Here is a 57671-nt window from a genome sequence, read left to right as displayed (position 1 = left end):
TCACCGATAGCTATGCACAAAAGCTATTTCAAGCGATGGAATGTGAATGATATTTCGTTTTTAAGCAGTTGTAGACAATAGATACTTTATACAGTTGTTTGACTTTGAAATTCCATTACTTTACAATACTATTTAATAGTATACTAGTGAGTTTACTATAAGTTATCACAACTGAATAGCGTGTAGTAATAGGTGTAAATTGCGTGCAATTTACTGAAAAGGGAAGTCGGTGTAAGTCCGACACTGTCCCGCAACTGTAAATGTTAGCGACTTTTCGAAGACCACTGTCAATGACGGGAAGGTGAAAAGAAGCAATGATCATAAGTCAGGAGACCTGCCTGTTACAAGTACACACCAATAACCTACGAGGAATAGGAGGTGGCATGTTGACAAAACAGAATGTTCTGTTCGTCACAGTACGTCAAACGATAAAAACCAAAGGATATAAAGGGATACGGCATCGAGCCAAATCTCTCCCATTGGTGCAATGTTTGATGTTGCTTGATGAATGATAATGATTAGCCGTAACGACGGATTTCCTCTTATTTAGCAGGAAATCCGTCTTTTTATGTAATCGAAACATTTGTTTTGAAAATATGTACGAAACGAGGTGCACGTATGATGAAGATTCATGTTTGTACAACACAGGAAAAGCAATATGGAGATATGAAGATTTGTAAATTGCCGCGCATTGAAGTTGCCAAGCAGCCAAAAACGAGAATGGTCATTGAAGCACTTGTTGACCAGTTTTTAGCAACAGGCCTTATTCAGAACGAACGTTTATTTAATCAAATTTTTTATAACAAAGACATCATTTGGATTCAAAATGATGTGTATGAAGGGTGCCTTTTTGCTAAAGCAAGTGTGGCGGATGAGCTGAAAACAAAAAAGAATGGCTTTATGATGTACATGCCAACAAATCCAATCGTTTATGAGGTAAATGGGGAGACGTATCATTTAATAACACGTATTGATTCGATTCGAGCTAAACCAAATTTAGATAGGCTAGATTTAGAGCCAAAGCCCATCTTAAGTGCTGCAAGAGTCAATGATTTGCTATGCTCGATGGTTATGCGTTTCTATCACACTTATTTAGAAGAGTTGTCGTTAGTAGTTCATACAAATCAAGATAGTAATAAAATAGTACATTTAATAAAGTATGTAGAGTGCGAATATGCTCAATTTCTACAAAGTGTTAAAGAATTAAATGATTATCATTTAAATTGGCATCCAAGAGGCAATGGACATCAATTATTGCTCCAATTAATTGAGCAATTACAAATTTTAAAGAGTAAACCTGGTTCGGTTCTTGTTGATTTTTCGAATAGTAATGGTTACGTAATTGTAGAATCAGCGAATAACTTTGTTGTGAAAGCGAAAAAAGCTTTATAGGATTAATATAAAAGGCATCGAGATGTTCTCGATGCCTTCTGTCATTTTTTATCGTAAAATTTTGCCGATAACTTTTAAAATCGCCATAAAAACTGGCTGAATCGCCGATAAAACGATTCAAATCGCCGATAAAACCTTTAAAATCGCCGATAAAACTTGCTATATAACCGATAAACTTTTCACAATCGCTGTTATGCTTTGGAAAATGCGGTTTCTCGGATAATTACAAGCAATGCATGGCTTCTTTTGCCTCATACCAAGGTACTGAATATCCCTTTCCTTTCGCACAAAAAATACTTGATGATGTATAGTCGGGATCTGCCTGTTTATTGTAATTGATTTGCGCAATTATATCTTCACTATTATGGCATTTATCATAGCCATCAAATTGTAACGATATTGACCCTTTGCCGTTTGTATAAGCAGCGAAAGTAGTACTATAATGCATAAAAGTTGCAACCGGAACACGTCCTGTTAATGTTACTTGTTCCTCTGTTAATAGAGGGTCATCAAAAGTACCATCTGCTTGCTGGATATCGTTCATCATACGACCGATAAAATCATTCGATGCTTTCAATTTAAAGCGATAATATGGTTCAAGCAATATATTTTCGGCTTGCTCCAGTCCTTGTCGAAGTGCACGGAAAGTTGCTTCGCGAAAATCGCCACCCTCTGTATGCTTGATATGAGCACGTCCTGTCAAAAGGGTGAAGCATACATCTGTCACTGGGGAGCCAGTTAAAACACCGTGATGCTCTCGTTCAAATAGATGTTTTTCAATTAGTCGTTGGTTTCCAACTGATAAATCATCAGCATGACAAGCGTTAACAAAAGTGTTACCAGTTCCACGAATATTAGGCTCCATTAACAGGTGTACCTCAGCATAATGTTTTAAAGGCTCGAAATGACCGTATCCTGTTACAGTCGTTACGATTGATTCCATATATAAGATTTTTGGCTCACCAAAAGTAACAGAAAGAGAAAAGCGATTTTTTAACACTTCAGTAAGTACTTCAAGTTGAATAACACCCATAATATGTACATGGATTTCTTGGAACTTCTCATGCCAAACTACTCGCAACGATGGTTCCTCCGCTTCAAGTAAACGGAATACTTGTAAAACTTCCTTTATATGCTGTTGTCCATCATACTGTACTTTAGCTTGTAACGTAGGCACAAGCTCATATGGCTGAGGAGGTATTGTACTACCTAAAATATCACCGATTTTTGCTAGACTAAGGCCCTTAACCGCGAAAATTTCTCCTGCTTGCACTTTTTGTGTTGTGTCAAAACGGCTTCCATTATATAAACGAATTTCAGTTATTTTTTCAGTCACATCACCAAATGTAAAGTCTTGGCGTGTATGTAAAGTTCCTTGCAATGCTTTGATAAAAGTTAACCGTTGAGTTCCATCATGGCGAATTTTAAATACCTCACCTTGAAATGGTGCTTGATGGTCGAATCGAGTCTCCGTAAGTAGAGGGAGCTGTGATAAAAATTCTTTTATTCCAATATCCTTTAATGCCGCACCAGTAAAGCAAGGAAATGCTTGCTCTTGTTTAATCAACTTTTGCAACTGTAAAAAGCATGTTTGTGTATCAAGAGTTTCTGTCAAATAGGCATCGAGTAGTTGTTCATCACGTTCAGCTAGCCATTCAGCAACGTGGCTCTGGACATAATCTGTACGCAATGGGTCGTCTATTAAAAGTACATCGTTCGAGCATTCCTTTTGAAGCTGCTTCATAACGGCATCTACATCAGCGCCTTCACGATCTATCTTATTAATAAAGAAGAAGGTTGGGACGTTGTATTGGCGTAGCAATTGCCACACGGTTTCAGTATGACCTTGTACACCCTCTACAGCGCTTACGATAATAATGGCGTAATCCATTACACGAATTGCGCGTTCCATCTCTGGTGAAAAGTCGACATGCCCAGGTGTATCAATTAGTGTGTATGTATCATCCCCAATTTGCATCCGTCCTTGTTCGGCAAAAATGGTAATACCACGAGCTTGTTCGATAGTATGATTATCTAAAAAAGTATCTTGGTGATCGACTCTTCCACGCGTTTGAATACTGTTTGTATGGAATAGTAGTTGTTCACAAAAGGTTGTCTTTCCTGCATCGACATGTGCGAGCACACCAATCGTTCTATACATAAAAAATCCTCATTTCTATTTTTCCTATATTCTTATTGTAACAGATAGTGCCAAAAAACATTTCGAGTAGAATAGTTCTCGTTTATGTTTGAATAGTGGTCAATCATTCACAAATATTAGTTATGGATTTTTTTGTGTGATTGAAAACAAAAATTACTTCTGCTAGGCTATTTTTATAACTTAATACTTCTATATATTGGTGCAAATGGTTTATATCATTTGCTTAAAAGGGAAATCGGTGTAAATCCGATGCTGTCCCGCAACTGTAAATGGGGAGTTTATACAACACAGTCACTGTAGTTTAACTGTGGGAAGACGTATAAACGTTGAACCTAAGCCAGGATACCTGCCAATATATATTATTTTACTTAACACCACGAGGATGGGAATAGTGATTGGTTAAATAACCATTGTTTTTTCACTATGTCGCCCTCTTGGAAACAAGAGGGTTTTTTGTGTCCATTTTGATGTGCAGTAGATTGAGCAGGAACCGTAGCATTAAACAGCAATTCATGCTTTTACCAGGAAATGCAGCGTCAAGAAGTGCTCGTGATCAGTAGCAAAGAAGTCATTGATTTCTTACTATAAAGATGAAAAATTACAAACTAAAGGAGAAACAAACATGAACAAATGGAAAGGCATGTGGCTAGTTTTTGCAATTGCACTATTGAGCATTTTAGGCGCTTGTAGTGCAAAAGATGATTCAAAATCAGCTGCGCAAAGTGAAAACATTGAACCAGCACAAGCAGAGTCAAAAGAAGTAACAATTGATAATAACGATACGACACAAGTTTATACAGAAGCTCCTAAAAAGGCAATTAGCTTAAATCAGCACGTTACAGAAATAATGTTAGCATTAGGTTTAGAAGATTCAATGGTTGGTACTGCCTATTTAGATGATAAAATTTATGAACCATTACAAGCAGCTTACGATAAAGTACCAGTGATAGCGGATCAGTACCCGACAAAAGAACAAGTAATTGATAGTGAAGCGGATTTTTTATACGCTGGGTGGAAAAGTGGCTTTAGCGAAAAGGGTGTTGGTACACCAGAAGAGTTAGAAGCACTTGGAATTCACACATATTTACATACTTCTTCAAGTATTACAAAACCATCGTTAGAGGATATATTTACGGATATCCGTAATATTGCAAAAATCTTCCGTGTTGAAGACCGCGGAGAGGCATTAATTGACCAGATGACAAAGGATGTTGATGCTGTTCGTGCAAAGTTACCACAAGGTGAAAAAGAATTACGTGTTCTAGTTTTCGATAGTGGAGACAAGGAAGTCTTTACAGCGGCACAAAACTTTATGGATGAGCTTGTCACAGTTGCTGGCGGTAAAAACATTTTTGGCGATGTTGAATCGGGCTGGACAACGGTATCGAAAGAAGAAACAGTTGAACGCAACCCTGAAGTCATTGTCGTTATTGATTATGGTTCCCAAACTGCAGAAGACAAAATTAAATTCCTAAAAAGTGATCCGGCATTAAAAGAAACAGATGCTGTAAAAAATGAACGCTTTGTCATTTTACCACTTTCAGCAGCTTCAGAAGGGGTTCGTGCTGCGGAGGCTATTGAAATTTTAGCAAAAGGTTTTTATCTTGAAAACTTTTAAATAACAATCGAAAGAGCTAGCTACTTGCTAGCTCTTTTTCATAAGGAGAACAAACAATGAATGCTTTTCGTTCAAATACACCAGATCGAACATTTGAAAAACTAAATACAAATGGAAATTTTACACGCCTTGCAGTAAGTCCAGGTATTATCAATAAGCATTATACACCAGCTCAATTTCAAAAAATTGCTGAGATTGTAGGTGAAAGCGGCGCAATTAAATACTCAGCTTCCTATAGTATCCTTCTGTCAGTCCCAACTATAAAAGTGAAGGAAATTATCAATGAGCTTCAAGAAGCAGGCTTATATATTGCAAAGCAAGGTCCCATCGTAGCGATAAAAGCATGTGATTTTTGTGATGGGGATAAAATGGAGGCTGCCGAAATTACAGAACAACTATACGAAGCATTACAGAAAGAAACTGTGCCTTCTAGACTACGGTTAAATATTAATGGCTGTGCATCGGCTTGCTATAATGCTGTATATGATGATATGGGGCTCGTTTATCAAAAGGATAGCTTTGATGTTTACTTAGGCGCCGTGCCGATGGGGGCCAATGCAAAGGCGGGTACACTATTTGCTAAAAGGGTTTCAGTACAAAAAATAGAAGGCTTTCTACAACAAATTATCGGGCTTTATCAGAAATACGCTCGCCCAAATGAACCTTTCCATAAATTTTATCGAAGAACTAATAGCGCTGAATATTGGCAAGCATTAAAGAAAGAGTGATACTCCTCCATTGATTTTTGCCTTTGGAGTCGTGTCCTTTTAACCAACTGAAAAAAAGCAAAGAGCTGGCTAGAGCTAGCCCTTTTTTAATGGAAACAATAGATGACTAGGTAAGGATATAATTGTTAAAAATAATGTCTTTAATGGAGAAGTGTTAGCCTTATTCGCTGGGTTAAAATAATAAAAATTAGGGAATGATAAGGACGAAAATCTAAATGTAGGGTGGACGGAATGACCTTAATAAACAAGTTTATGAAAGCCGTAATTTATTGTTAGGGTTTCTATTTGGGATAGGTCTAGTAGGTTTTATAGACGAGACTATTTTTCATCAACTATTTCGCTGGCATCATTTTTATGATAAGTCTACAACGGATATTGGCTTAATTTCTGATGGGATATTCCATGCAATTAGTTGGTTTGCTACAATTACAGGATTATTTTTACTTGCAGATATTCGTCGTAAAAGTGGGTTTTGGTTGAAGAGATGGGTTGGTGGAATGTTACTAGGTGCAGGTGGTTTCCAATTATATGATGGCATCATTCAACATAAGCTAATGCGGATACACCAGATTAGGTATGTAGAAAATGTTATCGTATACGATGTAATTTGGAATGTACTTGCTGCAATTATTCTCATAATAGGACTTTATCTTGCCATTCGTACTAGCAATAAAAATCTTCAAGTAGAGGCTACCACTAATGAACGCTGACCATCACCAAATATTAGAGGGTGGTCCTAGTCATGATGGTTTTGAAATTATTCATCCTCAACTAATTTTTAAAATTAATTAAAGAAAGAGTGACGTATGTAGAGTCATGCTCAGACTGTAAACAAACTATTTTTGGCGAGTTCCGATGCTAAAAATAGTTTGTTTCTTGCTTTATAGCGAATTTTTCCAACAACATTTATACATCGTGTTTTCTATGCTACAATTTCCTATAAGTGTGGAAGGAAGGTGTCTTATGAAAATATCCGTTTATGTTGCAAGTGCATTTAGCAAGGATCATAAAGGCGGAAATAAAGCAGGAGTAGTATTTATGGAGAATACATTGACCACTACTCAAAAAATGGCAATAGCCAAACAACTGGGCTATGCAGAAACCGCATTTATATCAGAATCTGAAATTGCTGATTATAAATTTGAGTATTTTACACCAAAAGAAGAAGTTGATTTATGTGGTCATGCCACAATTGGCTCTTTCGCGATTCTGATGCATTTAAATAAACTTTTCAAGAATCGCTATACAATTGAAACGAACAGCGGTGTTCTCGCTATTACTATAAAAGATGACATCATATTTATGGAACAAAACAAACCGATATTCTATGATGTTGTATCTCCAAACGAGTTCATCGACTGTTTTGACATTCAAGTCATAGACAATAAATACCCAATTCAAATTGTCTCCACGGGCTTAAAAGATATTTTAATTCCTATAAAAAGCGAAACACAATTACATGCACTGCAACCTAATTTTGAAAAAATTAAAGAAATTAGCAAGTATTATAATGTTGTAGGGATGCATCTGTTTACTTTTAATGACAATCGAATTATATGCAGAAATTTTGCTCCACTATACGACATCAATGAAGAAGCAGCGACTGGAACTTCCAACGGTGCATTAGCTTGCTACCTTTATGAACATCACTACGTTCAAAAAGAAGTCTATGTATTTGAACAAGGTTATTCTTTACACTCGCCTTCAGAAATATTAGTTAAAATAGCAACCAATAGCAAGAATGAAATAGAAAAAGTTTATGTTGGTGGCAAAGGCTATTACTGTGAAACTAAATATTTAAATGTAGAAAATATTGAGTAAAAATAATAACGAATAAAAAGGTTGAGAAAATAATTTTTCAATCTCCGTCTGTAGACAAAGTATCTGATTATTCGATACTTTGTCTTTTTCTAGGTAAAGCGGAGAAAAGAAGCTGATATAGTTCAACAGGAACATTTGATAAGAGATATTGATAAGTATGTTGATTTCTATTTTATTTATGAATTAGGAGTGTAGAGTCACTCTTTTTAGCTTAACTTTTGAATAAAAACAACTTTTAAGTAACTGAATTAAAGATGTCAAGCACCACGCGGAAATCCTTTGGTAAACCGCATTCTTTTCTTTGTATAAGTTTATATTAACTGACTAATAACCTTACGTAAAAATATCGCTTATTATATTGTGAATTTTCAGTTCGTTTAATAAAATAAAAATATAAACGACTGGTTAAATACTATCATAATGGTTCATTACCATAACTTAGGGTTGACCTCCATTCATGAGCATCCAGATTTCACTCCAACAGCTAACATTCTAAAATCCTTTTTTTTATAAAATGTTATTCTAGCCTTTTGATGAGCCATAATAATGGTATTTTACCTAATAAAATATCGAAAGGAGCTAAGATTAGAAAAATAGGTTTGTCCTTTGTTGCAATGTCAGTTTTAGTTTCTTCACTCTTTTTTGGGGGAGGTACAAAAGTTTTTGCAACGACAGGAGAAGAGTCCTCTTTGACAGATAAAGATCTTTTAAATGCTGGTGAACAGTTAGAATCTTATATTTATTATGAGGACGGAAAACCGTTTATTAATATTGAAAAAAGTAAAATTAGATGGCTTAGCAGGAGAATATATTGAAATTAGTTTGATGGTGAATCACATTAGTAAGAGTTACGCTAACTATCAAGCAAACACTACAATGAGTACTAGAAAAGGGTTACCTATTTGGGGAAATTGGTGTGGGCCAGGACATGGTTCTGGCCCTCCACAAGATGTATTAGATAGGGGTTGTCAAATACATGATATGTGCTATGAAGATAAAGGGTATTTTAGCTGTTCATGTGATTGGGAGCTTGTTGCTTATATAGATAGAAATTTTCATAGAATGGGACTTAAAGAAAAACTATTTGCTTCTGCGATAAAAATATATTTTAATAACAATTTATGTAATCCGTTGAAATAAGGAATGGTTAAAATGGTGAAAGCTTTGGCTGTAAGTACGATCATTATTTCTTTATTACTTTGGGTACCGAATATTGTGTTTCAAAAAGCATCAACTTTATGGATTTTCACGTTTGTATTATCAGGCATAGGTATTGTCTTAGCTGCATGCGTTAAATCTAAAATTTTAATTATAGGGAATATCATCACATTCTTTAGTTTTTTTATCCTAATGTTTTTAGGTTATATTTTTGTTTTTTTAACAAAGTAATGGAAACTTGATTCAAAAAAAAGTAGACAAAGTTGAATAACTCGACTTTGTCTACAGTCTAAGAGTGACTTTATGAGAGTCGCTCTTTTTTAGCTTAATTTTTCAATAAAAACAACTTTTAAGTAATTGAATTCAGGATGTTCACGCGGCACACGGAAATCTTTTGGTAAACCATATTCTTCAACAATTTTATAGCGAGTATTCGTTTCTTTAAACGCTTGGTCAATAAAGCCTTTAAACTTTTTCATGCCAAAGCTTGCATTGTTCGTTGAGGCAACAATAATACCATTCTTTTCAGTAATAGCAATTGTATCCATCAATAATTTAGGATAGTCCTTTGCTGTTGAAAACGTCATTTGCTTTGTGCGCGCAAAGCTAGGTGGATCTAATACGACAAGGTCGAATTTTAACTGATGGCGCTGTGCATATTTGAAATAATGAAATACATCCATTACTTTAATGTCCTGTGCTTCATAGTCAATATTATTGACACTAAATTGCTCGATTGTTTTGGCTAAACTACGTTTGGCGACATCGACACTTGTAGTTTTCGTTGCGCCACCAAGTGCTGCTGCTACAGAGAAAGCACCTGTATAAGAAAATGTATTTAACACGGTTTTATGTTGAGAATAGCGTTCACGAATGGCTAGTCGCACTTCACGTTGGTCGAGGAAAATACCAGTCATGGCACCATCATTTAAATGAACAGCATAGTTCATACCATTTTCCTTCACGATAAGTGGGAATTCACCAGGTGTACCCATAACAAAATCGTCCTGTTCAATATATTGCCCTTTACTATCAAAACGTTTTTTCTCATAAATTGCTTTAAAGTTTACTGTTTCTGAAAGTGCCTCATAAATGGCTTCTTTAAATGAATAAATACCTGCACTATACCAGCTCACCATATAGTAGCCTTCAAAGAAATCGATTGTCATGCCCCCAATTCCATCACCTTCGCCGTTAAAAGCACGAAACGCCGTTGTATTAGGGTTATTGAAAAATGCTTCACGATTTTGTAGCGCCTTGCTTATTTTTTTCGCAAAAAACGCCTTGTCAATTTCTTCATTAGCATCCGTAGTTAACAGCCAGCCGATGCCTTTATTTTGGATACCATAATAGCCAGTGCCGATAAAGCGATTATGAATATCTAATAGACGAAGTACAGCGCCTTCCTCAGTAGGCAGTTTTCGAGTATCGACTGCTTCCTTTAAGATTAGTGGGTAGCCTTTTTTCAATGGGCCCGCATATTGATTATTAATTTGTAATGCAATCGTTTGTGTCATGTTGTCATCCTTTAAAAAACATTTTGCTCTATTATCGCATTGTTTAGTAGCATTACACAAACTTATTTGACGAATGTCGCAATTTTTTCAACTGTTTCAATTGTAGCAGCTTCGAAAAATTCCATCTTACTGAAATAACTATGAATCAAACCCGCCATTTGGACATGTTCCACATACACCCCTGCATCAGCTAATTTTTTAGCGTAAGCAAGTCCTTCGTCGTAAAGTACATCTGCTTCAGCAGCGATAATTATTGTTTTTGGAAGTACGGCAAAATTTTCAATTTGCAAAGGTGAAACGAGTGGGTTTTTAAAATGATTTGGCTTTGTATAATGCTCAGCAAACCATTGCATACCTTGCTTATCTAAACCAAAATGTTCTCCGTAAGCACTATAAGAAACAGTCGTAAAATCAATGTTTACTACAGGGTAAATAAGTGCTTGTGAAGTAATAGTTGGTCCATCAATCATCGCTGCTAAGTAAGAAACTACCGTTGCGAGGTTACCACCAGCACTATCACCAGCGACCGTTATTCGGGTGTTATCACCACCGAAGCCGCAATATTGTCAAATACCCACAGTAGCCCATCATATGCGTCGTTTAGTGGGATAGGGAAGGGGTATTCAGGTGCCAAGCGGTAATCTACAGATACGACAATGGCATGCGCTTTATCAGCTAATAACTGACAACCGGCATCCGTTGACCCTAAATCGCCAAATACCCATCCACCACCATGATAATAAATAATAACCGGTAAATTTTTTGCGTGTTCCGGAATGTAAAGGCGAATATTAATCTCTTGTCCATCTCGCATAGGTATTTTTCGATCCTCCATCGATGCGAGGTGAGGCGTATGGCCAGATTGCCAAGTTGGAACTGCGCGCATAACTCTTGCTTCCTGTGGTGTCATTTCATAATAATGTGGTTTTAAATCCGTAGCTTGAATATAGCAAACGGCCTCATTTGTTAAACGTGTCATAACATCATCCTTTAGAAATTTTTATTGTTATATCTTATTATAAACTATTCTTATAAATTTACTATGATTTAACGTCGAAGAAGTAATTTATTTTAATAATGAGCAGAAATATTCCGATAGTAAAGTAAAATTATGTTTATAATAGGATGAATGATATAACTTGGAGGGTATTTATGATTTCATTAATAGTAGCGCATGATAATAATAATGTCATTGGGTACGAAAACGGTATGCCATGGCATTTACCTGGTGATTTACAATATTTTAAGGAAAAAACGATGAGTAAACCAATGATAATGGGACGTAAAACATTTGAGTCGATTGGTAGACCGCTACCAGGACGACGTAACATTGTCATTACGCGTGATGCCAACTATCGTGCTGATGGGGCTGAAATAGTGACTAGTCTCGACGAAGCACTGTCATTAGCAGGTGAAGTACCTGAAATCATGATCATCGGTGGCGAACAAATTTTTAGACTATCAATGGACATAACAGATCGAATATATGCTACAAAAATTAATCATTCCTTTAAAGGGGATACATTTTTCCCACAATATGAAGATGACTTTGTGCTAGTCTCGTCACAACAACCAGTAACAGCACCAGAAGGTTACACATTTCAATATCAAATTTTTGAACGCAAAAAATAATTGTATTTTGGGGCGTTTGCCACTTAGTGGACGTTGTCTGAAGCTGTAGTCTAAATTAATGAGAAAAATCACACGGATTAGCTTATGCCGTGTGATTTTCTTGTTTAACGATACATATTTTTAGTTGAAAAACTTCATTATTATAAATAAAGATACACACAGGCATACATGGAACCACATCCAGCTAACACAAAGAGGTGCCAAATTGTATGATTATAAGGGAGGCTGCGCCAAGCGTAAAAAATAGCGCCAAATGTATAGAAAAGACCGCCAGCTAATAAAAAGGCAAAGCCATTACTTCCTAAGAAAAAATAAATCGGCTTAATGGCAAAGATAATAAGCCAGCCCATACCAATATAGAAAATAAGGGATAGTATTTCAAAACGATTAATAAAAAAGCATTTAAATACAACGCCTAGTAAGGCAAGTGCCCAAATGATACATAATAAAGTAATTCCTAATGTGCCGCCGATAGCGATCAATAAAAACGGTGTATAGGTTCCAGCAATTAAAATGTATATAGAAGAATGGTCAAGAATAGCGAAAAAATATTTGTATTTTTCAGGCATGCTGTGAAGTAATGTTGACATAAGAAACAAGATGATGACAGAAGCACCAAAAATACTAAAAGTAGTAATATACAATGCACTTCCGTTTTGGACGGCAGTTAATATTAAAATAACAAGTGCTGGAATACTTGCAAGTAAGCCTATACCGTGAGTAATGGCATTCCACAATTCTTCCTTCCATGTTTTATAGTCAAATGCATCCACCATTATAAACACTCCCTTCGTTGTCTATTTACTATAGCCCAATAATGAGCGTCTTACTATTTACATTTGTCACATATTTACTTATCTAAAATGTCATGTCGAATTTTAGAGGAAATTGTTAGACAAATTTATTGAAAAAAGGCTATAGTAGCGAAGGAAGTGGAAATGCAAAAGACTTGAAATAGACACTTGAGATGACAAATGTCATGTTTACATATGGAAACATTAGTCTATATAATAATTTCAATGATGTTAAAGGATGTGTCGAAGTGGGACGAATTCATATTGTAACGGACTCAACTTGTGATTTAACAAAAGAAGAAGTAGAGCAACACGGTATACAGATAGTACCGTTAACAATTCAAATTGATGGGAAAACATATATAGATGGTGTAGATTTAGATCCACAACCTTTTTTAGGCTTAATGAAAAATGCGAAAGAATTGCCGAAAAGTTCGCAACCTGCACCAGGGAAGTTTAAAGAACTATATGACGAGCTAGGCAAAGATGGCGACCAAATACTTTCTATTCATATGACTGGTGGAATGAGTGGGACAGTTGAATCAGCTCGACAAGCTGCACAAATGACGGATGCAGATGTAACGGTCATTGATTCTCGTTTTATCGCAATTGGCCTTGCTATTCAATTAAGAGAGGCTATTAAAATGCGTGATGCCGGAGCGACTGTTGAAGAAATCGTCACACGTTTAGACAAGGTGCGTGACAATACACATTTATATGTAATCGTTGACACACTTGAAAATTTAATTAAAGGCGGTCGAATAGGTAAAGGGACAGGATTTATCGGTTCTTTACTTAACATTAAAGTCATTGCGAACCTAGAAGGTGGAGCATATAACCCTGTATCAAAAGTTCGTAGTCATAAACAGGTAGTGAACTACTTATTCAAACAATTCCAAGCCGATACTGCTGGTAAAACAGTTAAGGCTGTAGGTATTTCACATGCAGACGGTTTGACAACAATGGGCGCTCCATTAAAAGAGCTAGTTGAAGGAACAGGCTTTAATGATGTTGAAATCGCTTTTACGTCACCGATTATTTCTACACATACTGGACCAGGTGCAATAGGTTTTATCTATTTTTCAGAATAATTGACAAGAGCTGCTACATAAGTAATTGTAGTAGCTTTTTAACGCTTTATGTGGCTAGTTGTAAAAATCGTATACAGGTATACAGGTAATGTGATGATTATGCTTGGATTTTCTTGATAAACTGAAGCATCGTCACTTTTCATTGTAGCGACAACTAATTATAATAGAACTAACAGTAAATGATGGAAGGTGGTCAAATGGGCAGCTGGCGAATTATTTTGTCATGTTTGATCGTCTTAGTACTAAGTGGTTGTGCAATATCAATAGATGAACCGAATGCACCTGCAGATAAAGAAAGTGAGCAGGCAGAGACGGAGCAAGATATGAGACAGGATGAGCAACAAGCAGAAGAGGAGGCAAAACCTTCTAGTAATGTATTGACGCAAATTTTTGAACATTTTTTTGAACCTTCAGAAGAGAATTTACGGCAAATTGATGATGATAACGCAAAACAACTACATTACTTGGCACTTGGAGATTCACTAACAGATGGTGTCGGGGATGAGTATGGTCAAGACGGTTATGTTGGAAGATTAGCAGATTCGATGCTAGCTTGGACTTCGATTTCAGAAGTGGATGTTGATAATCGAGGAAAAAGGGGAAGACGGAGTGATCAGCTATTAAAATTAATCAAAAAAGGGCATTATGATGAAGAGTTACAACAAGCACAGTTTATTTCCTTAACTATGGGTGGAAATGATGTAATGAAAGTAGTCAAACAGGATCTGTTTAATTTAAAACGAGATGCGTTTGATAAGGAATTATTAACCTATGAGGATCGTTACGGTAAAATTATTGATAATATAAGGGCAAAAAATCCAACCGTGCCTTTATTACTCATTGGATTTTATAATCCTTTTTCGATTGTCACAAATGAGGCAAATGAATTTGATACAATTATTACAGAATGGAATAATGTCATTAAAAAAATTGCAAGTAAAGATTCAAATGCTTGTTATGTCTCAGTTGAAGACTTGTTCGATTCAAATCAAGAACTGGTCTATCATACAGATTTTTTCCATCCTAATGCAAAAGGCTATGATAAAATGACTGAGCGAATATTAGCAGCAATGGAGCAATGTAAAATGGAACAAAAAATTAATAAGGAAATAGGCTTCGAGGAGTGACTAAATGAATAAATGGAAATTCGCATTTTTTGCGTTAGCAGGTATGGTTCTTCTGTCAATCCTCCTCGTCGTTTATTTAGCAACGAAACCAGTAGATGGATATGATTTAGCAAAGAGCTCAGAAAGTGATACTGAAATAACAGGAAATGTACTAGTTGTCCAAACGACTACGAAAGAGTTAGAGTCAATTACGAAGAAATATTTAAAAGACAGTGCAAAAGGCTCGCCACTCCCATTGGATTTTTCCATTGGGGATGATATTGAATTACGAAGTAAATTAACTGTTTTTTATACAGAAATCCCAATTTCAATGAATTTTGAGCCTATTGTCGATGATAAGGGTAATATTATTTTAAAGCAAACTGGGATGAACGTGGGGTTATTAAATATTCCACCGGAGACGACAATGAAAATTATGAGAGATTCGGTGGATTTCCCTTCGTGGATTACTGTTAATCCGAATAAGGCTGAAATTTATATTGACTTATCGCGAGTAAATATTGCATCAGGGTCTCGTGTACGTGCGAAGGAATTAGACTTACCAAACGATAAAATCTTACTAGAAATCATCGTCCCTGGAGAATAAGGAGTGAATATAAATGGCAATGAAAAAGGCAACATTTGCAGGTGGCTGTTTTTGGTGTATGGTCAAGCCATTCGATGAAACACCTGGCATTGAAGCTATAGTTTCTGGTTACACTGGTGGACATGTTGAAAATCCAACATATGAACAAGTCTGTTCGGAAACGACAGGCCACGTAGAAGCGGTTCAAATTACGTTTGATGATGATATTTATTCATACGAGCAATTATTAGCTACATTTTGGACGTTAATTGATCCAACAGATGCAGGTGGACAATTTTATGATCGTGGACAATCCTACACTACTGCCATTTTCTATCATGATGAAGAACAACATGAATTAGCTGAACGTTCAAAGGCAGATCTACAGGCATCAGGTAAATTTGATAAGCCAATTGCTGTGAAAATTTTACCTGCAAGTACATTTTACGCTGCTGAGGATTACCATCAATTTTATTATAAAAAAAACCCAATGCATTATGAACGCTATGCAGTGGGGTCTGGGCGAAAAGCATTTCAAGAACTACACTGGGGGCATAGAAAATGACTAAAGAACAACGATTAAAAGAACTAACAGATATCCAGTACTATGTAACTCAGGAAAATGGTACTGAGCCACCGTTTCGCAATGAATATGATCAACATTTTGAAGATGGCATTTATGTAGATATCGTTTCAGGCAAGCCATTATTTAGCTCGCACGATAAATTCAACTCAGGCTGTGGTTGGCCAGCTTTCTCAAAGCCGATTGCACAAGAACAAGTTATAGAGCATTTTGATACATCCCATGGCATGCGCCGTGTTGAAGTACGAAGCAAGGACGCGGATTCTCACTTAGGACATGTCTTCCCAGATGGTCCAGCAGAGTTAGGTGGCTTACGTTATTGTATCAACTCTGCATCACTTCGTTTTATCCCGAAAGCTGATTTAGAAAAAGAAGGCTACGCTGAATATTTATCATTATTTAAATAATACAAAAGAGTACGTAAGCGAGTTACGGTAAACCTAGGTAAATCGCTGATAGAAGCCAGCGAATCGCCGGAAAGATAGAAGAAATCGCCGATAAAAGTCTTTGAATCGCCGATAAACTATCAGAAAGGCGTGCCGTAGTGGACAACAGTCACTGCAAAAATGTGTTAGGTTGATTGTAGTCAATCTAACACTTTTTCTTATTTGTCCCAACCTTGTTTTGAAGAGAAATTTTGCAAACAAAAAAGAATGCCTCTCTGGGAGACATTCTTTTTTTGTTAAATTTTAAACGCACCGACGACATTGCGTAAACTATCTGCTTGGTGGGCTAGTTCTGTAGCGGCTGCATTAATTTCCTGCATGGATGCAGAACCTTGTGTAGCAGCAGCAGCAGACATCACCGTATTGGAAGCGGTTTGATCAGCATAAGCGTTAATATGCACAAAATCATTTGCTACAGCATTACTATAATCAAGCGTTTGCGCTATTTTATCAACCATTGTAGCAATAATAGTAGTCGTTTCTTTCGTTTGCATTAGGATGTTGGACAATGACTGGTTTGTTTCATTCGTCACTTCGACTCCTCGAATAACTGATGTTACACCTTCATGATTTTGTGTAATAATTGATGCGACTTCATCTTGGATGGACGTCACAATCGTAGTTACTTCTTTTGCAGCCGTTTGTGATTGCTCAGCGAGTTTGCGCACTTCATCTGCTACAACAGCAAAGCCACGGCCATGCTCACCAGCACGTGCAGCCTCAATTGCGGCATTCAATGCAAGTAAATTTGTTTGCTCTGAGATGGCTGTAATGGTACCAATTATAGATGTTATATCTGCTGATTTTCGACCAAGTGCCTCAACTGTTGTAGAGGTAGAAGCAATCGTTTCTTCAATAGATTGCATAACTAATGTAGATTGATGAACTGATCGACTACCTTCATCAGCGGCTTGTTGCATGGCCAATGATGCCCGTTGAACAGCATTCGCCTGCTCATTTAATTGATGCATAGAATGATCTAAATCACTCATTTTTTGTTGGGCACTATTCATACTATTGATTGTATTTTCACTATCACTTGCTATATCTGCACTTGCATCCGCTATATTTTGGATTGTACGGGCATTCTCATCCGCTAATGTCATCAACTCCTGGCTACTGCTTGAGACGTGATCAGCGAGTTCGCTAACACGTTTAATAAGGTTTGAAATTGAAATGATAAGGGTATTCGTAGAGTTAGCAATAATAGAAAATTCATCGTTATTACGTACATGGACACGTCTTGTTAAATCACCACCAGCTTGGGCAATATCAAGAATAGAGTGGTTAATAGCACGCGTATTGTTTTTTAATGATTTAAATAACATAATGCCAAAAATAACGATTGCTATAAGACCGATAATTGAAATAATTAAAAACGTACTGTTTGACAAAGTAACTTGCTTATTCAACGTATTAAGTTTAGCTTTATTGGATTTATCCATTACATTGTTGATGGATTCAATATTTTGATCAATATGCAATTTCATCGTTTCGCCCGTACCTTCGATCATTAGCTTTCGAGCTTGTTCAAGCCCAAGCTCATCACGCATCGTCATGACCTTTTTCGAGTACTCAAGGTAATTTTTATAATATTGACCGATTGCTTGTATATGTCCAAGCTCAACTTGGCGGTCTGCAAATTTTTCTTGTAAAGCAGCTATTTTTTTATTGATAGAATCGATTTTCATTTTGTAAGAAGTAGAATAACTACCATTTCCCGTAATTATATAGGCTTGTTCTAAGTTGGTTAATCTAGCAATTTCATAGGCTAGCTGATTAACGGTAAGTTGCTCCTGTACATTCTTCTCAGTAAAATCTTTCATTTGCTGTTGAAGATTCGTTATATTGTTGTACGACAATATACCCATTGCGGCGGTAATAAAAATAAGAAGAGAGAAAATAATAAGTACTTTGCCGCGAATTAAATGATAAAAACGTTGTCGTTTTTCTGTAGTAGGAGGGAGATTATGCCTACTAACGTTAGAATCAATAGCTTTCTTTCTTTTTAAAAAGCTAGAATCTAAGAGAGACGGGCGTTTTCTCGTTGGTTTACTTGATTTTTTCTTGTTTTTCATCGCCATCACCTTCCTAATTTTTGCAGTATTGTCTACAATTCTATCGTATAATACTAAAAATTTCTATCTTAAATTCACAAAATTTTCATTTTTCAGATAAAAAAGCGTAATATTTTTGCATGACAAAAGTCTAGTAAGGTGAAAAAGACTTTTCGCATTTTCCTTACTAGGAAAAATTACTTAAATAAAAATATGGGCCATTTTATGACGAAATGTATTTTTTTTGATAAACTAGCGGAAAGTAAAAATGACAAGAGGAGGGCACTTTTCAGTTATGAAAAAGAGCTTTTATTTATATGTACTAACATTTCGAGGAGGGGATTGGTCGGATGCTAAAGTTCGCTTTGCCGAAGAAGTATTTCAAGAACATAACTTTCCTAAACAAAGCATAGATTTTGATGAGCTATCTACATATATCGAAACATATGCAACAGATAACTTAACGACAGAAGTATTTGATGAATTATGGGATTTATATATTGAACAAGGTAGATAATATCGGAATACTCTAATTATTCTTTCTTTTAGAGTTGCTAGACGTCTAGCATTGCGTAAATACGTGAAACAAAGTATTATTTATATTGATAACTGACAGAAAAGAGGGATTGCAGTATGAGTATTCATATTAATGCAAAAAAAGGCGAAATCGCTGACACTATTTTACTTCCGGGAGATCCACTACGTGCAAAATACATTGCCGAAACATTTTTAGAAGATGTTACTTGCTATAACGAAGTGCGCAATATGTTTGGTTATACAGGTACGTATAAAGGTAAACGTATTTCTGTACAAGGTACTGGTATGGGTGTGCCTTCCATTTCTATTTACGCAACAGAGTTAATGCAAGAATATGATGTACAAAAATTAATTCGTGTAGGTACTTGTGGTGCAATTCAAAAAGATGTAAAAGTACGTGACGTTATTTTAGCTCAAGGTGCAACAACTGATTCTCGTATGAATCAAATCATTTGGGGCAACAACATTGACTTTGCACCGATCGCAAACTTTGACTTATTATTAAAAGCGTATAATGCTGGGAAAGAAGCAGGTTTAAGCCTTCAAGTTGGTAACATCTTCACAGCTGACCTGTTCTACTCAGATGAGCACCAAAATGAAAAGCTAGCTAAATACGGTGTATTAGCAGTTGAAATGGAATCTGCAGCACTTTACACATTAGCAGCGAAATTTGGCCGTCAAGCTCTTTCTGTCTTAACAGTAAGTGACCACATCATTACAGGCGAAGTAACAACGTCTGAAGAACGTCAAACAACATTCAATGACATGATCGTTGTTGCTTTAGAAGCTGCTATTCAAGAGTAGTTGATATAGCAAGGGTTTAAAGCAAGTAAAAACAATAACAATAAGAGCAACCGACTAAAAAGTGACCATTTTTCAAAATGGAATCGAAAAGTCGGTTGCTTTTTTCTTTAAAGGGATAGGTGCTATAGGCGACAAAAAGGAGGCCATTTACAAGATGTCGTCGAACAAGTTACTTGCTTTTATTTTATTAAGGGTTTGTTTTATATGCGTATGTCCGTATTGTTCTTGAATGATTTTGAAATGTACATTCTTACTATTCTTATAGGAAGCGTAAGTGTGACGTAATCCCTGAAGAGTTAGAAGCGGTAAGTTAAATCTTTTCACAATTTCTTTCCATTATTATACATACTATCTGAGTGTGAAGGGAAACCATTACTTTTCACAAATAATAAGCTTATTGGATTGTTATCATTCTCAAGCATAATTGTCCACAATTTACCTGATTTTCTTTTAAAGTATTTCTGGCTCCTGATGCAGAATATGGATTGAATTATCAAAAGCAATGGATAAATCATTTTTTAAAAGATATACAATAAAAATTATAGATGATTTTGGGGAGGAATATTAGAGAAGCGATAGAAGATAAAGCTTATGCTTTGTTATCTTCTTTTGGTGGTCATATAGATTAATACCAGTTGATGATCTCAATAACAAATGTAAGAAAAATCAGTGGGAATATTAACATTAGATGAGTATTAACTTTACTTTGAAATATAAATCTTCTAAACCATACGGTGTTATTAAGAGGATATGAAGAAAAAGCAAAAAATGTTTTAAATAAAATAAAGAAAAATAAAGGTAAAGCTCCTTCTGGATATGTTGGTGGTAGAATTTTCAAAAATCATGAAGGGAAACTACCTAAAAACACCAAATATAGGGAGTACGATATTAACCCTTATGTTAAAGGCAAAAATAGAGGGAAAGAACGGCTTGTAATTGGTGAAAATGGTTCAGCGTGGTACACTAATAATCATTACGAATCGTTTGTAAGAATTGAGTAGAGGATTGAAGCTAATGGTTGAGATTATGGAAAACTTAAGGAAAAAAAGTAAACCGTTTATACATCAGATTAATGATAAAGATAAATTTAATGAAATTTATAAACTTTTAGATCAAACTTGTAATAAACAAGAAGAAATTTTTTATACAATGATTGAAGGGACATGTTGTTTTAAATTAGAGGGCTTATTTAATGAATTCGCTATAAAGCTAAAATTCCCGGATTATTTTGGTGGAAATTGGGATGCGTTTGATGAGTGTCTAAATGATCTAGATTGGTTAGACTGTCAACAATATATTTTGTTTATTAAAGATTTTGACCATATATTGCCTGATGAAACAGATGAGCTTGAAACATTTATTGAAATTCTAAAACTTACAGTAGATGAATGGACTTCTGGAAGAATGAGTAATTTAGCAAGCTTAGCCACATTTCATATTGTAATTCACAGTGAAAGTGAAAATAATTTATTAAAGTAGATTATATCTTTTACAAAATTAAACAAAAACAAAACATGACAAACTAGATTTTGGTTTGTCATGTTTTTTTTAGACTGTTCATTCCATCTGATAACCGGTAAAAAATATGTGCAATATTTTAAGTTCAAACATGCATTAAGAAATTTTAATAGTGATTTTCCACAATCTCTTCTGGTTATTTCTGGACTTTATTTACCTGAATGTGATGAAAATTGGTTTCCTAATTGGATGGATAAAATCAACGGATTTCCACTCTATCTTTTCATAGAAGTAGAAGATTATATAGCTAAAGAATTTGATTCATTTTGCATTCAATATTCTTTTAAACCTCAAAACTTTAGAGGTAAGTTTAAAATTATCGAAATTGAAAATGCAGAAAAATTTAAACTGATGTTTTCTTTAGCAATAACAATAGCATGTGCAGGAGAAGTTGTGATGTGGGCTACTCATAAGAATATTTTTTCCAGTAACAATCAGAGTATTTTTGTTATTGGACATGATTGTGAAAACACCCTTATTTTATCGAATGATTCTAATTTAAAGAACACTAAAGAAATGATTAAAACCTTTCCGAAAGATACAGACTATGAAGGAATATACGTAAATGAGTAGTTGTTTATTATTTATTAGAGGCAAAAGTTCCAAAACATAATAGTAGAAGACTAATATAGGAATAGCAGTAACCTAGATACGATTTATTAAAGTCATGAGCAACAAGTGGCATTTTTGTATAAAGAAGGGGAACTGGACCTTAAAGGATAGCTGTTGATTGGACTGGACTGGGACAAGTGAATTTGTAATAAAATATAGAGATATTACTACAAATTATTGTTTTATAAAAACAGAAAGACCACTCCATATAGGGTGGTCTAAATGATTTTTATAAAAGTATAAATGGCGACTTTGGGCGACCAAAAAGCAACCAACATTGTAAATTTGGATAACTTTTTTAATAGTTAAGCACTTTAAGATGTAATTTATAAAGCGCAAAATGTTGTTAAATCAAGGCATTTGAAGTACCTTGTTTTTTTAAAAAGTACCCCAAATTCAACGATATGATCGTTGTAGCTTTAGAAGCTGCTATTCAAGAGTAGTTGATATAGCAAGGGTTTAAAGCAAGCAAAAACAAAAACAATAAGAGCAACCGACTAAAAAGTGACCATTTTTTAAAATGGGATCTAAAAAGTCGGTTGCTTTTTTCTTTAAATGGATAGGTGCTATAGGCGACAAAAAGGAGACCATTTGCAAGATTTCATAGAACAAGTTATGAGTTTGAAATCCTCTTAAAATCACATAAAGATAGATAAATAACATAGGAAAAAACTATTGTCTTTGTAGTATTAATATTTATGATAGTTAAAATGATTTGTATGTAAAATATTGTATAATAAGATACAGAATTAGAGAAATAGGAGTTGGTTTGTTGTCTAAAAAAATAAATGTTCGGTTTGTCATCTTGTTAATTTTTGTAATGTTTTTAATAGGCTGTATAAATAAAGTTCCGAATAAGTTTGATGTAAAACAACTCACTAGGATAGATATTGAAGAGGTTAATGCAGATGGAAGCTATGGAGAACCTGTAATGATTACTGATGAAAAAACAATGGAAATCATAAGAAAAATATTTAAACAAATTAAATGGAAACCGAATGTAGAATCTAAAATGGCTAGAGAAAAAGATGTAAAGGCAACACTATTTTATAAGTATGATGAAAATATGCCTGAACGATTATTTGAATATCAGATTTGGTTCGATCAAAATAATGATACAGCAACAATTATTAGCAATAATGAAAAAGAAGGCTATGGAAATTTAAATAAAGAAAATGCACAGGCATTAGAGAATATTTTACGAGTAAAAGAGTAGGGAATCTCTACTCTTTTATTTTTGATTTTTTAAATTTGAATTCTATTTAACCTAGAGGTGTCAGAAAATGAGTTGCTTGAACAAACTTTATTTACCAGATATTTTTTCTATCTCGACGAAACTTATTCAGATTTTATCATGTATTCAAAAATAGATAAAATTGAAGGGATAGATGGCGATACAAGAAGACATATCGCTAATGCAAGTGCGTTAAATTATAGTGCAGATCATGGTCGCGCTCCTTATGATAGAATCCATATCACATTGACTGATACTCCAGAAAATAGTGTTAATATAAAGAAAAGAGTACTTTGGGAAAAGAAAGTGCCACTACAATGAAGACGGGAGGGTTAAAGCATGTTGTTGAACTCAAATTGTATAGAGATAATAAAGTTGTTTATAAATCCTTCTGCCACTCCCGTGAAAGATCGTAATAAACTTTCATTTTCTGTTGTGTATTGTTATATGTGACATGGGCAGCTAACGGTGCAGTATAGTAGAAGAAGGGGAAATTGGAAGCAATGTAGAATATAAGGATTACTACAGAGCCAATAGTTTTACCTCGGCACAACGGTAATATTAGAAAAAAGTTCTTTCAAGGGGTCACTACGATTTCATCATGTTGGATCCCTTGAAAGAAGCGAAAGGAGTGGATATACGCATGAAAGAACCATCTGAACTACTCATTGAAATGCTTGGCCAACCGTATAATCCCAGGAATGTTCAAGCTTTGCTGCAATCATTCGGTGTCAAAAGAATGCCATCACCGAACAGCTATTTTAAAGACGATATTATCTGGTCTGTGAAAACATCAATCCGTTTTGATATTTATCGCCCACCAAAAATAAATGATCTGACTGGACTCAACTATACAAATCAAGATGAATGGATCATTGGTGCCATACATTTTCTTGCGCCCGGGTCGGATGATAGAATTAAAGCTCCGTTTTCCGGAAAGCTTCCAAAGGGAATTACGATGAGCTCAACACCAGAGCATTCGATAAAGGCATATGGTCAACCTGAAATGGATGAAGAATGTAGCTGGCCTGGATTTTCCGGTCGAATTTTGGCATGGCGCAAGCCGGGCTTAAATCTCGTAATTGAATATGCGGACAGTGAAATCGGTAGCGTGATGAGAAGCTACACGGTCTGTCTAATTGGCTGCATAGGCGCATGGCGGGACGATAATCGCGAAGTCTTTGCTCCCTGATAAAAGGTCGACATCACCGCGGCTGTGGATGGCAGTTTAGTACTCTCAAAAGAATGGCATTGCTAATCAAACTTCATGAAAGAATATAATCACCTGCCATTTTTTGTGGTGAATGGAGTTCAGTAGTAAAACAGTGGGAGCAATTAGTGAATGCACTAGAAACCGAATTTAATTAATAGAATCAGCATTGACCAAGAGGGCTTATTTAATAGGCATCTTGGTTTTTTTATATATAAAAATGACAACAGCTAAAAAAGATTTTTTAGTAGAAAACTAGCTTAACCACCATTAATGATGAAGCATGGTCCGTCTCCATATTCGTGGTATAATTAAAAAAATCTTGTTTCTCACAAGGTATATATTAATGAAATTTTCTGGGCGGTGAATTCATTTTTCATTCAATCACCGCAACCATCCATAATAAAACTGTCACGAAAGCATTTGACATAAAAAACGAAAATACGGGAACATTCTTCCCTCGTTTGGAGTGATATTATGTTTATTACTATATGTGATGTATTGAAAATGGAGAGGTTCGAAAACGTAGAAGTGATGGCTGGCCATTCTGGTTTGAGCCGGAGAGTAGAAAACGTGTATTTTATGGAAGTTCCTGATATTTACGCATATATCGATCAAAACGGATTACTGCTCACCACATTATATCCTGTTGCGGATAAACCCGCGCTTATTCAAACATTGATTCCGAAATTGGCTGAAATGAATCTTGCAGGGATTGCCATTAAGCCAGGAAGATATGTCGCTGAAATTCCAGAAATTATGGTGAAACAAGCAAATGAACTTGGGATTCCATTGCTGAAACTCCCTAATGATGCAAACTTATCGACACTTGCCAATCAGGTACTAACAAAGTTTTTAGACGTAAAGACCTCACTTTTAGAATTCCGGAATAAGATGCATCAGCAATTGCTAGAGTTATTATTGGAAGGCACTGACGTAAACAAGTTCATTCATTCTATAGCTAGTCTTGTAAACGCACCTGTTCTGCTTCTTAACAATGATTTTGATTATGTTGGGTCGTCTATACAAAAAGAACACGAAATATCAATTCATCGCAAGCCATATAATTCGAGCTCGAGCAAGAGCACATTTTCAGTTCAAGTGGGTAATGCTTTTTATGGAAAAAATGACATTTTTATTCAGTGCATTTACGCTGGAGGCAACGAGTATGGCTTTTTAGTCGTTTTGTTGGATAAAGAAAAAAATCTGACAGAGGACATGATTATTGCCATCGAACAGGCATCCTTTATAATTGCTTTTTTATTTCAAACAGAGCAAACATTGCTTCAAAAAGAAAGGAATCATTTAAGCAGTTTTGTCAGGGATATTTTTCATAATCAATATTCCTCTCAAACCGAAATGATCGAAAAAGCGAAAGTGTTTAAATGGAACTTGCAATTCCCATTTGTCTTGGTGAGCATCAAAACAAATGAGAAAGAAAGCGAAAAGAAATTAGCAATATTCCACAAAATGCTCGATTCAGGTCTGATTGAAAGGTCTGCTTCAAAAATTGTCGATGTTCCTATAGAAAATTGCAAGGTTCTTTATATTAATGACTCTTTAGTATGTTTTATTAGTCTCGTTTCAGAAAATAATGTTCGGCAAAAACTCCAAAATCTTGGGGATGTGATTCTTTCACAGTTTGAGAAGTACGGTAATCTTGGGGTCAGCATTTCCGATACAGTGCACCGTTTTAACCAGATTAAAGAGTATTATGACAATTCAACATTAGTATTTCAAGTGTATAAAGAAAACTTACAAAAACAATCCTATGTTCATTTTTATGGTGATATCGGTTTGTTCCGCCTTTTTCATTACGTTGAGAATCTTTTCATACTAGAAGATTTCGTAACGGAGAAATTAGGGAAAGTGTTCGAATATGACAAAAGGAAGAATACTAACCTTATAGAAACCCTCAGGTACTACATTAAAAACAATACAAATGTGCAAAAAACATCAGAGGATATGTTTGTTCATTATAATACGATGCGCTATCGGATAAATAAGCTGAAAGAACTTGGAATAGACGGGGAGGATGGATTTGAATTAACAGAAATCGCATTGGCTTACCAATTGCATCAATACTTGCAACTGAAAAAAGGGTAAGGGTGGGGGAACTCCCAACTGACTTCACTTTAGACATTGTCTACATGACAATGTCTTTTTTTTGTAAAAAAGACGTTCCGCTTTGTAGGAAGTTGCCAATTAAAAGTGAAATAAATATCAACTTCTTACAATGATTAAACCGCTTTCAAGTGCTATTATTTAGGTATTAAAGGATGGAGGTAATCAATATACAGCCGCCATAGAAACAAGATTCAAGTAATAGGTTTCTGTTTACACTTTGGGATACAAGGAGTGTTTAAAATGCGTGACTATCTTTTGTCTTTAGCAGGTGGTTTGATTGTAGGCATTTTATTTTCATTAGTTAAGTTGCCGTTACCTGCCCCTCCGTTAGTTGGAATATTTGGAATGGTAGGTATATTTTTAGGAGGTGTACTAATGGATTCTCTTTTCAAAGCTCTTAAAGAAAAGAGAAAGGTGAGTACATAAAAAAATTAAAAGTGTTTGATTGGTTGCTATGTTTTTTGATAAATACATCCCATTTAAAAAGGAGCAAGTAAGATGTTGCAGATCGTTCTGTCTTTAATTGGAGGTTTACTAGTAGGCATATTATTCAAATTCATCAAGCTGCCGGTTCCGGCGCCTCCTCTTATCGGAATTGTCGGGGTAATAGGAATCTTTCTTGGCGCAGAGTTAGTAAACGCTGTCCTTCATCTTTTCTAAAGAAGACATTAAATCCTCCTTCCTTTATTGTATAACCGGTTAAAAGAATAGTATCAGTTATTAACGTATGGAAGTTTGTGTATACCTCAAAATAATGGACTATAGTTTTTTCTGTATTTTATTCAGTTCAACAAAAAGAATCTTTGTAAAAACAAATTAAGAGTAATATCCAAGATTTATCTATTTTAAATTACATTTGAGAGGGAGATTTACATGAGTAAAGTATATACAATAGATGCGAAACCTTATAGTTTTGAATTTGAGTTAGAAAAAACTGCTCTAATTATCATTGATATGCAGCGTGACTTTTGTGCACCTGGCGGCTTTGGCGAGAAACTGGGAAATGATATTACGCTAACACGCTCCATCATTCCTACCACTCAGACAGTTCTGGAAGCTGCACGTGAAAAAGGTTTGATGGTGATTTATACCCGTGAAGGGCATCGCCTAGATCTATCGGATTGTCCGCCAAGCAAACTGAAACGCGGCAGCAAGCAAGGTGCAGGTATCGGTGATGAAGGCCCAATGGGAAGAATTCTTATCCGAGGTGAATATGGCCATGATATTGTGGACGAGCTAAAGCCTCTTGAAGGCGAGATTGTTATTGACAAGCCTGGGAAAGGCGCTTTCTATCAAACAGACCTTGAAGTGATTTTGAAAAATAAAGGCATTACACATTTGCTTGTCGCTGGCGTAACGACGCATGTCTGTGTTCAAACAACAATTCGTGAAGCGAATGACCGTGGATTTGAATGCTTGCTGCTCGAAGATTGCTCAGCGGCATTTGATCCAAAAGACCATGAAGATTCCATTCACATGATCAACCAGCAAGGCGGTATCTTTGGGTGGACAGCAACTTCTCAGAATCTGCTTGCTTCACTAGGTAAATAAGGAAAGCAACTTTCCACCAGAAAAATCCATGAAATTTTCTATTGAGGGCATGCTCTATTCCCATGTCCATAGCATGCCCCTATATACCTCTCAAACTCATTCTGCCCCATGATGATAAGTAAGAAGTCCGAAAATATCTACCTATTGTTGTATATAGGGAGAGCAATTCTCGGTCGTTTGCTGAAATTGTCAATCTTGAAAATTTGGTGATATCAATGGTTAGAACTTATACAAGTAAAATCAATCAAATGGACGGCCGTCTGCTTGAATGGTTACGCCACCAACCGATTGGCGAACAAATCGGAGCAATCCACAGTATTTTCGATAAGGTGGTCAATTTCATAACCAATGACGGCACTTTGCTATTTTCATTGGCAAAAAATGAGGTGATTCAATCACCAGGAATGATGAAAACCTTAGAAAATGACCTTTTTTCTGAGATGTGTTCAACTTTAAAGTCGACTAAAGAAATTTATTTAGTAGATTATAATCTTTTGAAAATTAGCGATTGGCAATGGGACTTTTCAAATGCGGCGGTTTGGAACAGAGGTATTAAGGCGGGCTGCCAAGCTAAGCAAGAGCCAACTTGTTACCACTTGTCGCTATTGAACCATTTCATTCTAAACAACGGAGCAACGGAAGGGATTTTTCCGGCATGGAAAAGTTTTACTTATCCAGATTGGGAAGTTCCTACTGCCACACGGAAGGATTTCTACTTTTCCTCTTTCCTGGAGGGGTTAAATCAGCTAAATCAGGAAATAAAGGCAGATAAGCTCGATACGTTTTTTTTAAAGTTTGCCGGTCTTGGGATCGGGCTGACGCCAGCAGGCGATGATTTTCTAACAGGGTTGCTGGCAACTTGGAAGTATTTTGAAGCCCCTCTTTACAAGAAAGTTGAAAGCTGTAGCGCCGAGTGGCTACAGAAGTTGAAAGGAAGAACAACCACTGTTAGCTATTTTATGTTAAAGCAATGCTTGGAGGGGCAGCTTAATGAAGCCTTGCTTGATGTATTGAACAACATGGATAGTGATCCAATTCCTCATTTACAGCGAGTATTAAAAATTGGATCTACCTCTGGGACGGATATGTTGACTGGTGTCAGCGTGGCATATCAACAGCTTATAGACCATAAGGAGGAAATACATAATGGCATCTAAAGTATTGATAGAAAGGAACGCCTATCATGACTCGGTAACGCTAATGTCACTGTCCAGCAAAATGAGTAGTATCGAAGGTGTCGAACAAGCAGTTATCTCGATGGCGACCCAAATGAACAAAGAATTGCTGGAAAACATTGGACTGCTGACAGATGAGGCAAAAGTAGCAACGGCAAATGATTTGATTATTGCCTTGATTACAGATACAGATAAGCGTGCAGAGGAAGTGATGGAGCTCATCTATATGGAATTAACAGCTAAGAAGGAAAAGAAAGGGAAAGAAAATAATCATACAGCGAAAACTATAAATTCAGCATTGAATCTAATGCCGGGAGCTAATATGGCAATTATCTCTGTTCCTGGGAAATATGCTGCACGCGAAGCGAATCAAGCCTTAAAGAAAGGCATGCACGTCATGCTGTTCAGTGACAATGTTAGTATCGAAGATGAAAAAGTGTTGAAGGAAACAGGTAGAGACAATGGGTTATTCGTCATGGGACCAGATTGCGGGACAGCAATTATTAATCGCAGCGGACTTTGCTTTGCCAATAAAGTAAGTGAAGGAGGTATTGGTCTAGTCGCAGCCTCCGGTACTGGTCTACAAGAAGTGACAGTGCAAATCGACCGCCTCGGGTTTGGCATTACACAAGCGATTGGCACAGGTGGTCGCGATCTCCATGAATCAATCGGCGGTATTATGATGCTTCAAGGGCTTAAAGCATTGGAGAACGATGAGAAGACGAAGGTCATCACATTAATTTCCAAGCCGCCTGCCCCAAGTGTTCAGGACAAAATTCTTGCAGCAGTGAAAAAATGTAAAAAACCAATAGTGGTCTGCTTCCTGGATGGAGATGCAAAAGCAGTAGAGGCAGCAGGAGCAACTTTTTCACCAACATTAATTGATGCTGCCCGCAAGTCTGTTAAATTGCTTGATCCACAAGCAGTAATTGAAACGGAAATTACGGATGGTGTTCAAAGATGGATCACTGCAGAAAAAGCAAAATTAGATGATTCCCAACAGGACATTCGCGGATTATTTTGCGGCGGTACGCTGACGGCAGAAGCATTGTCAATTATCCGATCTACAGGAAAAACTGTCAAAAGCAATGTAGCAAAGAAAGTGGAAGAGAAGCTTAGCGATATTACCTATAGTGTAGGCCATACGTTGCTGGATATGGGGGATGACGAATTTACAAAGGGTAAACCTCATCCGATGATAGAGCCCTCACTTAGAAATGAACGGATTCTTCAAGAAGCAAAAGACCCAAAAACCGCTGTTATATTATTGGACTTTGAATTGGGATTTGGTGCTCATGAAGATCCAGTAGGTGTGACGCTAGATACGATTAAATTAGCAAGGGATGTGGCAGCACAAGCAGGAAGGTACTTGCCGGTCGTTGCCTATATTTGCGGAACTTCTAAAGATAAGCAAGATTATCAGCAGCAGCAAAAAAAACTTCAATCTGTTGGTGCTTATGTAGCTGACAGCAATGAAATGGCAACGAGAATTGCAGCAATGCTTGTGCAAAAGGAGGTCAATTAAATTGAGTACGCTAAATGAGCTTTTTAATCAGCCATTACGAGTGATGAACATCGGAACGTCCAAATTTAAAGAAGATTTGGACCTGCAGGGCATCGAAACAATCCAAGTTGACTGGCAGCCCCCAGCAGGAGGCAATATTCAGCTACTCAAAGCATTAGATTTCTTTCAGGACAATGAAAAAGTGGAAAAGGCAAACCAGGAAGCCATTCAACGCATTAAGGATGCTCATCCTTTCTTAATCGATATTGAGCGGGCTATCGAAGTCATTCCACGTATGCACAGCAAAAAAATACTGCACTCTGGACCTCCCATCGCCTGGGAAAACATGGCTGGTCCAATGCAAGGTGCAATTATCGGAGCGCTCATTTTCGAAGGAATGGCAGCGAACGAGGAAGAAGCGAGAGCATTAATTAATGCAGGAGAAATTGAATTTGGCTCATGCAATGAGCATTCAACAGTTGGGCCAATGGCGGGCATCGTCTCGCCATCCATGCCAGTGCATGTCATTGAAAACAGAAGACATGGAAACAGAGCATATTGTTCGATTAATGAAGGTCTAGGCAAGGTATTACGTTTTGGTGCTTTTTCCAGCGAAGTAATTGATCGGCTAAAGTGGCTGCGCGATGTTTTTGCCCCTGCATTGAAAAAGGCTCTTGTGCTAACAGGTGGAATTGATTTGAAATCCATTACTGCTCAAGCTCTTCATATGGGGGATGAATGCCATAATCGCAATAAGGCGGCAACAAGCCTTTTCTACCGGGAAATTGCTGATTATTTTATGCAAATCGATATCGAGACTGACACATTACGGGAGGTCTTGCGTTTTATCCAAAACAATGAACACTATTTCTTAAATCTGTCGATGCCAGCATGTAAAGCTGCACTTGATGCAGGACATGGTGTTCCATATTCCACTGTTGTCACGACAATGGCCAGAAATGGTGTGGAATTTGGCATTGGCATTAGTGGGCTAGGTGAAAAGGAATGGTTTACAGCACCTGCAAACTTTATCAAAGGTTTATTTTTCCCAGGGTATTCTGAGGAGGAGGCAACTCGGGATTTAGGAGATAGTGCCATTACAGAGACGATGGGAATTGGCGGATTTGCGATGGGCGGTTCCCCTGCGATTGTTCAATTTGTTGGAGGCGAGGTAAAAGACGCAATTCAATATAGCGAGCAAATGTATGATATTACGATAAGTGAAAATAGCAATTATTCCATTCCAACTTTAAACTTTCGCGGAGCTGCCTTTGGAATTGATGTTAGAAAAGTAATTGAAACAAACATTCTACCAGTCATTAATACAGGTATAGCACACAAAGTAGCTGGAATCGGGCAAATTGGCGCGGGCATTGTCCATCCTCCTATGGAATGCTTCGAAAAAGGCTTCCTGCGTTTCTATGAAGTTTATGGAGAGGGCGCTGTAAATGAGTAGAATATTAATAGCTCTAGGAGGAAACGCTCTTGGTTCTACGCCCCAGGAGCAACAGCAATTAGTATACGATGCGGCAAAGCCGATTGTCGATTTAATTGAACAAGGTCATGATGTAGTTATTGCCCATGGAAACGGGCCGCAAGTCGGTTCTATCAATCTTGCATTTGAAAAAAGCTCGAAGGAACATGCTAGCATTCCCAACATGCCATTTGCTGAGTGTGTGGCAATGAGCCAAGGGTATATAGGCTACCATTTGCAAAATGCAATTCAAGAAGAACTGTTAAAGCGCTCCATCAATAAATCAGTCGCAACGATTGTCAGTCAGGTGGTGGTTGATAAGAACGATCGCGCCTTTCAAAATCCTACAAAACAGATTGGTACCTTTTATTCAAAAGAAGAGGCACAAAGATTAATGGCTGAAACAGGTGACATTTATATTGAGGATTCCGGCCGCGGCTATCGCCGGGTTATCCCATCGCCTGTTCCTATTAAAATCGTTGAAAAAGATATTATTCAAGACTTGGTGAATGCAGGACGCATTGTCATTGCTGTTGGTGGCGGAGGTATTCCGGTAGTCGAGGCAAACAATCATTCCTTAATCGGCGTGGAAGCGGTCATTGACAAAGATTTGGCAAGTAGATGCTTAGCTGATGAGTTGAATGCAGACTTTTTGTTCATTTTGACAGCTGTTGAAAAAATCGCGATCAACTTTGGTAAGCCGAATCAGCAAAACCTTGATCATTTATCTGTTGACGAGGCGGAAAAATTGATTAGAGAAGGGCATTTTGCGCCTGGAAGTATGCTTCCTAAAGTCCAGGCAGCTATTTCATTCGTCAGAGGCAAGCAAGGCAGAAAGTCGATAATCACCTCGCTAGAGAAAGCAAAGGATGCAATCCTTGGAAGGACAGGTACCGTTATTTTCGACTAAACGAGTATCGCACGGACATGAAAATATCATATAAGGAGTGATTGGAATGACCGAAAAAAAGACGAAGGTGAAAATTGGTGATGAATTAAAGTGGAATGTATTTACAGAGCACCGCAAAGTCCATCATCATGAGCTCCTAAGTGCCAAAGAGTCGGATGAACTAGGTGTAAGTGTCAGCTCGGTCTTAAGAGAACGCATTGAGGTGGGTGGAGCCGTCTTGCCCCATTATCACGACGTGGCTGAAGTGATTCATATTACAAAAGGAAAAGTAAAACTCCTACAAAACGGTGAATGGAAGTCCTATAAAGAAGGTGACACATTCCTAGTTCCAAAAGGAGTCGTTCACTCTGTTGCTAATGACGATGTCGAACCTACCGAACAAATAAGCATCTTCATACCGGTTCATGAAGGAATCCATAACGAAAATTTCACATCACATATGGTAGATGTAGAAAATTAAATTCATCAATACCAAAAAGGGCAATTCCCAAAAATAGTCGGGATTGCTCTTTTGTTGTGACGTGCATGGCGATTGGCTAGACGGTGAAAAATCGTTTTAAAATGGATTGGCGCCAAATTCAGAATAGCCCTCATTTAATCTTTAAAAAAAGTAGGAAGTCCAACTTCTCTTAATAGGTCATTAAAGTTATATTGATGCACTTCTAGTCCTGAGTCAGTTAGCACTTCTCTAAGAACCAAGTACAATTGCTTTTCAATCAAACTAAATTGTTCTGTATTATTTAACTGGATTAAATAATTTACTATTACATTATATAAAATTGGAAACTCATGTTTAATCGCCTCTCTATAATCAATAAACGTTCTAATATAATCTTCAACATTATAAATGCTGTCTTTAGACGAATTGTATATTTGATTTTTATTTGGGTGAAAAATAATGCTTGAGCCCATTAACCAATTACCCAAACCAGCAGTAAAGATTAGAAGAGAATACTTCCTGACTTCGAAATCCGGATGTGAAAAGTATTGATAATACTCATCATAATTATCTTCATCCCAATTTTTAGCTGTATCAAAAAATCCAATTTCAATTCCTTCTAAAATACTCTTTGCCTTGTCAACTAAAGTCGCTTTCATATAAAACTCCTCATTTCTTATATTATTGGAAAGCCACTAAAAATATAATAATCTATTCTAAAATAGATTCACCATCAACTGTAAAAACCTTGGAAGATTAGAAAACTCATTAATTAGGGTTTTACAAGCCAAGGTATCCTTTTGTTAAAGAAAAAACCGCTCATTACACCATACTTTTACTAGCGTTCATAGTCACACTTTTCTAGCTTCAATTAACACGTTCTTATCAAATTTAATGGCTAATTTATCCTTTTAGCCAAAACATGGTCAACTGGAAATTGAGGTATGCATTTCTAATTACATTTGTAATTTCTCATATAAGGCAATACAACCATAATTAATCTAAAAAATTGTAACTATATATTACCGTTTTATTATGTATTAATCATTGATAAAATAAATTCTTGATATTTATGGACAGAATATCAAAAATATATAATTTTTTAGGAGAGAAATGTAAGTGAAGGAATTTTGGAAAAAATGGTTAAGTTGTAGCGTTGTACTTGCGCTCTTTATAGCGTATATTCCATTTGGGAATTTTACGCTACACGCAGACGCAAAAAACAACAAAGAAGAAAATAAGCATGAACAAAAAAAGCCAACTGAATTAGTTGAGTTGCGAACGGAGAATGCAAAAACGTTTGATAATATGGATGGGACGTATACCGCAGAGATTGCACAAGAGCCTATTCACTTTCAGAATGAACAAGGTAAATGGGAAGACATTGATAATGATTTAGTTGAAACACAGAATGGTCAAACAGTGAAGAATAAGGCGAATGACTTCTCTATAGAGATTGATAAAGCTACGAGTTCTTCACAACAAAACATCACGATTACTGATGAAACGAGTAAAATCGATTTTGGCCTAGTTTCAGCCCAACATAAGAAGTCAAATATAACAGAACCAGTTCGAAATACAGAAGGTCTTGTACAAGACAATACAATAAAATATCCGAATATTTTAGAGGATACTGATGTCATTTACACAGTAGGTTCTGATCGTGTAAAAGAAGATATTGTTTATCGTGAAAAGCCTACGGGTGGTTTTCCGCAGAAGCTTACTTATAAAGTAAATGTGGATGGGTTAACAGTCGAACAAGTTAACCAAACCATTTATTTAAAGGATGCCAATACAAATACTCCTTTATATTTAATTGAAGCACCGTACATGTATGATAGCTATAAACCTGAAGGATACCAAAGTGTTGATGAAATACAATCAGTTCCTGAAGAAGCAAAATCATATTTATTAACATTAAGTTATGAAGTAATTGGACAAGATTTATTTGTTTACTTAGCACCAGATGCTAATTGGTTAAATAGTGAGGATCGTGTATACCCAATAACGATTGATCCTGCGATTGTTCGCCTACAAACTTCAGCAAACATGGAAGATACGACAATCCGTAGCGCTGCACCTACACAAACTGGTGGAAATGACTTTGAACTAGGTGTAGGGACTGCAGTAGGGGGCAATACGGTTAGGAGCTTATTAAAATTTGATTTAAGTGCTGTACCTTCAAGTACAACAATCGTATCTGCTGATTTAAATTTATGGTTTTCATCGACAAATAATAATTCTCCTATTGCCATTAATTTGCACAATGTAACAAGCACATGGGAAGAAAATCAAGCTTCTTGGACCTATGCCAAAACAACTCCATACACAACATGGAAAACTGCAGGAGGAGATTTCTCAAGTAATAAACTTGGTACGGTAAAGGATATTGGCACACCACCAACATCTATAGCAGACGCAATGGTTAACTGGAAGGTTCCACTTAATGTTGTACAAGGGTGGATTAATAATCCGTCTACAAACTATGGTTTGCTATTAAAGGGTGATAATGAAGCAACACAAATTTATAAAAAGTTTGCTAGTAGTGAACAATCAACATTAAATAAATACAAACCTCAACTAGTAGTTACGTATAAAACAACTGCAAGACTAGGTTTAGAGGATTACTGGGATTATGATTCAAGACCATTAGTGAATGGTACAAATTATGTAAACCTAACAACGAATAATAATATTTTACAATATGAAGATATGTTTATTTTAGGGCGTGCTGATGCTAGCTTAACATTTACAAGAACTTACAATAATAAGGACTATGAAAAATCAGCTTTTGGTTATGGCTGGAGCTTTACTGGTGATGAGAAGGTTTTCATTAATACAGGAAGTCAAGGTAATCAGCTACAGTATAAAGATGCCGACGGTACAATTCATGTTTTCACTTATGACACACCAACAAACCAGTATAAAGGTGAATTCGGGAATTACGACAAAATAAAGAAAAATACAGAAGATACATTTACTCTTTACGATTTATATGGCAACCAAACAATTTTTAAAGTTCGTGAGTCCACAACTGATACAGATGTAAAAGTTGCTTATATTACGACTCAAATAGATCGTAATAATAATAAAATTAATTATTCTTATGATAGTAGTAATAAATTGAAAGAGATTGCAACGGATTTAGGTAAAGATGTTTTGAATAAAACACTTCAGTTGGCCTATTATGATAATGGCCTTATTAGCACGATGACATATGGCGACCAACAAATTACGTATCGCTATACGGCCGATGACTATTTACTATATGTAGATGTGTTGAAAGATCGCAAGAATAACAAAATTTCAAAAACTACAACACAATTTATGTACACGAATAAATTTCTAACGACAATTGTTGATGCAAATGAAAAACGAACAAAATTCGAATACAATGGTGCAGATTTAAAATATGTGTACGAACCAACTGAAGATACTGTAAATCAACCGAAAACAGAATATTCATTGGATCGAGCAACGGGCGTTGCAACAATTACAGACCCTGAACAAGGTGTTACTAAATATTTCGTAAATAATAACTATGTTGTTGAAAAAATCATTTCTCCTTCTGGGGAGGAGAGAACGTATAAACTCGATCAAAACTACAATCTATTGCAAGAAACAGAGACTATCGATGGTGTCTCTAAAGTTTTGCAGACCAATACGTATGACGATTACGGAAATCTAAAATCTACAACGGATGCTGAAAACAATAAGCAATCGTATACGTATACTGCATTCCAAAATGTTGAGACGCATACGGATTCGGGAAATAAGGTAAGTAAGTATTGGTATAATAAAGGGAATTTAACAAAGTCAGAAATACCATCTACTTCAGGTATTGCTACGACTAATTATAAATACGACAACTTTGGTGATTTAGAATGGATGGAGACATCCGATGGGGTTAGGGAAAATTACGCAACAAATTATAAGGATTCCCAAAAAGTCATTACCCATACGGATGCATTTACTAACATGACAACTACTGTGCAGGATTTGTCTGGCAACATTTTATCATCTAAAGACGGCAAACTAAATGAAACAAAGTATCAATATAATTTGAAAAATGAACTAGAAACCGTAACCGATGCAAATCAGCAGAAAACTGCCTATGAATATGATGGAAATGGCAATTTAAATAAGATAACGAATGCAAAAGGTTTTACCACAACATTTGAATTTAATGGAAAAAATCAAATTAAGAAAGAAGTAAATCCCAATAATAATGCAACTTCTTATCAATATGATGAAAATGGTGAGCTGACATTACTTCAAACAGCTAAGAACGATCGTATTGAATATAAAATTGACCAAGAAGCCCCAAGCTCAACGGTTGTTGTTAATGGAAAAGTAGTGTGGCGTTATACAAAGGATGGGGACGATCAGCTAATTTATGGAGAAAATGAATCTACTTTAAAACGGATTAGCTACTATGATAATGGATTATTAAAATCGATTGATAAAGGGGATATTGACGGTGATATTAGCTACGAATATTTAGGTGATGAATATTTATCAAAACTGTCATTCCCAGGGTTTAAACGATATAATACATTAGAATATAAACCAGACGATGCTTATAATACTAAGCAGATAAAGTTAAACGACAATCCACTTGCAACTTTTACTTATGACGATGTGACTGGACAATTAAAAGATACTAATTTCACAAACGGCACCAAACTATCAAAAGTTTATCAATCTGGTCGTTTACAAGAAGAGACATTATCGCTAGATAGTTTATCTGAATGGAATAAGTTCACATATGAGTATGATGCAAACAACAATATTAAAAGCATTATTAATAAAGTAAATTACAGTTATGACGCTTTGAATCAGTTAACGCAAGAAGCATATATTGGTGGTCCACAAATGGACTATACGTATGACCAGGTTGGTAATCGTATTACAAAAAGCGTGAAAAATGCAGGGAAAACAGAATCTACAACGTACCAATTTAATGATGCAAATCAATTATCGTATGTAAACAATCAGCAATACTTGTACGATCCAGATGGAAACTTAACAAGTGATGGAACGTATACGTATGAATGGAATGCATTTGATCAGCTAACAAAAGTAAAAAATAATACTGGCACTATTGTTGCCGAATATGGCTACGATGAAAAAGGAAGAAGAATCTATAGTAAAGATAGTAATGGACCTATTTACTATGCTTATGATGGAGATAGCAATCGCGTTCTTTATGAAAAGGATAAAACCTCTTACGCAATAAAAAGTTACGTTTATGATGACAATGGGCATCCACTAACAATGATTTACGAAGGCGTGTCTTATCATTACCTTACAAACTATCGTGGTGATGTACTAGGGATGACAGATGAGAGCGGCAAGCTTATAGCATCTTACACATACGATGCGTGGGGTAATATTTTAACGCAAAGCGGTACAGTAAAACATATTGATTCCATCAACCCATATCGTTATGCAGGGTATCGTTTTGATGAGGCTACTAAACTATATTATTTAATCGCACGTTACTATAATCCTGATAGCGGTGTATTCTTATCCTTTGACCCGGTCCGTGGAGATACGATGAATCCAATTACATTGAATGGTTATAACTATGCAAATAATAACCCAGTGATGAATGTCGATCCCGATGGAGAATTTGCAATTGCAAATCGTTTGAAACCTTTATTAAAATACCTTATAAAAGTTATTTTTGCAGATTTTCGTGAAAATACATTAACTAATTTTGCCCTGTTAGTAGGTGGTGGTGGACTTTCAGCGATTATAGCAAGAAAAATGGCGCTAAGAGGTTTTACCATGTTAAATAGAGCACCTAATAAGAAGGCAATTAAAGCTTTTATTATAGGTGGATTTAGTGCGTATATTTCAGGTTCCTTTATCACTAAAACAGCTGGTGTAGTTCAATATATAGGAAGTAAACTTTGGAAATATGAAGCTTGGTTTGATAGAACATCATTCGGAAAATTAATTGATAGAGGGCTACTTAATGCAGAACGATATTTATTAAGGAAATTAAGATAAGAAATGGAGGTAATTATGATAAATAAATCTCAAGATAAACCAACAAGAAAATATAGTCGAATTGTAAGAAAAGCGAATTTGTATGATATGTTTTTTATGAAAAAAAAAGCTATTGATACAATAATTACTGCTTTGAAACAACCATTGACTGATAGAGAAAAATCAAGTGCTTATATTTATATAGGACTGTTATATTCAGATTTAAAAGACTATAAAAGCGCTTCAGAAAACTTCCATTTGGGGTTAACTATTGTTGAAAGCCAAGATTTCCCTTACAGTTTCAATTTTTTTAAAATAATCAATACATTTATTAAAAATGATGAATTAGAAAGAGCGAAATACTGGCTAGAAAATCTTACGAATAGAAAAATCTATGATAAAAATTTTAGTAAGTTAAATCATTTGTATTCAAATTTAAAGTGAAAAATATATAGATAATTAAAAACATCTTCTATGAATTGGGTTTATATACTCAAAAATTCATTAGGAGGTGTTTTTCTTTAGAATCGATAAGTTGTCATAATAAATATTATGTTCAAACTACCATCTTTAAAGTAGAGGTTGGGGTCAAAATCAACATTCATGACTGGAGTATTATTGGCATAAATATACCCACTCAACGTTAAACAGTGGGGAATCAGCGACAGCTGTTTTAGGGAGCAGTATGTTCATACCAGGCATTGGATGGTTAGGTGTAGCAGCAATTGCAACAGTTACTGGTGGGGCATGGTTAATAGGAAAGGGTTAATATAGAGCGATTGCTAGTACTGGTGCAAGTATAACAGCAAGACTAATTGCAATGGCTGCATATGGTCCAAAAGCTTATATTTTAAATACAATAGCCAAAGGGCGAAAGCCAACCTTAAAGGGAGTATTTTCGTCATATGTTACTTCAGGCATTTCTTCCGGTTTGCAAATTTTTAAACATCTAAAAGCTGTTTACCGATATGGTGGTAAGCGGGCATTACTTAGATATCTAAGATGAAAAAGTGAGGTGAAGGTACAATGAAAAATATTATCCTTTTGCTAGGAATCGCCATAACAATTGTTGGTATACTTTATTCGGGAAAGTATCATGAGAAGAATTTTTCAAAATCATATTCGTCAAGTTCTTCCGCGTCTAGCGTTAATGACAGCATAGTTTTAGGGGCTCTCTATTTCATATTTGGTTTTATTCTATCAATTTCTCCGTGGTATATAGTTAAATCTATATTGATAGGATTAGGAATTTTATTCATGTGTTTATCTATCTTTTATATATGAGCTCCACGATTAATCATAGATAAAACACTCGATTATTTGGGGCATAGAAGGGGTTTTAATTTCAGAGATAGTTACATTTACCTACTGTACAGTAGTTTACGCATATAGTTATAGACAAAAAAATGAGGTGAACTTTTTGATATTTTTTAGTATAGGTTTATTAATTGTGGGGATTATATTCGCAATAATACGTAGAAGTATTTATCCATTCATTGAAATACTTATCTATGCAAGTGTTGCATTACTATATGATCTTTTTCAATTCATCTTCAGTTTATTAGGGAATAATTGGATATATAATCTAGCTATTCCCATTATATTAACATGGATAGCATTCTATTTTGCAAATAAAATAATAAAAAAAATGGATTGGCAGTATTAATAAATTCATTTAATAAATCATCTCTAAATACAATTTATAAGGTTTAAGAATCTACTACCTATAAGTATAATCAAGCGAATCAATTATCGTTTGTAAACAATCAGCAATACTTGTACGATGCGGATGGAAACTTAACAAGTGATGGAAAGTATACGTATGAATGGAATGCATTTGATCAGCTGACGAAAGTAAAGAGTAATACTGGCACTATTGTTGCCGAATATGGCTACGATGAAAAAGGAAGAAGAATCTATAGTAAAGATAGTAATGGACCTATTTACTATGCTTATGATGGAGATAGCAATCGCGTTCTTTATGAAAAGGATAAAAGCTCCTACGCAGTTAAAAGTTATGTTTACGATGATAACGGTCACCCACTCACAATGATTTACAAAGGCGAAACTTATCATTACCTTACAAACTATCGTGGTGATGTACTAGGGATGACAGATGCAAGTGGTAAGCTTGTAGCATCGTACACATATGACGCTTGGGGTAACATTTTAACGCAAAGTGGTACAGATGATATGGACTCTATTAACCCATACCGCTATGCTGGTTATCGTTATGATGAAGATACAAAGTTATATTATTTAATGGCACGTTATTATAACTCTGATACAGGTGTATTTTTATCGTTAGATCCTGTACGTGGAAATATAGTGAATCCTATATCATTAAATGGGTATAACTATTCAAATAATAATCCAGTTAATTTTACAGATTCAAATGGACAAAATCCTATTTTAATTAGACTTTTACAATTTACAGTAATTCCAATCCTCAAGTATTTGGCTAAAAGATATGGTCCCAAGTTGATGAAAGAATTAAATTATATCGTTAGTAGTAATATTAAAAAGTATTTTAAACAATTTGAAAAGCAGTATATAATTAAATTTGGACAAGGAAATTTAGTTAGTATTATTAAGAAAAGCGGAACGGGGGACAGACGGATATTTTCTTTTGAATATGCAAAAGTCACCTTTTTGAATGGGAAGAAAATAGTAAAAGAAGATGCTTGGCATTATCATTTAGGCAATCCATCCCTTCACTATGTTTTTAGATGGAATGAACAGTATAGAAAGGGTTATACATTCTATGATAAAAAGAAATTTATGTGGGTATGGTAACAAATATGAAAGAGGTTAATAATGAGATTTTATATTGAGGATGTAAATATAGATAGTGAAAGTATACAAGAATACTTTGAAAAGATTCCTTTTGTTTTAAGTGATTTTCCACAATCTCTTCTGGATATTTCTGGACTTTATTTACCTGAATGTGATGAAAATTGGTTTCCTAATTGGATGGATAAAATTAACGGATTTCCACTCTATCTTTTCATAGAAGTAGAAGATTATATAGCTAAAGAATTTGATTCATTTTGCATTCAATATTCTTTTAAACCTCAAAACTTTAGAGGTAAGTTTAAAATTATCGAAATTGAAAATGCAGAAAAATTTAAACTGATGTTTTCTTTAGCAATAACAATAGCATGTGCAGGAGAAGTTGTGATGTGGGCTACTCATAAGAATATTTTTTCCAGTAACAATAACTTAAATAACGAAATGAAGGTTATGGATAATCAGAGTATTTTTGTTATTGGACATGATTGTGAAAACATCCTTATTTTGTCGAATGATTCTAATTTAAAAAACACTAAAGAAATGATTAAAACCTTTCCGAAAGATACAGACTATGAAGGAATATACGTAAATGAGTAGTTGTTATTATTTATTAGAGGCAAAAGTTCCAAAACATAATAGTAGAAGACTAATATAGGAATAGCAGTAACAAGTAATATAAGCTCATAATATACAAAAAGTGCATCTTTTTCTATAAGTACAACGAATAGTCATTTATCTGAAAGTTTCTTTAGATAAATGGCTATTTTTCGTCTGAATAGCTTAAATGTCAAATGAGGTATTTGGATTTGTATAATTTATATAAATGTGGATTTTAATAGTTAAGTTATTTATTATTTATTTATCCACTAATTAAAAGATTGAATAATATACTTGAAAACCATCGTTTATGATAGTAGTAATAAATTGACAGAGATTGCAACGGATTTAGGTAAAGATGTTTTGAAGAAAACACTTCAGTTGGCCTATTATGCTAATGGCCTTATTAGCACGATGACATACGGCGACCAGCAAATTACGTATCGCTATACGTGGCAAGCTTGTAGCATCCTACACATATGACACATGGGGGAACATTTTAACGCAGAGTGGTACAGATGATATGGACTCTATCAACCCATATCGTTATGCAGGGTATCGTTATGATGAGGCTACTAAACTCTATTATTTAATGGCACGTTACTATAATCCTAATACTGGTGTGTTCTTATCACTAGATCCTGTGCGCGGGGATACAGGAAATCCTGTAACATTGAATGGTTATAGTTATGCTAATAATAATCCAGTGATGAATGTGGATCCAGATGGGGAGTTAGCTTATAACATTGTAGCTAGATTAAAATATGGGGCAAAACAAGCGATGAAAAAACTATTAGAAAGCTGGGGAGTCTCTATAAATCTAGGTGAAAAAATAGCAAGTTCAACAATAACTTTTATCGGAGGTACATTTGCATTTAAAAAATTTGCGAAATCACAGACTAAATCTTTTAAGCTTTATAAGGCTTTTGTCCGAAGCTTTGCCAATACTTTTAGTAAGTCTCTAATAGGATTTGCAAAGAAAAAATTAATATCTGCACTAGGTAAAAAAGCAGTTAGTATGATGATTGGGGGCATAGGAGGAGTATTAATATCAGAGATAGTTACATTTACCTACTGGACAGTAGTTTACGCATATAGTTATAGACCAAAAAAATGAGGTGAACTTTTTGATATTTTTTAGTATAGGTTTATTAGTTGTGGGGATTATATTCGCAATAATACGTAGAAGTATATATCCATTCATTGAAATACTTATCTATGCAAGTGTTGCATTACTATATGATCTTTTTCAATTCATCTTCAGCTTATTAGGGAATAATTGGATGTATCATCTAGCTATTCCCGTTATATTAACATGGATAGCATTCTATTTTGCAAATAAAATAATAAAAAAAATAGATTGGCAGTATTAATAAATTCATTTAATAAATCATCTCTAAATACAATTTATAAGCTTTAAGAATCTACTATCTATAAGTATAATCAAGCGAATCAATTATCGTTTGTAAACAATCAGGAATTCTTGTACGATCCAGATGGAAATTTAACAAGTGATGGAACGTTTACGTATGAATGGAATGCATTTGATCAGTTAATAAAAGTGAAAAATAATGCAGGTACTGTTATTGCTGAATATGGCTACGATGAAAAAGGAAGAAGAATCTATAGTAAAGATAGTAATGGACCTATGTACTATGCTTATGATGGAGATAGCAACCGTGTTCTCTATGAAAAGGATAAAACCTCTTACGCAGTAAAAAGTTACGTTTACGATCAGAATGGGTATCCACTAACAATGATTTACAAAGGAGTACCTTATCATTACCTTACAAACTATCGTGGTAGGTGCTATAGGAATGGGACTCCCGAGCCAGCTATAGAGCAGAAGCAAGTGGTGTTTGGTATATGGTAAGTAGTGAAGTAAATAAGTTATATAGAAAATATAGATAAGTAGGTGAGATAAATGAGTGAAATTGTAAATGTAGTACTTTTTTCTTTCATTGGTTTGATTGTATCGTTAGTAATAATGGTTATATTTTTTAAAAGAAAAAAACAACATAAAGATTTCAAGGCAGTAATTATTACTTTCAGTATCTTCTCATTAATTTGTATATACCTAAGTGTATCAGGGATAATTGATATTATGAATGTGAGGAATGGACAAACTCAATCTTCAAGTGGTTCCTGTGAAATTGTAAAGATGGACAATATTGGTGGTAGATTTGGCAGTGACACGATTTTTCAAGTATTAGTCAATAATTTAACAGTTGAAGCCAATTATGAGGAATTCTCTTTTTTAGAAGAAGGAACATATAGCTGCACGATTCATTATAGTGAAAAATCTCATTATTTGATAGATATTGAATTTAATTAAAAGTAACAATATCTTCCGATCTATCGGCACAAGAAACTTCCACATTTTGTTAAATTCCTTACTAGGATAAAGACTAAAGGTTTTTTGGGATTTAGTTTAACTAAATTAGTATTAATGAAAGGTTGAACGACAAAAGTTTTGCGTTCGACCTTTCAATTTTTTATAGTAACAATAGCTATGCTTTCTTTAAAAGGGATTCATATTAGCCCTTACATAATAAAAAAGTAAATTTATTTAAAGGTAGCTCTTAGTTGGAGAAAACAGAGGGCTATGATACTAATTTCACAAACGGCACCAAACTTTCAAAGGTTTATCAATCTGGTCGTTTACAAGAAGAGACATTATCGCTAGATAGTTTATCTGAATGGAATAAGTTCACATATGAGTATGATGCAAACAACAATATTAAAAGCATTATTAATAAAGTAAATTACACTTATGATGCTTTAAACCAATTAACGCAAGAAGCATATATTGATGGTCCACAAATGGACTATACGTATGATGAAGTTGGGAATCGTCTTACAAAAAGCGTGAAAAATGCAGGGAAAACTGAATCAACTACCTATAAGTATAATAAAGCGAATCAATTATCGTTTGTAAACAATCAGGAATACTTGTACGATCTAGATGGAAACTTAACAAGTGATGGAAAGTATACGTATGAATGGAATGCATTTGATCAGTTAATAAAAGTGAAAAATAATGCAGGTACTGTTATTGCTGAATATGGCTACGATGAAAAAGGAAGAAGAATCTATAGTAAAGATAGTAATGGGCCTATTTACTATGCTTATGATGGAGATAGCAATCGCGTTCTTTATGAAAAGGATAAAACATCTTATGCAATAAAAAGTTACGTTTATGATGACAATGGGCGTCCACTAACAATGATTTACGAAGGCGTGTCTTATCATTACCTTACAAACTATCGTGGTGATGTACTAGGGATGACAGATGAGAGCGGCAAGCTAGTAGCATCTTACACATACGATGCGTGGGGTAATATTTTAACGCAAAGTGGTACAGATGATATTGACTCTATCAACCCATATCGTTATGCAGGATATCGTTATGATAAAGATACAAAGCTCTATTATTTAATGGCACGATACTATAATCCTAATACAGGAGTTTTTCTTTCATTAGATCCTGTGGGTGGGGATACGATGAATCCCCTAACATTAAATAGCTATAACTATGCTCATAATAATCCTGTATTGTTTGTGGATCCGGATGGAGAATGGGCTAAAATTGTTATTACTGTATTGAAAAAAGCAGTAACTAAGATTAAGGTTAAACCTAAAATTGGTGTAATTTCTTCAATTAAAAAGGATCAACGTTTAGTAAAAGCTGCTGAGCAAATGGGTAAAAATACAGCAGTTCAAAAAGAGGCTGATGATTTAGTAAATAAGTTTCTTCATGGTAATACCAATCCGGGATTGGGAAGTAAAAATTTATTTGGTAATATTTCCTATTTGAGAGGGAGAGAAGGGGCACGAGTTTTTTATAGAATGAATCACGGAAAAATGGAAATATTAGCTAAATCAAGTAAGGCAAATGAGCAAAAAGTAATTGATGTATTAAAACAATTGTACGGTAAATAAATTTATACATTGGAGATGAAGAAATGGATATTATTAGAGTAGAATTTCCAACTCCTCTTAGTAATATTAAAAATATTGAAGATGATAATATAGATGTTTTCATTGAATTAGAAGATGGCATGACTTATACGCTTGTAATAACTACGCCAAAAAACTTATATACTTTAATGAGAAATGAGAAAATTAGTTATATTCCTGCAGGACCTTCGTTTGTTATTGTTGAGTCGTTAACTGAAAAGAATATTATAGATGTGATTAAAACATATGTTGTTAATGAAGCATATTGGTTAAAACTCAATTTTATTTCAGGTGAACTTGATATAAATTTGTTGGATAAAAAGGTACAGCAGATTAGGGTAGATAATGATTTATAAAAAGAGCTCAAGGTGTTTGTTTTTATTTATTAAAACTTAATAAACTTAATATTAAATGTCTATTGGTATGGACTATTTTTATAGAGAATTAAATAACATATATTTTGGAAGTTATTTTTGAACTCCTTAATTTATCAATTGCAAAAGCAAAAGCATTAAGGAAATGTTTAACTATTATTACAACTCTTTATTTTCAATTTCCTCACCAAGTAGCAAGGGATACTGATATATGAAACACTTTTTAAGTGAAATGATGGGATAGCATTGCTATGTCCTTTTCCTTAAAGAGTGTTTTTTATTTCTCAGGTAAGTAGGTGGAATGTAAATGGTTTTAATTATATTAATTATTGTATTAATGATTTTTGTGATCGTTTCACAAATGGATTATACATAGATGAAGTTGGGAATCGTCTTACAAAAAGCGTGAAAAATGCAGGGAAAACAGAATCTACTACGTACCAATATAATGATGCGAATCAATTATCGTTTGTAAACAATCAGGAATACTTGTATGATCTGGATGGAAATTTAACAAGTGATGGAACGTTTACGTATGAATGGAATGCATTTGATCAGTTAATAAAAGTGAAAAATAATGCAGGTACTGTTATTGCTGAATATGGCTACGATGAAAAAGGAAGAAGAATCTATAGTAAAGATAGTAATGGACCTATGTACTATGCTTATGATGGAGATAGCAATCGAGTTCTTTATGAAAAGGATAAGACCTCTTAAGCAGTAAAAAGCTATGTTTACGATGACAATGGACGTCCACTTACAATGATATACGAAGGCAAACCTTATCATTACCTTTCAAACTATCGAGGTGATGTACTGGGGATGACAGATGCAAGTGGCAAACTTGTAGCATCTTACACATATGACGCATGGGGTAACATTTTAACGCAGAGTGGTATAGATCATATGGACTCTATCAATCCATATCGTTATGCAGGATATCGTTATGATGAAGATACAAAGTTATATTATTTAATGGCACGTTACTATAATCCAGATACTGGTGTTTTCTTATCATTAGATCCTGTGCGTGGGGATACAATGAATCCCTTAACGCTGAATGGTTATAGTTATGCTAATAATAATCCAGTGATAAATGTGGATCCTAATGGAGAATCAGCTTTTACGGTTATATTTAATAGATTAAAAAGTGCTCTATTATACGGTATTGGTAAATGGTTGAGTTTTTACATTCCTGGAAGTCTCTTCAAAGCATTGCAAAATGGTTCTATTGCTCCTTACATTTTATTTGGAGAGAAAATATTAAGTGGTGTAAAAACTAGTATTCAAGCTTATGTTAATGGGAAAAAGAGTATGAATGGCTTAGTATATGATATTAAGAGAACCATGTCTAACTCAAGAAATGAACAGCAAAAGATAATAAAAGCTGCTCAGAACCAAATCAGGAAATATGGTGCGAAAATGGCCGGGAAAGTGTTACTGAAATCTATTTTTACATGGGGAGATGTGGGGGTCATAGGATGGTATACAATTGTAGGATTTAAAAATAAATATGGGTGGAGTAGAGCATGGAGATAAAAAAAGATAGAACACTAACTCATTTGTTATTAAGTAGCTATACAATTGGTTTTGTTTTAGGCTGCTTAACTTTTTTTATCACTGAAAGAAATATAGATTATCAATTTAGTTTTTCCATTGAAACTATTTTTAGTTTTGTTCTTTTATTACCTATCATTTATTGGGGTTATCGTTATTCGGGTATGGTCTTTAATAAACAACATATGAAAGTGAAATTACTTTACATTGTGTTATGGATAGTGGGTATGTACTTTGGTTTAATCTTTTTTGAATTGGTTTTAAAATAATTATTCAATAGACTTGATAAATTCATGAAAGAAAATCTATTTTACAAAGAGTGCATCTACTTCCCAAGAAAAAACTTAAGCGAGATGTGTCCGAAAACTTGACGTAAAACCAATTCACTTCCGAACATCGCACGCCAAATACTAAAAAAACCGAACGACTTTTCAATAGTCGTTCGGTTTTTTAAATTTACTTTTTACTTTTTTTGCGTTTGTTTTTTCTCCTCTACGGGCTCCGGTAAACCGATGACCGGGTCACCGAGTAAAGGTGTAGATAGGGCATACATGCCATGGTTTGAAAATGCCCAAATTAAATTTCGGTCCCATTCGACGAAAATGCCGTGTACAGGATTAGAATGATCGCTTGTCGTAGTTGTGCCATCTTCGTTTGGAATTTCTCCAGACATCTTCGGCACAAAGTATGCTTCGATTGTTGATTCTGTTGGGTTGGTTACGTCAAAAATTTGGACACCTGCATTGTAGAAGGCGTAAGGGATATATTGGTCGCTCGGAACACCTGGATTAATGGTTGCATAGCCACTCCGCTTCGGTCCAAAGCTGCCGCGACGTTGGCAAAAGTCTGTGAATGGTGCTGATTCTGGTGGTGTCGGGCGTTTTAACGTACTAATGATTTTAGGCTCAAGCGGATTGTTGACGTCGATTGCGTAAATTTCCTTATAAGGCTCATGGCAATCTTCGCTAAGTGGATAGCCGCTATAGTAAACAATGCCTGTGCTTTCGACTTTGGAAACGTCAATATTATCCCCTTCAGTACCGCTAACACTCATTGGCATGTCAATATGTGAAACCGTTTTCATATTTGCTGGATCGGATATGTCTACAATATAAAACCCAAAGCCACCCATTGCTGCATAGCCGTACTTGCCACCCTTTTCTACAGGTGTCGGAATGAATAGCGGCATGCGAGAGCCCATCCATGTTGTTTTGTTGCCAGCGCGGGGGTTTTTGTTATAGGATGCTTCTTCGCCTACACGTTGACCTGGCACCCACCAAGTTGAAAGACGTTTCGGATTAGATGGGTCTGAAATATCAAAGGCCATTTGTGCTCCTGAATATAAATAGCTTTTATACTCTGTATTGATGAAGGAATCATCAGGTGCACCTGCAACAAATAAATAATCTCCACCATCATAGACAGGTACGTCTTGACAGCCAGAGCCTTCTTGTACAAGGTCACTTGCATTTGCTTTCGCATCTAAAGGTGTTTCAGATAGCAGATTCCATTCTGAAAATAATGGGCTTGTGACTTCGAAAATGCGGAATCCACGCAGCATTTCTTTTTCTTTAATAGCCTTAACTTGCTCAGGGGATTCATACTTATTCGATAGAACACCATAACGCGGTACTTCGTAACATTGAACGGCAATTGTTTTGTCCAACTTTTTATTGTATTTGACTGTCATTGGACCGAAGCGTTTGTCTCCCTTATCTGTGTCAATTAATTTATTGGCGATACGCTTGGCGTTTTTAGGATCTGTAATATCGAATACATTGTACATATCTGTTTCAAGATCGTATAAATAGCGACGACCGTCTAGATCGAAAGTAGCTTGCCAGCTATGTCCCCAACCAATAACGTATGGATAGAATGCTTCTACATTCATATTTTTCGTATATTGATTTTGATCAAGATAAGGCAAACTTCCTTCAAATGGTTGTGGACCTTCATTATCCGGTGTTGCGGCTGGGTGAGTGAAAATCCCTGTCTTCGCATCATAGCCCCAGCTGCCAGGCGCGGGCTCTTCTGGTTCACCTGGTAAAAGCTTTGTTGTGCCTTCCTTTTTCGTTGGCAGCGGTGCATCAGGTGCATTTTTGTTTAGACCTGTGTGCGGTGCTTCCTGCTTGTCTTCTTTTTTAGCTTCATCGTTCGCTAATGCAGTGCCTAAAGACAAGAAGAAAATAATGCCCATCATAAGAAGAAAGGTAAAAGCTAAATTACTCAGAAAAGGATGTGACTTAAATTTTTTCATCAACGCAATCCCCCTAGAAATCTATGAATTTTTAAAGCGTAAGAGCATTTTACTAAAGACATGTAGATTGTATAGGTGACAAATAAGTTGAAGCTGGAAAATTGTGAAATTTAGTTGTTCCGGAACTAAATAAATACTACAATCATATATGACACGGTGTCAACTTTTTATTTTCTGAATATTTAGACTTTCATAAATTTGAGTCTTCTATCCTACCTACACGCTAAAATAGATCTCAAACAAAATAAAAAAATAGATTAAGATGAATCTCCTATGGACTAACCTAATCATAAGACAATATAAAACACCTCTAAAATGGGCTTGCTATATGTAAATCATTTGGGAGGTGTTTTTCTATGGAAAAAGTTAGTTATTCTCCAGAAGTTAAATGGGCAGTTGTGAAAGAAAAATTAGCGGGTGAATTAACGAATCAAAAAATCATGAACAGAAGCATTTGAGCGTGTGAAGCATCATTCGTTGACTAATGAAGTGACGAGATTACGTGTAATGGAATATATGAGAGAATATAATGAGGAACGAATACAAGAAAAATTAGGCTACTTAACTCCCATAGAATTTGGGAAGTAAGCAGCCTAATGGGGTGTTTTATATGTGTCTCAAATGACTAGGTCAGTTCTTGATCTGGTTTTTTTATTTGTATAACCCATCGATATACATCGTTGTAATCGTCCAAGCGATGTCCTCAATAGAAGCGGACGTATCATCACGCACGAGGTCCCATTGGTGGTTTTCATTGATTAAAAACCATGAGCGTGCGACGATATCGATTTTTAAATCTGTCCGTACTAAGCCTTGACTCTGCGCATATGTAATATCGCGGATAATAAAATGTATGTTCGTTTTTCGGATGTCATCCCACTTTTCATTCACGGCAGGGGAAAGGCTAATCGCTTCTGCGAATACTTTCATAATATCTTTATTGGATTTTGCCATCGTTAAAAAAGCAGTGACTTGATTCAGGACAAGCTCTTTTGCTTCTTCTTTGCTAGTAGGTAGGAAAGGTGTGTGGGCCATATCAAGAAATTCCTGCATGACCGTTTCCATGAGTGCGATTAAAATCTCGTCTTTTCCTTTGAAGTGTACATAAGCTGTCCCATAACCAGTTTCTGCTCTCTTAATAATTTGAGAAATAGTAGTTTTTTTAAAGCCAAATTCATAGAAAACGTCACGCGCGGCATCCAATAATTTTTGTTTCGTTGCGATAGAGCGCATATTTCTTCCGTCGATTGGCTTCGTTTCTTCACTCATTAAATGACCTCCAAGATATGACTTGTTTTATTTATAATAAGCGTGCTATTGCTTGATAATCCAATGATTTATTTCATTTAATCATAGCCCATTTGAAATATTTTTACAAATGACGTTGGAAAATTTGGTAAAAATAATATTGACACTATGTCAACTTTATTTTAGACTATGAACATATTCAGAAAATTTAAAAAATGGGGGAGAGAATTTTGGGAACTAGAGAAAGCGTTTACAAAAATGAGCATGCAAAACAATATGATGCGAATGATTCATTTCGATCATACCGCGATGAATTTTATTTACAATCAGGTGTTATTTACATGGATGGTAATTCCTTAGGCTTAATGTCCAAAAGAGCCGAGGAAAATGTCCATGAATTAATGGAATCTTGGAAAGCATACGGGATTAAAGGATGGACAACCGGTAAGTATCCATGGTTTTTCATTTCAGAGAAGCTCGGTGAAATGTGTGCACCACTAATCGGAGCTGAGAAAAATGAAGTCATTATTGCCGGTTCTACGACTTCCAATATTCATCAAGCTGTCGCAACATTTTATAAACCAGAAGGGCGACGAACAAAAATTTTAGCGGATGAATTAACATTCCCATCAGATATTTATGCACTACAGAGTCAAATAAAGTTAAAAGGCTATGATCCAGATGAGCATTTAGTACGTGTGAAAAGTCGTGATGGCAAGCTAATTTTAGAAGAGGATATTATCGCAGCGATGACAGATGAGATAGCGCTCATAATGCTGCCAACTGTCCTTTACAGAAGTGGTCAGCTACTAGATATAAAACGCTTAACTGCCGAAGCACACGCGAGAGGCATTTGCATTGGCTTTGATGCTTGTCATTCTATTGGGGCAATTCCGCATTACTTTAGTGAGTGGAATGTTGATTTTGCTATATGGTGTAATTATAAGTATCTCAACGGTGGTCCTGGTTCAGTCGCTGGCTTGTATGTGAATAAAAAACATTTCGGCATTTATCCTGGTTTAGCTGGCTGGTACAGCTCCAAAAAAGATAAACAGTTTGATATGGCACATACATTAGATGTGGAAGAATCTGCTGGGGCATTTCAAATGGGTACACCGCACGTGCTGAGCTTAGCCCCTATTATCGGATCATTAGAAATGTTTGCGGAGGCTGGTATCGAAAATATTCGTCAAAAATCATTAAAGCTTACACGGTATATGATGGACTTAATCGAGCAAGAGCTAACTGAGCTTGGCTTTTCAATTGGCAATCCAAATGAAGATGATAAACGAGGGGGGCATGTTTGCTTAGAGCATGATGAGGCGATTCGAATTTGCAAAGCTTTAGTTGATAAGGGCGTCATTCCAGACTTTAGACCGCCTAACATTATTCGTCTCGCACCAATCGCCTTTTATACGTCATTCGAGGAGGTGTGGGAAACCGTCGAAATATTAAAAGCAATCGTGACAGAAAAGCAATATGAAGAGTATGGGAAGGAAAGAAATGTAGTTTCTTAAACGACAATAACAAAGGGGGCAAATGTATGTCACAAGACAATCGTTTGCAAGATATCGTTGAAAGAGAAAAGGGATTAAGTCAAAGCTTAACAACACGCCAGCTGACGATGATTGCCATTGGGGGAGCAATCGGGACCGGGTTATTTTTAGGGAGTGGCTTGGCGATTGGCTTGGCAGGACCGAGTGTCATTATTAGCTATGCAATCGGTGCATTAATTGCATTATTACTCATGGGCTGCTTAGCAGAAATGACTGTAGCTCATCCAGTGACAGGATCGTTTGGTGCCTATGCAGAGAAGTATATTAATCCATGGGCTGGCTTTTCGGTACGCTATTCGTATTGGTTTAGTTTAGTATGTGCAATCGGTACGGAGGTTACAGCTATAGCCGTTTATATGAAGTATTGGTTTCCGACCGTGCCTGCCATCGTTTGGATAATCTTGTTTGCAGCAGTGCTTATTTATGTGAACGCAACATCGGTCAAATTATTTGGTGCTGTTGAATATTGGTTTTCACTCTTTAAAGTAGCTGCGATTGTTGGATTTATTATTCTAGCAGTCTATGTCATTGTTGGCGCGGATAGTGGCGCAGCTATTGGTACTCAAAATTATACAAATGACGGTGGTTTCTTCCCTAATGGGGTATGGGGAATGTGGATTGCTATATTTGTATCGCTGTTCAGTTATTTAAGTATTGAAATGATTGCTGTTAGTGCTGGTGAAGCAAAGGATCCGGAAAAAGCAGTGCCGATTGCGCTTCGTTCAGCCGTTGTTCGACTTGTGCTGTTTTACTTATTAACGCTATCTTTAATGCTGATGATTGTGCCATGGGGGATGGCAGGAATCGATAAAAGTCCATTCGTAAAAGTAATTGAAATTATGAATATCCCAGGAGCAGCAGCTATTATGAATTTCGTCGTACTTGTGGCAGCGCTTTCTGCGATGAATAGTCAATTATATATTTCTACACGTATGATGTTTTCTTTATCAAGAGGTGGCTACGCGCCGAAAGTATTAGGTAAATTAAATAGGAAAAACGTACCTTCAGTTGCATTATTTGCTTCTGTTATCGGTATCGCCATCGCGACAATTTTTACAGTTGTCAGACCGGATGCGGCTTTTGCAACGATGATTTCGCTTTCTAGCTTTGGTGCGATGTTTGCTTGGTTTATGATTTTTATTACACACCTGTTCTTCCGTAAAAAATGGAATGAAACGAACGGACGCAAATTACCGGTAAGAATGATTGGTTATCCGTACTTAACAATTTTCGGTGCAGTCTTGTTAGCGTCTGTTGTACTATCAACATGGTTTTCACCGGACTTTAAAGCCACATTAACACTCGGATTCCCTTGGTTAATCTTTATTTCAGTTTGTTACTTCTTCTGGAAAAAGGCGAACACGAAATCTTCGGTTATTGTAGAAGATACTACAGAGAGTTCAGGAAGCGGGATTGTTTAGCAGTAGGCAATCATGGTCATTGAAGTCGGTTAGCGATTTCAGTACGGTATTAAAATCCATAAAAAAACATAAATATAAAATTTTAGAGGAGTGGGTTTCGTATGGCAACATTACAAGCATTTAATCTATTAAATTGGATCGAAGAAAATAAACATTCTTTAAAGCCACCTGTTAACAATAAAGTGCTATGGGAGGATTCGGAGTTTATTTGTATGATTTTGGGCGGACCTAATCGCCGTCGAGATTTCCATGTCGATCCATCTGATGAGTTCTTTTATCAAATTAAAGGCGATTGCTTCGTAGAGATAATTAATGAAGGAAAGCGTGAAGTGATTACAATTAAAGAAGGGGAAGTGTTCATGCTACCAGCGAATGTGCCGCACTCTCCTCATCGTATTGCTGACACATATGGACTTGTCGTAGAAAGGAAGCGGGCAGAGGGAGAGCTAGAGGACTTCGTATGGTTCTGTGAAAACTGCGATCAACAAATGCATAAAAAAACGGTGCAATTGACAGATATCGAAACACAAGTGAAAGGTGCAATCGAAGAATTCAATGGTAGTTTAGAGCTACGCACATGTAAAAATTGCGGTCATGTAATGTCTGAAGAAGTGAGTTTATGGCAATGCGAGTAGATTTCCATACTCATATTATTCCAGAAGATATACCTAACTTTGTGGAGAAGTTTGGCGGAGAACGCTGGCCAACATTAGCAAAAACATGTACATGTGGTGCGAATATTATGGTAGCAGGTCAAGTGTTTAGAGAAGTGACAGACCAAGTATGGAGCCCAGAAAAACGCATACAGGATATGGATGCTGAAGGGGTGGATATACAAGTATTGTCCCCGATTCCTGTGACGTTTTCCTATTGGGCGGAGGCACAGGCGGCAGAGGAAATGGCTCGTATACAAAACGACTTTATTGCGAATACGGTGAAGCAATATCCGAAGCGATTCCTCGGTCTTGGCACAGTGCCACTCCAAGATGTAGAGGTAGCAATTTGTGAAATGGATCGTTGCATACATGAGCTAGGGCTTAAAGGCATCGAAATCGGGACGAATATAAACGGCAAAAATTTAGACGACCCAGCTTTTACAGCATTTTTCGAAATGGCGGAGAAATGGCAAGTGCCTTTATTTATTCACCCGTGGGAAACGCTCGGGAAGGACCGCATGCCGCGCCATAATTTTATGTACACGGTAGGGATGCCAAGTGAAACTGCGCTTGCTGCTGCTAGTCTTATTAACGGCGGAGTTATCGAAAAATTCCCGAAACTTAAAGTGTGTTTTGCACACGGTGGTGGCTCTTTTCCTTATATTTTACCTCGCTTAGATCAAGGGTGGAAAGTATGGCCGCATCTACGCTTAACGAGTAAACCACCGAGCTATTATGCGAAAAATTTTTATTTCGATTCTTTAAATTATGATCCGTTAAATCTTCAATATTTAATCGATCGATTTGGAGCAGACAAAATTGTGATGGGCTCAGACTACCCCTTCTTATTAAGGGAAATCGCACCGGGGAAGATAGTGGATGAGACACTTCATCTTTCAGAAGAACAAAGAAAGGATATTTTAGGGAGAAATGCCTTAGCCTTTTTAAATATCGAGATAAAGGAAGAGATCAGATCATGACACCAGAGGAAAGACTTGCACAGTTAGGGCTTGAATTACCACCTTTACGTCCTGCTTGGGGAGACTATGTAGGTTGTGTAAGGACGGGCAATCTCTTATTTACCTCAGGACAGGGTGTGGATCAGTACCACGGTAAGCTAGGGAGAGATTTGACGACAGAAGAAGGCTATTTAGCAGCACAGCAATCGATGCTAAACCTACTCAGTGTAGTGAAACATGAAATAGGCGAATTAAGTAAAGTGAAGCAATTTGTCAAAGTATTAGGGATGGTAAATTGCACAGAGGATTTCATTGAGCAGCCTAAAGTAATGAACGGAGCCTCAGATTTAATTGGGAAGGTTTTCGGAGAGAAGGGTAAGCACGGGCGCTCTGCTGTTGGAATGGCTCAATTACCTAATAATACAGCAATCGAAATAGAGATGATTATTGAAATCGAAGAATAGGAGGAGTGGCATTGATTAATGACAAAGTTATCGAAGAAAAATATTTA

59 protein-coding genes, 1 pseudogene and 2 riboswitches (2 of these 62 running past the window's edge) are annotated in these 57671 nt (G+C 35.8%); of the genes and pseudogenes, 51 read left to right on the top strand and 9 right to left on the bottom strand.

The features are described 5' to 3' along the window. Positions 1–50, top strand: partial view of a dipeptide/oligopeptide/nickel ABC transporter ATP-binding protein gene (locus ACQKNX_RS06485; RefSeq protein ID WP_427428121.1) — the final stretch only. The gene continues 676 nt to the left of window position 1, outside the view; the window shows 50 of its 726 coding nt (coding positions 677–726); its start codon lies off the left edge, out of view; it ends in the stop codon at positions 48–50. A gap of 123 nt (positions 51–173) precedes the next feature. Continuing rightward, a riboswitch (cobalamin riboswitch) is annotated at positions 174–356 on the top strand. Between the two features lie 262 nt (positions 357–618). Then, entirely contained in the window at positions 619–1392 is a 774-nt protein-coding gene (locus tag ACQKNX_RS06480; RefSeq protein WP_427428120.1) for a hypothetical protein, read from the top strand. A 223-nt stretch (positions 1393–1615) separates the two neighbouring features. On the opposite strand, the gene ACQKNX_RS06475 is transcribed toward ACQKNX_RS06480, so the two are convergent. Continuing rightward, the gene (locus ACQKNX_RS06475) at positions 1616–3553 is read right to left on the bottom strand and encodes a GTP-binding protein (protein ID WP_427428119.1); all 1938 of its coding nucleotides are present in this window, start codon (positions 3551–3553) and stop codon (positions 1616–1618) included. Positions 3554–3733: 180 nt separating this feature from the next. After that, positions 3734–3921: riboswitch (cobalamin riboswitch) on the top strand. 254 nt (positions 3922–4175) lie between these two features. Here ACQKNX_RS06475 and ACQKNX_RS06470 point away from each other — a divergent pair. The 6 genes from ACQKNX_RS06470 (at position 4176) to ACQKNX_RS06445 (ending at position 9109) form a co-directional block, all read left to right on the top strand. Beyond that, entirely contained in the window at positions 4176–5171 is a 996-nt protein-coding gene (locus tag ACQKNX_RS06470) for an ABC transporter substrate-binding protein (RefSeq protein WP_427428118.1), read from the top strand. 56 nt (positions 5172–5227) lie between these two features. After that, positions 5228–5899, top strand: a complete 672-nt coding sequence (locus ACQKNX_RS06465; protein ID WP_427428117.1) for a precorrin-3B methylase — start codon at positions 5228–5230, stop codon at positions 5897–5899. 269 nt (positions 5900–6168) lie between these two features. Then, positions 6169–6609 carry a DUF2243 domain-containing protein gene (locus ACQKNX_RS06460; protein ID WP_427428116.1) on the top strand — a complete coding sequence of 147 codons (441 nt, stop codon included), beginning with the start codon at positions 6169–6171 and terminating at the stop codon, positions 6607–6609. A gap of 253 nt (positions 6610–6862) precedes the next feature. Then, positions 6863–7720: a PhzF family phenazine biosynthesis protein gene (locus ACQKNX_RS06455; protein WP_427428115.1), complete on the top strand. Its 858-nt coding sequence runs from the start codon at positions 6863–6865 to the stop codon at positions 7718–7720. A 771-nt stretch (positions 7721–8491) separates the two neighbouring features. Beyond that, positions 8492–8860: a hypothetical protein gene (locus ACQKNX_RS06450; protein ID WP_427428114.1), complete on the top strand. Its 369-nt coding sequence runs from the start codon at positions 8492–8494 to the stop codon at positions 8858–8860. Between the two features lie 12 nt (positions 8861–8872). Then, positions 8873–9109, top strand: a complete 237-nt coding sequence (locus tag ACQKNX_RS06445; protein WP_172771611.1) for a hypothetical protein — start codon at positions 8873–8875, stop codon at positions 9107–9109. A gap of 89 nt (positions 9110–9198) precedes the next feature. On the opposite strand, the gene ACQKNX_RS06440 is transcribed toward ACQKNX_RS06445, so the two are convergent. From ACQKNX_RS06440 to ACQKNX_RS06430, 3 genes are all read right to left on the bottom strand, one after another. Further along, complete coding sequence (locus tag ACQKNX_RS06440; protein WP_427428113.1) at positions 9199–10395, bottom strand: class I SAM-dependent rRNA methyltransferase; 1197 nt, start codon at positions 10393–10395, stop codon at positions 9199–9201. Between the two features lie 62 nt (positions 10396–10457). Further along, entirely contained in the window at positions 10458–10928 is a 471-nt protein-coding gene (locus ACQKNX_RS06435) for an alpha/beta hydrolase fold domain-containing protein (protein ID WP_427428269.1), read from the bottom strand. After that, positions 10925–11374 carry an alpha/beta hydrolase gene (locus ACQKNX_RS06430; RefSeq protein ID WP_427428112.1) on the bottom strand — a complete coding sequence of 150 codons (450 nt, stop codon included), beginning with the start codon at positions 11372–11374 and terminating at the stop codon, positions 10925–10927. The genes ACQKNX_RS06435 and ACQKNX_RS06430 overlap by 4 nt, the downstream gene beginning before the upstream one ends. Before the next feature lie 173 nt (positions 11375–11547). Here ACQKNX_RS06430 and ACQKNX_RS06425 point away from each other — a divergent pair, with 173 nt between their 5' ends. Continuing rightward, positions 11548–12027 carry a dihydrofolate reductase gene (locus ACQKNX_RS06425; protein WP_427428111.1) on the top strand — a complete coding sequence of 160 codons (480 nt, stop codon included), beginning with the start codon at positions 11548–11550 and terminating at the stop codon, positions 12025–12027. Positions 12028–12167: 140 nt separating this feature from the next. Here the strand turns inward: ACQKNX_RS06425 and trhA are convergent, their stop codons facing one another. Next, entirely contained in the window at positions 12168–12803 is a 636-nt protein-coding gene (gene trhA / locus ACQKNX_RS06420; protein ID WP_427428110.1) for a PAQR family membrane homeostasis protein TrhA, read from the bottom strand. Between the two features lie 266 nt (positions 12804–13069). Between trhA and ACQKNX_RS06415 the strand changes: the two genes are divergently transcribed. The 5 genes from ACQKNX_RS06415 to msrB all read left to right on the top strand — a co-directional run bounded on the left by ACQKNX_RS06415 (position 13070) and on the right by msrB (position 16594). Further along, positions 13070–13912, top strand: coding sequence for a DegV family protein (locus tag ACQKNX_RS06415; RefSeq protein WP_427428109.1), 843 nt, complete (start codon positions 13070–13072; stop codon positions 13910–13912). Between the two features lie 197 nt (positions 13913–14109). Continuing rightward, on the top strand, positions 14110–15039 hold the full coding sequence (locus ACQKNX_RS06410) for a GDSL-type esterase/lipase family protein (RefSeq protein WP_340824408.1): 930 nt from the start codon (positions 14110–14112) through the stop codon (positions 15037–15039). A gap of 4 nt (positions 15040–15043) precedes the next feature. Continuing rightward, entirely contained in the window at positions 15044–15625 is a 582-nt protein-coding gene (locus tag ACQKNX_RS06405; protein ID WP_427428108.1) for a YpmS family protein, read from the top strand. A gap of 13 nt (positions 15626–15638) precedes the next feature. Further along, positions 15639–16169, top strand: coding sequence for a peptide-methionine (S)-S-oxide reductase MsrA (msrA, locus tag ACQKNX_RS06400; protein ID WP_401011854.1), 531 nt, complete (start codon positions 15639–15641; stop codon positions 16167–16169). Beyond that, positions 16166–16594 (top strand): peptide-methionine (R)-S-oxide reductase MsrB, encoded by a 429-nt coding sequence (gene msrB / locus ACQKNX_RS06395; RefSeq protein WP_427428107.1) that lies wholly within the window; start codon positions 16166–16168, stop codon positions 16592–16594. The genes msrA and msrB overlap by 4 nt, the downstream gene beginning before the upstream one ends. Positions 16595–16869: 275 nt before the next feature. Here the strand turns inward: msrB and ACQKNX_RS06390 are convergent, their stop codons facing one another. Further along, the gene (locus ACQKNX_RS06390; RefSeq protein WP_427428106.1) at positions 16870–18711 is read right to left on the bottom strand and encodes a methyl-accepting chemotaxis protein; all 1842 of its coding nucleotides are present in this window, start codon (positions 18709–18711) and stop codon (positions 16870–16872) included. A 274-nt stretch (positions 18712–18985) separates the two neighbouring features. On the opposite strand from ACQKNX_RS06390, the gene ACQKNX_RS06385 reads away from it, so the two are divergent. The 17 genes from ACQKNX_RS06385 (at position 18986) to ACQKNX_RS06305 (ending at position 33806) form a co-directional block, all read left to right on the top strand. Further along, positions 18986–19207: a YozE family protein gene (locus ACQKNX_RS06385; protein WP_427428105.1), complete on the top strand. Its 222-nt coding sequence runs from the start codon at positions 18986–18988 to the stop codon at positions 19205–19207. Positions 19208–19323: 116 nt separating this feature from the next. Next, positions 19324–20031, top strand: coding sequence for a purine-nucleoside phosphorylase (gene deoD, locus ACQKNX_RS06380; protein ID WP_172771600.1), 708 nt, complete (start codon positions 19324–19326; stop codon positions 20029–20031). A 734-nt stretch (positions 20032–20765) separates the two neighbouring features. Then, a complete protein-coding gene (locus tag ACQKNX_RS06375) occupies positions 20766–21032 on the top strand; it encodes a ribonuclease domain-containing protein (protein ID WP_427428104.1) in 267 nt (88 codons plus the stop codon). A 13-nt stretch (positions 21033–21045) separates the two neighbouring features. Further along, the gene (locus tag ACQKNX_RS06370) at positions 21046–21510 is read left to right on the top strand and encodes a barstar family protein (RefSeq protein ID WP_427428103.1); all 465 of its coding nucleotides are present in this window, start codon (positions 21046–21048) and stop codon (positions 21508–21510) included. Between the two features lie 108 nt (positions 21511–21618). Then, a complete protein-coding gene (locus ACQKNX_RS06365) occupies positions 21619–22122 on the top strand; it encodes a hypothetical protein (protein ID WP_427428102.1) in 504 nt (167 codons plus the stop codon). An 811-nt stretch (positions 22123–22933) separates the two neighbouring features. Continuing rightward, positions 22934–23377, top strand: a complete 444-nt coding sequence (locus ACQKNX_RS06360; RefSeq protein WP_427428101.1) for a hypothetical protein — start codon at positions 22934–22936, stop codon at positions 23375–23377. 72 nt (positions 23378–23449) lie between these two features. Then, positions 23450–23716 (top strand): hypothetical protein, encoded by a 267-nt coding sequence (locus tag ACQKNX_RS06355; protein ID WP_427428100.1) that lies wholly within the window; start codon positions 23450–23452, stop codon positions 23714–23716. A gap of 322 nt (positions 23717–24038) precedes the next feature. Further along, positions 24039–24587, top strand: coding sequence for a hypothetical protein (locus ACQKNX_RS06350; RefSeq protein WP_427428099.1), 549 nt, complete (start codon positions 24039–24041; stop codon positions 24585–24587). A 495-nt stretch (positions 24588–25082) separates the two neighbouring features. Then, positions 25083–26711 (top strand): PucR family transcriptional regulator, encoded by a 1629-nt coding sequence (locus tag ACQKNX_RS06345; protein WP_427428098.1) that lies wholly within the window; start codon positions 25083–25085, stop codon positions 26709–26711. 261 nt (positions 26712–26972) lie between these two features. Continuing rightward, positions 26973–27158 (top strand): XapX domain-containing protein, encoded by a 186-nt coding sequence (locus tag ACQKNX_RS06340; RefSeq protein WP_172771583.1) that lies wholly within the window; start codon positions 26973–26975, stop codon positions 27156–27158. A 72-nt stretch (positions 27159–27230) separates the two neighbouring features. Further along, the gene (locus ACQKNX_RS06335) at positions 27231–27392 is read left to right on the top strand and encodes a XapX domain-containing protein (RefSeq protein ID WP_172771582.1); all 162 of its coding nucleotides are present in this window, start codon (positions 27231–27233) and stop codon (positions 27390–27392) included. A gap of 213 nt (positions 27393–27605) precedes the next feature. Further along, positions 27606–28283 (top strand): cysteine hydrolase family protein, encoded by a 678-nt coding sequence (locus ACQKNX_RS06330; protein ID WP_427428097.1) that lies wholly within the window; start codon positions 27606–27608, stop codon positions 28281–28283. A 215-nt stretch (positions 28284–28498) separates the two neighbouring features. After that, positions 28499–29440: a DUF2877 domain-containing protein gene (locus ACQKNX_RS06325; protein ID WP_427428096.1), complete on the top strand. Its 942-nt coding sequence runs from the start codon at positions 28499–28501 to the stop codon at positions 29438–29440. Continuing rightward, positions 29430–30983, top strand: coding sequence for an acyl-CoA synthetase FdrA (fdrA, locus tag ACQKNX_RS06320; protein ID WP_427428095.1), 1554 nt, complete (start codon positions 29430–29432; stop codon positions 30981–30983). Before ACQKNX_RS06325 ends, fdrA begins: the two co-directional genes overlap by 11 nt. 1 nt (position 30984) lies before the next feature. Next, entirely contained in the window at positions 30985–32418 is a 1434-nt protein-coding gene (locus tag ACQKNX_RS06315; protein WP_427428094.1) for a DUF1116 domain-containing protein, read from the top strand. Continuing rightward, entirely contained in the window at positions 32411–33346 is a 936-nt protein-coding gene (gene arcC, locus ACQKNX_RS06310; protein WP_427428093.1) for a carbamate kinase, read from the top strand. The genes ACQKNX_RS06315 and arcC overlap by 8 nt, the downstream gene beginning before the upstream one ends. A gap of 46 nt (positions 33347–33392) precedes the next feature. After that, positions 33393–33806: a cupin domain-containing protein gene (locus ACQKNX_RS06305; RefSeq protein ID WP_427428092.1), complete on the top strand. Its 414-nt coding sequence runs from the start codon at positions 33393–33395 to the stop codon at positions 33804–33806. 134 nt (positions 33807–33940) lie between these two features. On the opposite strand, the gene ACQKNX_RS06300 is transcribed toward ACQKNX_RS06305, so the two are convergent. Beyond that, positions 33941–34444 carry a hypothetical protein gene (locus ACQKNX_RS06300; protein ID WP_427428091.1) on the bottom strand — a complete coding sequence of 168 codons (504 nt, stop codon included), beginning with the start codon at positions 34442–34444 and terminating at the stop codon, positions 33941–33943. A gap of 460 nt (positions 34445–34904) precedes the next feature. On the opposite strand from ACQKNX_RS06300, the gene ACQKNX_RS06295 reads away from it, so the two are divergent. The 13 genes and pseudogenes from ACQKNX_RS06295 (at position 34905) to ACQKNX_RS06235 (ending at position 49332) form a co-directional block, all read left to right on the top strand. Then, complete coding sequence (locus ACQKNX_RS06295) at positions 34905–39803, top strand: DNRLRE domain-containing protein (protein WP_427428090.1); 4899 nt, start codon at positions 34905–34907, stop codon at positions 39801–39803. A 15-nt stretch (positions 39804–39818) separates the two neighbouring features. Continuing rightward, positions 39819–40226 (top strand): hypothetical protein, encoded by a 408-nt coding sequence (locus tag ACQKNX_RS06290; protein ID WP_427428089.1) that lies wholly within the window; start codon positions 39819–39821, stop codon positions 40224–40226. 1332 nt (positions 40227–41558) lie between these two features. Beyond that, positions 41559–42578 carry an RHS repeat domain-containing protein gene (locus ACQKNX_RS06285; RefSeq protein WP_427428088.1) on the top strand — a complete coding sequence of 340 codons (1020 nt, stop codon included), beginning with the start codon at positions 41559–41561 and terminating at the stop codon, positions 42576–42578. A 21-nt stretch (positions 42579–42599) separates the two neighbouring features. Further along, positions 42600–43172 (top strand): hypothetical protein, encoded by a 573-nt coding sequence (locus ACQKNX_RS06280; RefSeq protein WP_427428087.1) that lies wholly within the window; start codon positions 42600–42602, stop codon positions 43170–43172. 327 nt (positions 43173–43499) lie between these two features. Then, a complete protein-coding gene (locus tag ACQKNX_RS06275) occupies positions 43500–43655 on the top strand; it encodes a hypothetical protein (protein WP_427428086.1) in 156 nt (51 codons plus the stop codon). Then, positions 43627–43923 (top strand): annotated as a pseudogene (locus tag ACQKNX_RS06270) (RHS repeat-associated core domain-containing protein); the annotation flags it as partial. The gene ACQKNX_RS06275 and the pseudogene ACQKNX_RS06270, both read left to right, overlap by 29 nt. 732 nt (positions 43924–44655) lie before the next feature. Further along, complete coding sequence (locus ACQKNX_RS06265; protein ID WP_427428085.1) at positions 44656–45045, top strand: hypothetical protein; 390 nt, start codon at positions 44656–44658, stop codon at positions 45043–45045. A gap of 51 nt (positions 45046–45096) precedes the next feature. Beyond that, on the top strand, positions 45097–45507 hold the full coding sequence (locus ACQKNX_RS06260; protein ID WP_427428084.1) for a hypothetical protein: 411 nt from the start codon (positions 45097–45099) through the stop codon (positions 45505–45507). 251 nt (positions 45508–45758) lie between these two features. Further along, the gene (locus ACQKNX_RS06255) at positions 45759–47114 is read left to right on the top strand and encodes an RHS repeat domain-containing protein (RefSeq protein ID WP_427428083.1); all 1356 of its coding nucleotides are present in this window, start codon (positions 45759–45761) and stop codon (positions 47112–47114) included. Between the two features lie 23 nt (positions 47115–47137). Further along, on the top strand, positions 47138–47488 hold the full coding sequence (locus ACQKNX_RS06250) for a hypothetical protein (protein WP_427428082.1): 351 nt from the start codon (positions 47138–47140) through the stop codon (positions 47486–47488). 423 nt (positions 47489–47911) lie between these two features. Further along, positions 47912–48223: a hypothetical protein gene (locus ACQKNX_RS06245; protein WP_427428081.1), complete on the top strand. Its 312-nt coding sequence runs from the start codon at positions 47912–47914 to the stop codon at positions 48221–48223. Positions 48224–48328: 105 nt separating this feature from the next. Then, entirely contained in the window at positions 48329–49045 is a 717-nt protein-coding gene (locus tag ACQKNX_RS06240; protein ID WP_427428080.1) for an RHS repeat-associated core domain-containing protein, read from the top strand. After that, positions 49036–49332: a hypothetical protein gene (locus ACQKNX_RS06235; RefSeq protein ID WP_427428079.1), complete on the top strand. Its 297-nt coding sequence runs from the start codon at positions 49036–49038 to the stop codon at positions 49330–49332. The genes ACQKNX_RS06240 and ACQKNX_RS06235 overlap by 10 nt, the downstream gene beginning before the upstream one ends. Before the next feature lie 194 nt (positions 49333–49526). Here the strand turns inward: ACQKNX_RS06235 and ACQKNX_RS06230 are convergent, their stop codons facing one another. Next, positions 49527–51320: an LVIVD repeat-containing protein gene (locus ACQKNX_RS06230; protein WP_427428078.1), complete on the bottom strand. Its 1794-nt coding sequence runs from the start codon at positions 51318–51320 to the stop codon at positions 49527–49529. Positions 51321–51782: 462 nt separating this feature from the next. Between ACQKNX_RS06230 and ACQKNX_RS06225 the strand changes: the two genes are divergently transcribed. Next, a complete protein-coding gene (locus ACQKNX_RS06225) occupies positions 51783–51908 on the top strand; it encodes an IS3 family transposase (protein ID WP_427428077.1) in 126 nt (41 codons plus the stop codon). A 63-nt stretch (positions 51909–51971) separates the two neighbouring features. Here the strand turns inward: ACQKNX_RS06225 and ACQKNX_RS06220 are convergent, their stop codons facing one another. Next, positions 51972–52589, bottom strand: a complete 618-nt coding sequence (locus ACQKNX_RS06220; RefSeq protein WP_427428076.1) for a TetR/AcrR family transcriptional regulator — start codon at positions 52587–52589, stop codon at positions 51972–51974. Positions 52590–52798: 209 nt separating this feature from the next. On the opposite strand from ACQKNX_RS06220, the gene kynU reads away from it, so the two are divergent. The 6 genes from kynU to ACQKNX_RS06190 all read left to right on the top strand — a co-directional run. Next, positions 52799–54085, top strand: coding sequence for a kynureninase (kynU, locus tag ACQKNX_RS06215; RefSeq protein ID WP_427428075.1), 1287 nt, complete (start codon positions 52799–52801; stop codon positions 54083–54085). A gap of 26 nt (positions 54086–54111) precedes the next feature. Beyond that, complete coding sequence (locus ACQKNX_RS06210) at positions 54112–55545, top strand: amino acid permease (protein ID WP_427428074.1); 1434 nt, start codon at positions 54112–54114, stop codon at positions 55543–55545. 101 nt (positions 55546–55646) lie between these two features. Then, positions 55647–56180, top strand: coding sequence for a 3-hydroxyanthranilate 3,4-dioxygenase (locus ACQKNX_RS06205; RefSeq protein ID WP_427428073.1), 534 nt, complete (start codon positions 55647–55649; stop codon positions 56178–56180). After that, positions 56165–57181, top strand: a complete 1017-nt coding sequence (locus tag ACQKNX_RS06200) for an amidohydrolase family protein (protein ID WP_427428072.1) — start codon at positions 56165–56167, stop codon at positions 57179–57181. The genes ACQKNX_RS06205 and ACQKNX_RS06200 overlap by 16 nt, the downstream gene beginning before the upstream one ends. After that, positions 57178–57624: a RidA family protein gene (locus ACQKNX_RS06195; protein ID WP_427428071.1), complete on the top strand. Its 447-nt coding sequence runs from the start codon at positions 57178–57180 to the stop codon at positions 57622–57624. The genes ACQKNX_RS06200 and ACQKNX_RS06195 overlap by 4 nt, the downstream gene beginning before the upstream one ends. 11 nt (positions 57625–57635) lie before the next feature. Further along, positions 57636–57671, top strand: partial view of an aldehyde dehydrogenase gene (locus ACQKNX_RS06190; RefSeq protein WP_427428070.1) — the 5' end (the start) only. The gene runs 1434 nt beyond the window's last position; 36 of the gene's 1470 nt are visible here — the first part of the coding sequence; the start codon lies at positions 57636–57638; its stop codon lies beyond the right edge, outside the window.

This window comes from Lysinibacillus sp. NPDC093712 (assembly GCF_050280025.1).
Lineage (GTDB): Bacteria > Bacillota > Bacilli > Bacillales_A > Planococcaceae > Lysinibacillus.
Note: the sequence above shows the minus strand (reverse complement) of the source record. Positions and strands in the feature narration are given on the sequence as shown.

Coding starts and splice junctions, on each gene's coding strand:
- ACQKNX_RS06480 (WP_427428120.1), top strand. CDS start 619: ATGATGAAGATTCATGTTTGTACAACACAGGAAAAGCAATATGGAGAT.
- ACQKNX_RS06475 (WP_427428119.1), bottom strand. CDS start 3,553: ATGTATAGAACGATTGGTGTGCTCGCACATGTCGATGCAGGAAAGACA.
- ACQKNX_RS06470 (WP_427428118.1), top strand. CDS start 4,176: ATGAACAAATGGAAAGGCATGTGGCTAGTTTTTGCAATTGCACTATTG.
- ACQKNX_RS06465 (WP_427428117.1), top strand. CDS start 5,228: ATGAATGCTTTTCGTTCAAATACACCAGATCGAACATTTGAAAAACTA.
- ACQKNX_RS06455 (WP_427428115.1), top strand. CDS start 6,863: ATGAAAATATCCGTTTATGTTGCAAGTGCATTTAGCAAGGATCATAAA.
- ACQKNX_RS06445 (WP_172771611.1), top strand. CDS start 8,873: ATGGTGAAAGCTTTGGCTGTAAGTACGATCATTATTTCTTTATTACTT.
- ACQKNX_RS06440 (WP_427428113.1), bottom strand. CDS start 10,395: ATGACACAAACGATTGCATTACAAATTAATAATCAATATGCGGGCCCA.
- ACQKNX_RS06430 (WP_427428112.1), bottom strand. CDS start 11,374: ATGACACGTTTAACAAATGAGGCCGTTTGCTATATTCAAGCTACGGAT.
- ACQKNX_RS06425 (WP_427428111.1), top strand. CDS start 11,548: ATGATTTCATTAATAGTAGCGCATGATAATAATAATGTCATTGGGTAC.
- trhA (WP_427428110.1), bottom strand. CDS start 12,803: ATGGTGGATGCATTTGACTATAAAACATGGAAGGAAGAATTGTGGAAT.
- ACQKNX_RS06410 (WP_340824408.1), top strand. CDS start 14,110: ATGGGCAGCTGGCGAATTATTTTGTCATGTTTGATCGTCTTAGTACTA.
- ACQKNX_RS06405 (WP_427428108.1), top strand. CDS start 15,044: ATGAATAAATGGAAATTCGCATTTTTTGCGTTAGCAGGTATGGTTCTT.
- msrA (WP_401011854.1), top strand. CDS start 15,639: ATGGCAATGAAAAAGGCAACATTTGCAGGTGGCTGTTTTTGGTGTATG.
- msrB (WP_427428107.1), top strand. CDS start 16,166: ATGACTAAAGAACAACGATTAAAAGAACTAACAGATATCCAGTACTAT.
- ACQKNX_RS06390 (WP_427428106.1), bottom strand. CDS start 18,711: ATGAAAAACAAGAAAAAATCAAGTAAACCAACGAGAAAACGCCCGTCT.
- ACQKNX_RS06385 (WP_427428105.1), top strand. CDS start 18,986: ATGAAAAAGAGCTTTTATTTATATGTACTAACATTTCGAGGAGGGGAT.
- deoD (WP_172771600.1), top strand. CDS start 19,324: ATGAGTATTCATATTAATGCAAAAAAAGGCGAAATCGCTGACACTATT.
- ACQKNX_RS06370 (WP_427428103.1), top strand. CDS start 21,046: ATGGTTGAGATTATGGAAAACTTAAGGAAAAAAAGTAAACCGTTTATA.
- ACQKNX_RS06350 (WP_427428099.1), top strand. CDS start 24,039: ATGAAAGAACCATCTGAACTACTCATTGAAATGCTTGGCCAACCGTAT.
- ACQKNX_RS06345 (WP_427428098.1), top strand. CDS start 25,083: ATGTTTATTACTATATGTGATGTATTGAAAATGGAGAGGTTCGAAAAC.
- ACQKNX_RS06340 (WP_172771583.1), top strand. CDS start 26,973: ATGCGTGACTATCTTTTGTCTTTAGCAGGTGGTTTGATTGTAGGCATT.
- ACQKNX_RS06335 (WP_172771582.1), top strand. CDS start 27,231: ATGTTGCAGATCGTTCTGTCTTTAATTGGAGGTTTACTAGTAGGCATA.
- ACQKNX_RS06330 (WP_427428097.1), top strand. CDS start 27,606: ATGAGTAAAGTATATACAATAGATGCGAAACCTTATAGTTTTGAATTT.
- ACQKNX_RS06325 (WP_427428096.1), top strand. CDS start 28,499: ATGGTTAGAACTTATACAAGTAAAATCAATCAAATGGACGGCCGTCTG.
- fdrA (WP_427428095.1), top strand. CDS start 29,430: ATGGCATCTAAAGTATTGATAGAAAGGAACGCCTATCATGACTCGGTA.
- arcC (WP_427428093.1), top strand. CDS start 32,411: ATGAGTAGAATATTAATAGCTCTAGGAGGAAACGCTCTTGGTTCTACG.
- ACQKNX_RS06305 (WP_427428092.1), top strand. CDS start 33,393: ATGACCGAAAAAAAGACGAAGGTGAAAATTGGTGATGAATTAAAGTGG.
- ACQKNX_RS06300 (WP_427428091.1), bottom strand. CDS start 34,444: ATGAAAGCGACTTTAGTTGACAAGGCAAAGAGTATTTTAGAAGGAATT.
- ACQKNX_RS06290 (WP_427428089.1), top strand. CDS start 39,819: ATGATAAATAAATCTCAAGATAAACCAACAAGAAAATATAGTCGAATT.
- ACQKNX_RS06280 (WP_427428087.1), top strand. CDS start 42,600: ATGAGATTTTATATTGAGGATGTAAATATAGATAGTGAAAGTATACAA.
- ACQKNX_RS06260 (WP_427428084.1), top strand. CDS start 45,097: ATGAGTGAAATTGTAAATGTAGTACTTTTTTCTTTCATTGGTTTGATT.
- ACQKNX_RS06250 (WP_427428082.1), top strand. CDS start 47,138: ATGGATATTATTAGAGTAGAATTTCCAACTCCTCTTAGTAATATTAAA.
- ACQKNX_RS06240 (WP_427428080.1), top strand. CDS start 48,329: ATGACAGATGCAAGTGGCAAACTTGTAGCATCTTACACATATGACGCA.
- ACQKNX_RS06235 (WP_427428079.1), top strand. CDS start 49,036: ATGGAGATAAAAAAAGATAGAACACTAACTCATTTGTTATTAAGTAGC.
- ACQKNX_RS06230 (WP_427428078.1), bottom strand. CDS start 51,320: ATGAAAAAATTTAAGTCACATCCTTTTCTGAGTAATTTAGCTTTTACC.
- ACQKNX_RS06220 (WP_427428076.1), bottom strand. CDS start 52,589: ATGAGTGAAGAAACGAAGCCAATCGACGGAAGAAATATGCGCTCTATC.
- ACQKNX_RS06210 (WP_427428074.1), top strand. CDS start 54,112: ATGTCACAAGACAATCGTTTGCAAGATATCGTTGAAAGAGAAAAGGGA.
- ACQKNX_RS06205 (WP_427428073.1), top strand. CDS start 55,647: ATGGCAACATTACAAGCATTTAATCTATTAAATTGGATCGAAGAAAAT.
- ACQKNX_RS06200 (WP_427428072.1), top strand. CDS start 56,165: ATGGCAATGCGAGTAGATTTCCATACTCATATTATTCCAGAAGATATA.
- ACQKNX_RS06195 (WP_427428071.1), top strand. CDS start 57,178: ATGACACCAGAGGAAAGACTTGCACAGTTAGGGCTTGAATTACCACCT.